Source organism: Variovorax sp. P1_G12 (genome assembly GCF_056405555.1).
Genome location: NZ_JBFUBW010000028.1, coordinates 55195 through 109073, shown reverse-complemented (window position 1 = coordinate 109073; position 53879 = coordinate 55195). Strand labels below are relative to the sequence as shown.

The 53879-nt window shown below is 68.9% G+C and carries 56 protein-coding genes (2 of these 56 only partly in view); 25 read left to right on the top strand and 31 right to left on the bottom strand.

Going from position 1 to position 53879, the window contains the following annotated elements; all coding sequences use genetic code 11:
• Positions 1-229, bottom strand: the beginning of a protein-coding gene (locus AC1D2O_RS27505; RefSeq protein ID WP_478089832.1) for a LysR substrate-binding domain-containing protein. Its footprint begins 656 nt before the window's first position; 229 of the gene's 885 nt are visible here — the first part of the coding sequence; its start codon is at positions 227-229; the stop codon falls past the left edge of the window.
• 117 nt (positions 230-346) lie between these two features.
• On the opposite strand from AC1D2O_RS27505, the gene AC1D2O_RS27500 reads away from it, so the two are divergent.
• Positions 347-1552, top strand: coding sequence for an MFS transporter (locus AC1D2O_RS27500; protein ID WP_478158222.1), 1206 nt, complete (start codon positions 347-349; stop codon positions 1550-1552).
• Complete coding sequence (dkgB, locus tag AC1D2O_RS27495) at positions 1549-2358, top strand: 2,5-didehydrogluconate reductase DkgB (protein WP_478089830.1); 810 nt, start codon at positions 1549-1551, stop codon at positions 2356-2358. The genes AC1D2O_RS27500 and dkgB overlap by 4 nt, the downstream gene beginning before the upstream one ends.
• 12 nt (positions 2359-2370) lie before the next feature.
• Here dkgB and AC1D2O_RS27490 read toward each other — a convergent pair whose 3' ends face one another.
• Positions 2371-2871 (bottom strand): BON domain-containing protein, encoded by a 501-nt coding sequence (locus tag AC1D2O_RS27490; protein WP_478089829.1) that lies wholly within the window; start codon positions 2869-2871, stop codon positions 2371-2373.
• A gap of 111 nt (positions 2872-2982) precedes the next feature.
• The gene (locus AC1D2O_RS27485; RefSeq protein WP_478089828.1) at positions 2983-3207 is read right to left on the bottom strand and encodes a hypothetical protein; all 225 of its coding nucleotides are present in this window, start codon (positions 3205-3207) and stop codon (positions 2983-2985) included.
• A 69-nt stretch (positions 3208-3276) separates the two neighbouring features.
• Between AC1D2O_RS27485 and AC1D2O_RS27480 the strand changes: the two genes are divergently transcribed.
• Entirely contained in the window at positions 3277-3948 is a 672-nt protein-coding gene (locus AC1D2O_RS27480) for a nitroreductase (protein WP_478089827.1), read from the top strand.
• 27 nt (positions 3949-3975) lie between these two features.
• Here AC1D2O_RS27480 and AC1D2O_RS27475 read toward each other — a convergent pair whose 3' ends face one another.
• A complete protein-coding gene (locus tag AC1D2O_RS27475) occupies positions 3976-4809 on the bottom strand; it encodes a crotonase/enoyl-CoA hydratase family protein (protein WP_478089826.1) in 834 nt (277 codons plus the stop codon).
• Positions 4810-4903: 94 nt separating this feature from the next.
• Here AC1D2O_RS27475 and AC1D2O_RS27470 point away from each other — a divergent pair, with 94 nt between their 5' ends.
• From AC1D2O_RS27470 to AC1D2O_RS27460, 3 genes are read left to right on the top strand one after another with little or no spacing between them, the layout of a single operon-like run.
• Positions 4904-6754, top strand: coding sequence for a PhoX family protein (locus tag AC1D2O_RS27470; RefSeq protein WP_478089825.1), 1851 nt, complete (start codon positions 4904-4906; stop codon positions 6752-6754).
• 23 nt (positions 6755-6777) lie between these two features.
• The gene (locus AC1D2O_RS27465) at positions 6778-7176 is read left to right on the top strand and encodes a DUF488 domain-containing protein (protein WP_478089824.1); all 399 of its coding nucleotides are present in this window, start codon (positions 6778-6780) and stop codon (positions 7174-7176) included.
• A 22-nt stretch (positions 7177-7198) separates the two neighbouring features.
• Positions 7199-7789, top strand: coding sequence for a cysteine dioxygenase family protein (locus AC1D2O_RS27460; protein WP_478089823.1), 591 nt, complete (start codon positions 7199-7201; stop codon positions 7787-7789).
• A 47-nt stretch (positions 7790-7836) separates the two neighbouring features.
• Here the strand turns inward: AC1D2O_RS27460 and arsH are convergent, their stop codons facing one another.
• The 4 genes from arsH to AC1D2O_RS27440 all read right to left on the bottom strand — a co-directional run bounded on the left by arsH (position 7837) and on the right by AC1D2O_RS27440 (position 10561).
• Positions 7837-8574, bottom strand: coding sequence for an arsenical resistance protein ArsH (arsH, locus tag AC1D2O_RS27455; RefSeq protein ID WP_478158221.1), 738 nt, complete (start codon positions 8572-8574; stop codon positions 7837-7839).
• Positions 8575-8582: 8 nt separating this feature from the next.
• Positions 8583-9659 carry an ACR3 family arsenite efflux transporter gene (gene arsB, locus AC1D2O_RS27450; protein WP_478158220.1) on the bottom strand — a complete coding sequence of 359 codons (1077 nt, stop codon included), beginning with the start codon at positions 9657-9659 and terminating at the stop codon, positions 8583-8585.
• Positions 9660-9666: 7 nt separating this feature from the next.
• Positions 9667-10155: an arsenate reductase ArsC gene (locus AC1D2O_RS27445; protein WP_477650845.1), complete on the bottom strand. Its 489-nt coding sequence runs from the start codon at positions 10153-10155 to the stop codon at positions 9667-9669.
• A gap of 79 nt (positions 10156-10234) precedes the next feature.
• A complete protein-coding gene (locus tag AC1D2O_RS27440) occupies positions 10235-10561 on the bottom strand; it encodes an ArsR/SmtB family transcription factor (protein WP_477650846.1) in 327 nt (108 codons plus the stop codon).
• A gap of 493 nt (positions 10562-11054) precedes the next feature.
• Here AC1D2O_RS27440 and AC1D2O_RS27435 point away from each other — a divergent pair, with 493 nt between their 5' ends.
• On the top strand, positions 11055-11651 hold the full coding sequence (locus AC1D2O_RS27435) for a hypothetical protein (RefSeq protein WP_478092883.1): 597 nt from the start codon (positions 11055-11057) through the stop codon (positions 11649-11651).
• Between the two features lie 526 nt (positions 11652-12177).
• Here AC1D2O_RS27435 and AC1D2O_RS27430 read toward each other — a convergent pair.
• The 3 genes from AC1D2O_RS27430 to AC1D2O_RS27420 all read right to left on the bottom strand — a co-directional run bounded on the left by AC1D2O_RS27430 (position 12178) and on the right by AC1D2O_RS27420 (position 14291).
• Positions 12178-12573 carry a response regulator gene (locus AC1D2O_RS27430; RefSeq protein WP_478092884.1) on the bottom strand — a complete coding sequence of 132 codons (396 nt, stop codon included), beginning with the start codon at positions 12571-12573 and terminating at the stop codon, positions 12178-12180.
• 278 nt (positions 12574-12851) lie between these two features.
• Positions 12852-13427, bottom strand: a complete 576-nt coding sequence (locus AC1D2O_RS27425) for a flavin reductase family protein (protein WP_478092886.1) — start codon at positions 13425-13427, stop codon at positions 12852-12854.
• A gap of 75 nt (positions 13428-13502) precedes the next feature.
• Positions 13503-14291: an IclR family transcriptional regulator gene (locus AC1D2O_RS27420; protein ID WP_478158219.1), complete on the bottom strand. Its 789-nt coding sequence runs from the start codon at positions 14289-14291 to the stop codon at positions 13503-13505.
• 92 nt (positions 14292-14383) lie between these two features.
• Here AC1D2O_RS27420 and AC1D2O_RS27415 point away from each other — a divergent pair, with 92 nt between their 5' ends.
• From AC1D2O_RS27415 to AC1D2O_RS27395, 5 genes are all read left to right on the top strand, one after another.
• A complete protein-coding gene (locus AC1D2O_RS27415; protein WP_478092889.1) occupies positions 14384-15238 on the top strand; it encodes an SDR family oxidoreductase in 855 nt (284 codons plus the stop codon).
• A 33-nt stretch (positions 15239-15271) separates the two neighbouring features.
• Positions 15272-16603, top strand: coding sequence for a flavin-containing monooxygenase (locus tag AC1D2O_RS27410; RefSeq protein WP_478158218.1), 1332 nt, complete (start codon positions 15272-15274; stop codon positions 16601-16603).
• 12 nt (positions 16604-16615) lie between these two features.
• Positions 16616-17536, top strand: coding sequence for a bile acid:sodium symporter family protein (locus tag AC1D2O_RS27405; protein WP_478093956.1), 921 nt, complete (start codon positions 16616-16618; stop codon positions 17534-17536).
• Between the two features lie 3 nt (positions 17537-17539).
• A complete protein-coding gene (locus tag AC1D2O_RS27400) occupies positions 17540-18544 on the top strand; it encodes an SDR family oxidoreductase (protein WP_478093958.1) in 1005 nt (334 codons plus the stop codon).
• Positions 18545-18605: 61 nt separating this feature from the next.
• The gene (locus tag AC1D2O_RS27395) at positions 18606-19544 is read left to right on the top strand and encodes an EamA family transporter (RefSeq protein ID WP_478158217.1); all 939 of its coding nucleotides are present in this window, start codon (positions 18606-18608) and stop codon (positions 19542-19544) included.
• 12 nt (positions 19545-19556) lie between these two features.
• Here AC1D2O_RS27395 and AC1D2O_RS27390 read toward each other — a convergent pair whose 3' ends face one another.
• Positions 19557-20459, bottom strand: a complete 903-nt coding sequence (locus AC1D2O_RS27390) for an SDR family oxidoreductase (protein ID WP_478158216.1) — start codon at positions 20457-20459, stop codon at positions 19557-19559.
• A gap of 111 nt (positions 20460-20570) precedes the next feature.
• On the opposite strand from AC1D2O_RS27390, the gene AC1D2O_RS27385 reads away from it, so the two are divergent.
• The gene (locus tag AC1D2O_RS27385; RefSeq protein WP_478088774.1) at positions 20571-21446 is read left to right on the top strand and encodes a CoA transferase; all 876 of its coding nucleotides are present in this window, start codon (positions 20571-20573) and stop codon (positions 21444-21446) included.
• Here the strand turns inward: AC1D2O_RS27385 and AC1D2O_RS27380 are convergent.
• From AC1D2O_RS27380 to AC1D2O_RS27370, 3 genes are all read right to left on the bottom strand, one after another.
• On the bottom strand, positions 21430-22737 hold the full coding sequence (locus AC1D2O_RS27380; RefSeq protein ID WP_478088776.1) for an NTP/NDP exchange transporter: 1308 nt from the start codon (positions 22735-22737) through the stop codon (positions 21430-21432). The two genes, AC1D2O_RS27385 and AC1D2O_RS27380, sit on opposite strands and share 17 nt — an antisense overlap.
• A complete protein-coding gene (locus AC1D2O_RS27375) occupies positions 22734-23477 on the bottom strand; it encodes an NADPH-dependent F420 reductase (protein WP_478088778.1) in 744 nt (247 codons plus the stop codon). Before AC1D2O_RS27375 ends, AC1D2O_RS27380 begins: the two co-directional genes overlap by 4 nt.
• A 69-nt stretch (positions 23478-23546) precedes the next feature.
• Positions 23547-24527 (bottom strand): Bug family tripartite tricarboxylate transporter substrate binding protein, encoded by a 981-nt coding sequence (locus AC1D2O_RS27370; RefSeq protein WP_478088779.1) that lies wholly within the window; start codon positions 24525-24527, stop codon positions 23547-23549.
• Between the two features lie 157 nt (positions 24528-24684).
• On the opposite strand from AC1D2O_RS27370, the gene AC1D2O_RS27365 reads away from it, so the two are divergent.
• The 3 genes from AC1D2O_RS27365 to AC1D2O_RS27355 all read left to right on the top strand — a co-directional run bounded on the left by AC1D2O_RS27365 (position 24685) and on the right by AC1D2O_RS27355 (position 27625).
• A complete protein-coding gene (locus AC1D2O_RS27365; protein ID WP_478158215.1) occupies positions 24685-25659 on the top strand; it encodes a LysR family transcriptional regulator in 975 nt (324 codons plus the stop codon).
• Positions 25660-25756: 97 nt separating this feature from the next.
• Positions 25757-26254, top strand: coding sequence for a hypothetical protein (locus tag AC1D2O_RS27360; RefSeq protein ID WP_478088784.1), 498 nt, complete (start codon positions 25757-25759; stop codon positions 26252-26254).
• A 9-nt stretch (positions 26255-26263) separates the two neighbouring features.
• The gene (locus tag AC1D2O_RS27355; protein ID WP_478088786.1) at positions 26264-27625 is read left to right on the top strand and encodes a GAF domain-containing protein; all 1362 of its coding nucleotides are present in this window, start codon (positions 26264-26266) and stop codon (positions 27623-27625) included.
• 8 nt (positions 27626-27633) lie between these two features.
• On the opposite strand, the gene AC1D2O_RS27350 is transcribed toward AC1D2O_RS27355, so the two are convergent.
• The 3 genes from AC1D2O_RS27350 to AC1D2O_RS27340 all read right to left on the bottom strand — a co-directional run bounded on the left by AC1D2O_RS27350 (position 27634) and on the right by AC1D2O_RS27340 (position 31307).
• Positions 27634-28368: a hemerythrin domain-containing protein gene (locus AC1D2O_RS27350; RefSeq protein WP_478088788.1), complete on the bottom strand. Its 735-nt coding sequence runs from the start codon at positions 28366-28368 to the stop codon at positions 27634-27636.
• Between the two features lie 193 nt (positions 28369-28561).
• On the bottom strand, positions 28562-29080 hold the full coding sequence (locus AC1D2O_RS27345) for a DUF3016 domain-containing protein (RefSeq protein WP_478158214.1): 519 nt from the start codon (positions 29078-29080) through the stop codon (positions 28562-28564).
• 91 nt (positions 29081-29171) lie between these two features.
• Positions 29172-31307 carry an esterase-like activity of phytase family protein gene (locus AC1D2O_RS27340; RefSeq protein ID WP_478088793.1) on the bottom strand — a complete coding sequence of 712 codons (2136 nt, stop codon included), beginning with the start codon at positions 31305-31307 and terminating at the stop codon, positions 29172-29174.
• A 126-nt stretch (positions 31308-31433) separates the two neighbouring features.
• On the opposite strand from AC1D2O_RS27340, the gene AC1D2O_RS27335 reads away from it, so the two are divergent.
• Positions 31434-32669 carry an ABC transporter substrate-binding protein gene (locus AC1D2O_RS27335; protein ID WP_478088795.1) on the top strand — a complete coding sequence of 412 codons (1236 nt, stop codon included), beginning with the start codon at positions 31434-31436 and terminating at the stop codon, positions 32667-32669.
• Here the strand turns inward: AC1D2O_RS27335 and uraD are convergent.
• Both uraD and AC1D2O_RS27325 read right to left on the bottom strand, forming a co-directional pair.
• Positions 32659-33186 carry a 2-oxo-4-hydroxy-4-carboxy-5-ureidoimidazoline decarboxylase gene (uraD, locus tag AC1D2O_RS27330; protein ID WP_478088798.1) on the bottom strand — a complete coding sequence of 176 codons (528 nt, stop codon included), beginning with the start codon at positions 33184-33186 and terminating at the stop codon, positions 32659-32661. The two genes, AC1D2O_RS27335 and uraD, sit on opposite strands and share 11 nt — an antisense overlap.
• Positions 33187-33272: 86 nt before the next feature.
• Positions 33273-34217, bottom strand: coding sequence for a LysR family transcriptional regulator (locus AC1D2O_RS27325; RefSeq protein ID WP_478088801.1), 945 nt, complete (start codon positions 34215-34217; stop codon positions 33273-33275).
• A gap of 122 nt (positions 34218-34339) precedes the next feature.
• On the opposite strand from AC1D2O_RS27325, the gene AC1D2O_RS27320 reads away from it, so the two are divergent.
• The 3 genes from AC1D2O_RS27320 (at position 34340) to AC1D2O_RS27310 (ending at position 36756) form a co-directional block, all read left to right on the top strand.
• Positions 34340-35677 (top strand): MFS transporter, encoded by a 1338-nt coding sequence (locus AC1D2O_RS27320; protein WP_478088804.1) that lies wholly within the window; start codon positions 34340-34342, stop codon positions 35675-35677.
• 64 nt (positions 35678-35741) lie between these two features.
• Positions 35742-36212 carry a nucleoside deaminase gene (locus AC1D2O_RS27315; RefSeq protein ID WP_478088806.1) on the top strand — a complete coding sequence of 157 codons (471 nt, stop codon included), beginning with the start codon at positions 35742-35744 and terminating at the stop codon, positions 36210-36212.
• Positions 36213-36309: 97 nt separating this feature from the next.
• The gene (locus tag AC1D2O_RS27310) at positions 36310-36756 is read left to right on the top strand and encodes a universal stress protein (RefSeq protein WP_478088807.1); all 447 of its coding nucleotides are present in this window, start codon (positions 36310-36312) and stop codon (positions 36754-36756) included.
• 2 nt (positions 36757-36758) lie between these two features.
• Here the strand turns inward: AC1D2O_RS27310 and AC1D2O_RS27305 are convergent, their stop codons facing one another.
• On the bottom strand, positions 36759-37670 hold the full coding sequence (locus AC1D2O_RS27305) for a hypothetical protein (RefSeq protein WP_478088809.1): 912 nt from the start codon (positions 37668-37670) through the stop codon (positions 36759-36761).
• 34 nt (positions 37671-37704) lie between these two features.
• The gene (locus AC1D2O_RS27300) at positions 37705-40056 is read right to left on the bottom strand and encodes a YgiQ family radical SAM protein (protein ID WP_478158213.1); all 2352 of its coding nucleotides are present in this window, start codon (positions 40054-40056) and stop codon (positions 37705-37707) included.
• A gap of 167 nt (positions 40057-40223) precedes the next feature.
• On the opposite strand from AC1D2O_RS27300, the gene AC1D2O_RS27295 reads away from it, so the two are divergent.
• Entirely contained in the window at positions 40224-41201 is a 978-nt protein-coding gene (locus tag AC1D2O_RS27295) for a bifunctional helix-turn-helix transcriptional regulator/GNAT family N-acetyltransferase (RefSeq protein ID WP_478158212.1), read from the top strand.
• 4 nt (positions 41202-41205) lie between these two features.
• Here AC1D2O_RS27295 and AC1D2O_RS27290 read toward each other — a convergent pair whose 3' ends face one another.
• From AC1D2O_RS27290 to AC1D2O_RS27255, 8 genes are all read right to left on the bottom strand, one after another.
• Positions 41206-42183 (bottom strand): Bug family tripartite tricarboxylate transporter substrate binding protein, encoded by a 978-nt coding sequence (locus AC1D2O_RS27290; RefSeq protein ID WP_478094592.1) that lies wholly within the window; start codon positions 42181-42183, stop codon positions 41206-41208.
• 27 nt (positions 42184-42210) lie between these two features.
• Positions 42211-43395, bottom strand: coding sequence for a tricarballylate utilization 4Fe-4S protein TcuB (tcuB, locus tag AC1D2O_RS27285; protein WP_478158211.1), 1185 nt, complete (start codon positions 43393-43395; stop codon positions 42211-42213).
• Positions 43382-44788 (bottom strand): FAD-dependent tricarballylate dehydrogenase TcuA, encoded by a 1407-nt coding sequence (gene tcuA, locus AC1D2O_RS27280; protein ID WP_478094188.1) that lies wholly within the window; start codon positions 44786-44788, stop codon positions 43382-43384. The genes tcuB and tcuA overlap by 14 nt, the downstream gene beginning before the upstream one ends.
• Before the next feature lie 78 nt (positions 44789-44866).
• Entirely contained in the window at positions 44867-45793 is a 927-nt protein-coding gene (locus AC1D2O_RS27275) for a LysR substrate-binding domain-containing protein (protein ID WP_478094190.1), read from the bottom strand.
• 6 nt (positions 45794-45799) lie between these two features.
• A complete protein-coding gene (locus AC1D2O_RS27270) occupies positions 45800-46606 on the bottom strand; it encodes a substrate-binding domain-containing protein (RefSeq protein WP_478158210.1) in 807 nt (268 codons plus the stop codon).
• Positions 46607-46791: 185 nt separating this feature from the next.
• Positions 46792-47574: a 3-hydroxybutyrate dehydrogenase gene (locus AC1D2O_RS27265; RefSeq protein WP_478093127.1), complete on the bottom strand. Its 783-nt coding sequence runs from the start codon at positions 47572-47574 to the stop codon at positions 46792-46794.
• A 57-nt stretch (positions 47575-47631) separates the two neighbouring features.
• Positions 47632-48840, bottom strand: coding sequence for a DUF3734 domain-containing protein (locus AC1D2O_RS27260; protein WP_478093125.1), 1209 nt, complete (start codon positions 48838-48840; stop codon positions 47632-47634).
• Between the two features lie 59 nt (positions 48841-48899).
• Positions 48900-49349 carry a CHRD domain-containing protein gene (locus tag AC1D2O_RS27255; protein ID WP_478093123.1) on the bottom strand — a complete coding sequence of 150 codons (450 nt, stop codon included), beginning with the start codon at positions 49347-49349 and terminating at the stop codon, positions 48900-48902.
• A gap of 103 nt (positions 49350-49452) precedes the next feature.
• Between AC1D2O_RS27255 and AC1D2O_RS27250 the strand changes: the two genes are divergently transcribed.
• A complete protein-coding gene (locus AC1D2O_RS27250) occupies positions 49453-49998 on the top strand; it encodes a DUF924 family protein (protein ID WP_478093121.1) in 546 nt (181 codons plus the stop codon).
• Positions 49999-50079: 81 nt separating this feature from the next.
• On the top strand, positions 50080-51744 hold the full coding sequence (locus AC1D2O_RS27245) for a methyl-accepting chemotaxis protein (RefSeq protein WP_478158209.1): 1665 nt from the start codon (positions 50080-50082) through the stop codon (positions 51742-51744).
• 87 nt (positions 51745-51831) lie between these two features.
• Here the strand turns inward: AC1D2O_RS27245 and AC1D2O_RS27240 are convergent, their stop codons facing one another.
• Entirely contained in the window at positions 51832-52743 is a 912-nt protein-coding gene (locus AC1D2O_RS27240; protein WP_478090338.1) for a YihY/virulence factor BrkB family protein, read from the bottom strand.
• A gap of 71 nt (positions 52744-52814) precedes the next feature.
• Here AC1D2O_RS27240 and AC1D2O_RS27235 point away from each other — a divergent pair, with 71 nt between their 5' ends.
• Together AC1D2O_RS27235 and AC1D2O_RS27230 are read left to right on the top strand one after the other, a co-directional pair.
• Positions 52815-53399 carry a chromate transporter gene (locus AC1D2O_RS27235; RefSeq protein WP_478158208.1) on the top strand — a complete coding sequence of 195 codons (585 nt, stop codon included), beginning with the start codon at positions 52815-52817 and terminating at the stop codon, positions 53397-53399.
• Positions 53396-53879, top strand: the 5' portion of a protein-coding gene (locus tag AC1D2O_RS27230) for a chromate transporter (protein ID WP_478090340.1). 116 nt of this gene lie beyond the right edge of the window; the window shows 484 of its 600 coding nt (coding positions 1-484); it begins with the start codon at positions 53396-53398; its stop codon lies beyond the right edge, outside the window. The genes AC1D2O_RS27235 and AC1D2O_RS27230 overlap by 4 nt, the downstream gene beginning before the upstream one ends.

Here is a 53879-nt window from a genome sequence, read left to right as displayed (position 1 = left end):
TCGCGATCAGGATGGCGCGCGCGTGCGCCAGGAAGGCCCGTCCCTCCTCGGTGAGTTCGAGCCGCCGCGTGGTCCGGCGCAGCAGGGTGGTGGCCAGCTTGCGCTCCAGCCGGCCCAACGCCCGGCTGATGCCCGAGACGGTCTGTCCGAGCTGTTCGGCCGCGGCGGTGATCGAGCCGCCGTCGACCACGGCGGCAAAGGCCTGAAGTTCCTCGACAGTGGTTTTCAAAGGCGCCCCTCGCTCGAAGATTATTGATTCCTAGTCAAATATATTGTGCTTCGAACGGTGTTTTTCTGCAAAGGTCCCGGGCCCACACTCGCACCCTCATTCCAAGGAGTGCATTTCATGCCCATTGCTTTGCTGGCGCTGACCCTCAGCGCCTTCGCCATCGGAACGACCGAGTTCGTGATCGTCGGCCTGCTTCCCACCATCGCGGCCGACCTGCAGATCGGCCTGCCCTCGGCCGGCCTGCTGGTCAGCCTCTACGCGCTCGGCGTCGCCATCGGCGCGCCGGTGCTCACCGCGCTCACCGGCAAGCTGCCGCGCAAGGCGCTGCTGCTCGGCCTCATGGCGCTCTTCACGCTCGGCAACCTGCTGGCCTGGAAGGCGCCGGGCTACGAGACGCTGATCGCCGCGCGCATCCTGACCGGCCTCGCGCACGGGGTGTTCTTCTCGATCGGCTCGACCATCGCCACCGGCCTGGTGCCGAAGGAGAAGGCCGCCAGCGCGATCGCCATCATGTTCACCGGTCTCACCGTGGCGCTGGTCACCGGCGTGCCGCTGGGCACCTTCATCGGCCAGCATTTCGGCTGGCGCGAGACCTTCCTCGCCGTCTCGGCGCTGGGCGTCGTCGCCTTCGCCGGCAGCGCGCTGTTCGTGCCGAACGACATCCGCCACACGCCGCCGGCCTCGCTGGCGCAGCAGTTCCGGGTGCTGGCCGAGCCGCGCCTGCTGCTGGTCTATGCCAAGACCGCGATCGGCTACGGCGGCTCGTTCATCCCGTTCACCTTCCTGGCGCCGATCCTCACGGAGGTGTCGGGCTTCAGCGCCGGCGCGGTCGGCGCCGTGATGCTGGTCTACGGGCTTTCGGTCGCGGCCGGCAACATCTGGGGCGGCAGGCTGGCCGACCGGCGCGGTGCGATCCCGGCGCTCAGGATCATCTTCGCGCTGCTCGCCGCCGTGCTGCTGATGTTGAGCTTCACGGCGCCGCACAAGTGGCTCGCGCTGGCCACCGTGCTGCTGTGGGGCGCGGTCGCCTTCGGCAACGTGCCCGGGCTCCAGGTCTACGTGGTGCAGCAGGCCGAGCGCTACACGCCGGAGGCGGTCGACGTCGCCTCGGGACTCAACATCGCGGCCTTCAACCTCGGCATCGCCGGCGCGGCCTGGGCCGGTGGCTTGGTGGTCACGCACCTGGGCCTGGTCCATACCGGCTGGATCGGCGCCCTGGTGGTGATGGTCGCGTTCGCCCTCACCGTCTGGAGCGGGCGGCTCGACCGCACCCGCACGGCCTCCCCCTCGCTCGATTTCAACCACCCCAGGACCACTTCATGACCCCCAGCATTCCTCCCTTCGGCCTCGGCACCTTCCGCCTCCAGGGCCAGGCTGCCATCGACTCGGTCGCCACCGGGCTGGCGCTCGGCTACCGCGCGGTCGACACCGCGCAGATCTACGGCAACGAGGCCGAGGTCGGCCGGGCGATCGCCGACAGCGGCGTGGCGCGCGACGCGCTCTTTCTCACGACCAAGATCTGGACCGACCACTACGCCCGCGACAGGCTGATCCCGAGCCTCAAGGACAGCCTCGCCAAGCTGCGCACCGACCACGCGGACCTGGTGCTGATCCACTGGCCCTCGCCGGGTGGCGCGGTGCCGGTGGCCGAGTTCATGGGCGCATTGGCCGAAGCCAAGCGCCAAGGCCTCGCGAAGCGGATCGGGGTCTCGAACTTCAACATCGATCTGATGCGTCAAGCCATCGCAGCGGTCGGCGCGAGCGAGATCGCGACCCACCAGGTCGAGCTGCATCCCTACCTGCAGAACCGCAAGGTGGCCGAGTTCGCGGCCAGCCAGGGCATCGCCATCACTTCGTACATGACGCTGGCCTATGGCGCGGTGCTGCAGGATCCGGTGATCCGGCAGATTGCCGAAGCGCATTCGGCGACGCCGGCGCAGGTCGCGCTGGCCTGGGCCATGCAACTGGGCCATGCGGTGATCCCGTCGTCCACCCAGCGCGCCCACCTCGAAAGCAATCTGCGGGCACGGGCGCTTCGGCTCTCCGACGGCGAGATGGCGCGGATCGCGCTGCTGGAGCGCAATGGGCGGCTCACCAGTCCCGAAGGCCTGGCTCCGGCCTGGGATTGATCCGCGCCGGCCTCACATCGCCTGGACTTCGAGCGCGTTGTCGACGGTCGCGACGCCTCGGACGCTGCCGGCCAGTTCGCCGGCGCGCGCCTTGGCCGCCGCGCTGGGTGCCGGACCTGCCAGGTGCACCACGCCGCCCTTCGTTTCGACGTCGATGCGGCTCGCGCTCAACTCGGCATCCCTGGCCAGCGCCCGGGTCACTTCCAGGGTGATGGCGGCGTCGTCGACAGTCGCCACCGCAGCGGCTCCGGCGCCCTTGATGGCGTTCTTGACCGCCGCGGCATCCTGCTTCACTTGCGGCGAGGTGACAAAGGCCCGGGTCTTGTCGCGCGCCAGCTCGGCCATTTCGGCGGTCTTGTCGGCCGCTGCGGCAGCGGCTTTCGCGGTCTTCTCGACCGCGGCGTCGGCCTCGCGGCGGGCGGCATCGTCGCTCGCACGGTCGCTGCAGGCCACCAGCGAAAAGACACCGGCGGCGAGCGCCAGCACGAGTGGCTTCGGTCGGTGGTGCGTCATGCGCTCCCCCTTGTCGTCGATGAACCCATGACGGCCACGTTAGCGGCCGTCGAGCGACGCCGCGCGGCGATGGCGCCGCAAGCTCTTGTAGGCCGACGGCGCGCCGTTTGGCTACTGCTGCGGGAAGCGCTTCAACATGGTGCGTCCGAGGGAGGTGATCTCGTTGACGGTGGCCGGCGGCTGGATGTAGCCATTCAGCGTGCGCAAAGGCTTGGGGATCATCGCCTTGATATGCCCAGCCATGCTGAGCACGCGAACGGCGTCGACCTCCTCACCTGTGGTGACGGCGACGGGCAGCTCCTGGGCTGCCAAACGATGGAGTAAGTACATGGCCACGGCGAGAGTATGCCGTCTGCGGCCTGGCGGCCTGCTTACACTCGCCCGACCCAGCTCGATTCGAACGCCATGCACATCCAGGAAGCCGTTGCCAGCCGCCACTCGATCCGTGCCTTCCTGCCGACGCCGGTCGACGGCGAAACCATCCGCCGGGTGCTGACACAGGCCGCGCGCGCACCTTCGGGCGGCAACCTGCAGCCCTGGCACATCGACGTGCTCGCGGGCGATGCCCTCGCGACGCTGAAGGCGCGCATGCGAGAGCGCCTGGTCGAGGGAGGCGAGCCGGAACCGATCGACTACGACATCTATCCCCCCGCGCTGCGCGCGCCCTGGCGCGACCGCCGCTTCCAGGTCGGCGAGGCGATGTACGCGCGCCTGGGCATCCCGCGCGAGGACAAGGCCGCGCGCCGGCGCTGGTTCTCCCGCAATTTCGACTTCTTCGGCGCGCCCCTGGCGCTGTTCTGCTCGGTCGATCGCACGATGGGCCCGCCGCAGTGGTCGGACCTGGGCATGTACCTGCAAACCGTGATGCTGCTGCTGCGCGCCGAAGGCCTCGACAGCTGCGCCCAGGAATGCTGGGCGATCTACCCCGCCACCGTCGCCGGTGCCATCGAGTTGCCGCCCGAGCGCATGCTGTTCTGCGGCATGTCGATCGGCCAGCGCGATCCCGCGCATCCGGTCAACGGCCTCGTGAGCGACCGCGCGCCCGCCAGCGAGTGGCTCAGCTTCCGGGGGGTCTAGGGCCTGTTCACCCTATAGGCCCCGCGCTCAGCCGGCCGGCTGAGCGTCGCTGAAACGCGGCGCGCGCCGCTCGACATTGGCGCGCACCGCCTCGGTCTGGTTGGGGCTTCCAATCAGGGCCTTCTGCTCGAGCGATTCGGCCAGCAGGAGTTCGGCGGCGCCCGGGCCCATGGCCGCGTTGAGCAGCCGCTTGCCGGCGCGGATCGCATCGGGATTCTTCTGCGCGATCTCGTGCGCCATCTTCAGCGCCTCGGCCAGCGGGTCGGCCGCAAGCCGCGTGGCGAAACCGAGCGCCAAGGCCTCCTCGCCCGAGAAGATGCGCCCGGTGAAGGTGAGTTCCCGCACCACGTCGTCGCGCGCCAGCTCGCGCATCAGCACGATGCCGCCCATATCGGGCACCAGGCCCCACTTGATCTCCATCACCGACATCCGGGTGTCCGGCGCAACCAGCCGCACGTCGGCGCCGAGCGCCACCTGGAAGCCGCCGCCGAAGGCGACGCCATGCACCGCGGCGATCACCGGCACCGGCACCTGGCGCCAGACCATCGCCACCTGCTGCGCCGCGTTGGCGATGCCGTGGGTGCGCGCCATGATGTCGACGTTCGCTGCGCCTGCGCCCAGGACCGCGCCGGCGCCCTGCCCCATGCGTTCGAAGGACTGCATGTCGAGCCCCGCGCAGAAGGCCTTGCCGCGGCCTGCCAGCACCACCGCGCGCACGCCGGCGTCGCTGCACAGGCGGCTGCCGGCATCGATCAGGGCGTCGAACATCGCCGGGTCCAGCGCGTTCATCTTGTCGGCGCGCGACAGCTGCAGTTCGACGACGCCATCGGCATGGCGGATGGATTCGATGCGATCGTTCACGGGGTGTCTCCTGGTGTTCGGTTGACGACGAGTATCGATGCTCGGCGATGATGGCGGTGTCGCCCAGTCAACAGAGACCCTCCAGACCCTCGCCATGCCGCTCGCCCGCCGCCAGTTCCTGCAATCCGGAGCCGCCGCCACCATCGTCTCCCTCCTGGGCGAGGCCTGCGCCCTGCCGGCCGGCGAACGCCGCCTCGGCTTCAGCGCCGTGCCCGCCACGCTGCGCGACGCGGTCACCGTGCCGCCCGGATACGAAGCGCAGGTGCTCTATCCCTGGGGTACGCCGACCGGCATCGCGTCGTCGATGCCGGCCTTCGCCCCCGACGCGTCGAACAGCGCGGCCGACCAGTCGGTGCAGGCCGGCATGCACCACGACGGCATGCACTTCTTCGCGCTCGACGGCCGCGCCGATCGCGGCCTCTTGGTGATGAACCACGAATACACCGACGAGCTGCTGCTGCATCCGGACGGCACGACGCCCTGGACCGCCGACAAGGCCCGCAAGTCGCTGCACGCCATGGGCGTCTCGGTGATCGAGGTCGAACTCGACGCCACCGGCTGGCGCCAGGTGCTGCCATCGCGCTACGCCCGACGGGTGCACGGCCGCACGCCGATGCGCATCGCGGGCCCGGCGGCCGGCAGCCCGCTGATGCGCACCGCCGCCGATCCGACCGGCGAGCGGGTCGACGGCACCTTCGCCAACTGCGCGATGGGCGTCACGCCCTGGGGCACCTACCTCACTTGCGAGGAGAACTTCCAGGTCTACTTCGGCGCTCCGAAGGCATCGCTGGCGCAGGCCACCGCGGCGCAGCGCCGCTATGGCCTGGCCACCGGCTCCTGGGTCGACTACTGGCGCGTCGACGAGCGCTTCGACCTCGCGAAGCACCCGAACGAATCGAACCGCTTCGGCTGGGTGGTCGAGATCGACCCCTTCGATCCCGCGTCCATACCGGTCAAGCGCACCGCCCTCGGGCGCAAGCACCAGGAGAGCGCCACCTGCACGCTCACGAAGGACGGCCGGCTCGCGGTCTACATGGGCGACGACTCGAACTTCGAATACATCTACAAGTTTGTGAGCCGCGACAAGGTCCGGCCCGGCAGCGATGCGGCGGCGCGGGTCGCCAACCGGCACCTGCTCGACGAGGGCACGCTCCATGTCGCGCGTTACGACGCCGGCGGCCGCGGGCAGTGGCTGGCGCTGCGGCATGGCCACGGCGGCATCGACGCCGCGAGCGGCTTCGCCGACCCGGCCGAAGTGCTGATCCATGCCCGGCTGGCCGCCGACATCGTCGGCGCGACCCGGATGGACCGGCCCGAATGGATCGCGGTCGAGCCGGCGAGCGGCGAGGCCTATGTCGCGCTGACCCACAACCGCCTGCGCGGCCGGCCGGGCATGCCGCCGGTCGACGCCGCGAATCCGCGTGCCGACAACCTCTTCGGCGGCATCCTGCGCTGGCGCGAGGACGGCCGCGATGCGGCGAGCACCACCTTCTCCTGGGACCACTTCGCACTGGCCGGCGACCCTGCCGTGCCGGGTGCGGGCGTGCGCTATCCAAGCGCTGACGCCGACGCCTTCGGCAGCCCCGACGGCCTGCACTTCGACAGCAGCGGGCTGCTCTGGATCCAGACCGACATGAGCGGGCCATCGATCGGCAAGGGACCGACGGCCGCGCTGGGCAACAACCAGATGCTCTGCGCCGACCCCGCGAGCGGGCGCATCAAGCGCTTCCTGGTCGGGCCGAGCGGCTGCGAGATCACGGGCTGCGTGCTGACGCCGGACCGCCGCAGCCTGTTCGTCAACATCCAGCATCCGGGCGAGACGCGCGACGAGGTCAGCGGCAGGCCGAACAGCGCCTGGCCCGACGGCACGGTGCCCGGCAGCGCGAGGCCGCGCTCGGCCACGGTGGTCGTGCGGCGCCAGGACGGCGGTATCGTCGGCACCTGAAACAGAAAAAAAGGAAACAGGACATGGCCATCCGCATCGTTCGCCTCGGCAGCGACCGCGCACCCGACGAGGGGCTGCGCATCGGTACGGTTCGTCGGCCGCCGCGCGGCGTTCCCAAGGCCGAATTCGCCACGCAGAATTGGTACGACGTCTGGTACCCGAACCTGGCGCCCTCGGTCGAGACGATGAAGCAGGCGCAGGCCGCGCTGGCCTCGGGCGTGCCCGCGCAATGGGCCGCCTTCGGGCGCAAGTACAAGGGCGAAATGGCCGAGGCGGATGCGAGCCGCAGCCTGGACCTTCTGGCCGCGCTGTCGCACCAGAGCGCGTTCTCGGTCGGCTGCTATTGCGAGGACGAGGCGCATTGCCACCGGTCGTTCCTGCGGGCGCTGCTGGCCGAGCGCGGCGCGGAGATCGTCGATTGAGCGCCCACGGCCGGAGCCAAGAATGTCCAACGCCACTTCACACCTGACCTCCCCCGCGCTCGAAGCCTTCGTCGCCGAGGCCCAGAACCGCAGCCGGAATCAACCCGACCCGGCCGACTGCGTGCTGGCCCTGGCGCCGCTGATGCTTGACCTGATCGATCAGGCCGATGAGTTCCTGGAGCCACGGCACTATCGGAGTACCGGCGCCAGCTACACCCGCAACCTCGTCTACGAGGCGGCGGACAAGAGTCTCTCCCTGTACGCGTTGGTCTGGCTGCCCGGTCAATGGACCCCCGTCCACGACCACGGGAGCTGGGGTGTCGTCGGCGTGCTCGAAGGTGTGCTGGAGGAGCGCAGCTACGTCCGGCTATCGCCGGATCGGGGAGCCGACGAGGAGATCGACCTCGCGCGAGGCGGCATCGTGCTGCTGCGCAAGGGCGCGGTCACGAGCTTCGTACCGAATCCCGATCACATCCATGTCACCGGGGTGCCGGCGGAGCGGCCCCGAGCGGTCAGTCTGCACCTCTACGGCAGGTCGATGAGCAACTTCAACGTCTACGACGTGCACGCGCGTACACGCCGTTGCATCGAGGTCGCGCACAACGAAAGCTGAGTCCGACTGATGCCCTGAATGACCGCGAGACGCATGGAGATCGACCATCAGATCGATTCTTGATTGACCCGCCTCGACAGCTCTGCGGCGCTCTCCTTGCGCTCGCTATAGCGGTCGACCAGGTAGGTCGTGACGTCGCGCGTCAGCAGCGTGAACTTGAACAACTCCTCCATGACGTCGACGATCCGGTCGTAGTAGCTCGACGGCTTCATGCGCCCGGCCTCATCGAACTCCAGGAACGCCTTGGCCACCGAAGACTGGTTGGGAATGGTGACCATGCGCATCCATCGGCCGAGCACGCGCATCTGGTTCACGGCATTGAACGATTGCGACCCCCCTGAGACCTGCATCACGGCAAGCGTCTTGCCCTGCGTGGGGCGTACCGCTCCCAAGGCGAGCGGAATCCAGTCGATCTGCGCCTTCATGATGCCGGTCATTGCGCCGTGCCGCTCCGGCGAGGTCCACACCATGCCTTCGGCCCATTGGGCGAGCTCGCGCAATTCCCGGACCTTGGGGTGACTGTCCGGTGTGCTGTCGGGCAATGGCAAGCCGGCGGGGTCGAACACCTTGACCTCGCCTCCCATCGCTTCCAGGAGTCGCGCTGCTTCGAGAGTCACGAGCCGGCTGTACGAGCGTTCCCGCAAGGAGCCGTAGAGCATCAGAAAGCGTGGCTTGTGGCGAGAGGGCTCGCGCACACTCAGGCGGTCCGACGTCGGAACGTCGAACAACGCGGCGTCGAGGGAGGGAAACGTAGCGGGGCTTCGAAAGGGAGTGACTTCAGACATAGGAGGTTTCAGGAATCGGCTTGGCCGGCTTCGTACCAGTTCTGGGTACGGTTCACGACCGCGACGACCGCGAGCATCACCGGCACCTCGATCAGCACCCCGACGACGGTCGCGAGCGCAGCGCCGGATTGAAAGCCGAACAGGCTGATGGCCGTGGCCACCGCCAGCTCGAAGAAGTTGCTCGCGCCAATGAGCGCGGACGGGCCGGCCACGCAGTGCTTGACCCCAAGCCTGCGGTTGAGCACGTAGGCCAGCCCCGAATTGAGGACCACCTGGATGAGGATCGGCACCGCCAGCAATGCAATGACCAATGGCTGGTGCAGGATGGCTTCGCCCTGGAATGCGAACAACAGGACCAGCGTCAGCAGAAGCGCCCCGATGGAAAGCGGGCCCAGCTTCGCAACGACTGCCTGGAAATGCCCCACGCCACGACGCAGCAGCGCCTTGCGCCAACCCTGCGAGATGATGACCGGCACCACGATGTAGAGGCCAACCGAAACCAGAAGGGTGTCCCAAGGAACGGCGATGGAGGAAAGGCCCAGCAGCAGGGCCACGACCGGCGCGAAGGCGACCACCATGATGGCGTCGTTCAAGGCGACCTGGGACAGCGTGAAATACGGGTCGCCCCTGCAGAGCTGGCTCCACACAAACACCATGGCCGTGCACGGCGCGGCCGCCAGGAGGATGAGCCCGGCGACATAGCTGTCGAGCTGCTCGGCAGGCAGGTACGGGGCGAAGACGTGGCGGATGAAAATCCAGCCCAGCAGGGCCATGGAGAAGGGCTTGACCGCCCAGTTGACGAACAGCGTCACGCCAATGCCACGCCAGTGCGAGGTCACCTGGCCGAGCGCGCTGAAGTCAATCTTCAGCAGCATCGGAACGATCATGACCCAGATGAGCAGCCCGACAGGGACGTTGACCTTGGCCACCTCGAGACTTGCCACCTGTTGGAAGAAGCCAGGCAGCAGTTGACCCAGGCCGATGCCGACGACGATGCACAAGGCCACCCACACCGTCAGGTAGCGTTCAAAGAAGCTGATGGCGGGCTTGACTGGCGCCGCTGCCGCGATGGCGGAAGTGATCATCGGAGAACTAGCTCTTCGAAATGCGGGTGAGCGCGGCCTGCAGATCGGTGCTGCCGAGGTCGGTCAGCGGCAGTGCGAGAAGCTGGAGCATGCGGTAGCCGATGGCCTGGCGCGTGAGCTCGAACGCGCTGGCCTTCTCGGCTTCTTGCGCGTTCGAGGGATCCGGGTACCCCCAGTGGACCTTGACGGGACTGCCTGGCCAGTACGGGCATTGTTCGGCGGCCGCGCTGTCGCACACGGTAATGACGATGTGCATTTCCGGGGAGGCGTCGCCGGTGAACTCGTCCCAGCTTTTGCTGCGGCAACCCTGGGTGCTGACGCCGGCTGCTTCCAGCGCCTCAAGTGCCCGGGGGTTGATCCGACCGCTGGGTGCGCTGCCCGCGCTGTAGGCACGGACGTCCTTGCCGAGCGCTTGTGCCCAGTGATTGAGCATGCCCTCGGCGAGCACGCTGCGCGCAGAGTTGTGCGTGCAGAGAATCAGAACGTTGATGGTCATTTGTCGCATCCCGATATCAGCCTCGATGAGGCAGGCTTGGCGTGCCTGCGCGCTTCATCGCGGGCACCCATGAATGAGGTCAACACTTGCAGGCATCGCCGGCCGTGTCTAGAGCGCAGGCGGCGCCTTGGCAGCAGTTGTCGGTGAGGTAGCCGAGCAACGCGCTCATGTTGTCGTATGCGGCCCTGTAGATGAGGTGGCGACTGGCGCGCTCCTGGGTCACCAAGCCCGAGTTCGCCAGTTCCTTCAGATGGAAAGAAAGCGTGGCGGGGGCGACGCCCAGTGCTTCCTGGATGACGCCTGGCGTGAGCCCGCTCTGCCCGGCCACCACCAACGCGCGAAAAACCTCGAGGCGCAACGGGTGAGCCAACGCCGCCAACGCCTGAACGACCTCTCTTGATTCCATAGTTCGAGAATAATCGAAATACATCTCATGGGTCAAGACCGTCGCACCGGGATCATCGATCCGACGGAACTTCCGGCGCAGCGCGCATCGCCCGAGGCATCGCGCTGCGGGGCGCTGTCACGGAACGGGCTCATGCAGCGGCGAGCCAGCGTTGCAACGTGGCGCTTTTCCCTGCAACGTTCAGATGCCGTCTGACAGACGGCGGCGACCCGAATTTGAAAAGGTTTCCCCTTTGCCACAACCTGCCCGAAGGGGCGCCCGGGTTCTTGCGAAGACCTGCGAGCGCCCGGGAGCAAAGGAGTTCAAGATGATGAGCCCATCCGCTGCCGTATCTGGCTGGCCCGCGATGCCCGAGGAACCCGTTGCGTACGTACAGGTCAGCGACTACCTCGGCTTGCTCTTGCGTCGAACGGATACTGTGGGCCCCACTTGTCCCTCCTGTCACACGGTCAACCGCGGTCGTGCCCTCCACTGCCGTGCTTGCGGCGAGTCGATGCCGTCCACGATCGACGATCAGGTCGAAAATCTGCTGGCGCACCACGCATCCGAGAAGACCGATGATCCGGATGCCAGCGCGCTGGGCAACGTTCTGCGACTGGCCTTGGTGCCATCACTGGTGCTTTTTGCGGCATTCGTTGCTTGGTATGCGACTCGCATGGAATCGAGAGTGCGATTCGAGCCTTCGGCAATGGCCCTGTCGACGCCCGCCGCGACGGTCGTGCCTCAGTCGGCACAGGTGACGCAAGGGGACCGCGCGAGACTCGCCACATTCGACTCGCGAACCCACAACGGGGAAACCAAAATCCAACCGGGGCGCGATGAACCGCAGGTCAAGAACGACGATGAACCTGTTGCGCAACCTTCTGCCGCCTCAACCTTCTCGCCGCGAAAATCTCGAAGGCCATTGAGGGCGGCCGCTCTGAATCCGGACCCGCTGGCAGCCTGCAGAAGTCGAAATTTCCTGGCTCGCGCCGTCTGTGTCAACGCTCGGTGCGCCGAGCCAAGAGCCGCGCGCTGGAGTGAATGCCGCGAAGCGCTGAGGCAGCGGCGGATCGACGAAGCGCGGCGCAATCCGACCTTGGTGGGGTAATGCGTCCCGCTTCCACCGGCATCTCAATGAGCTGAATCACCGCTCCTGCGCCACGATTGCGTGTGCAGTCGACTATGCTGACGAGGCATGGCCGAAAGCTACATCTGGCCTGGCGAATCAGGTTCTTCGGGACCGTCGCGCAACGGCAGGTGGTGCGGCGTTCCCTCTGCCAAGCGATCCGCTCCGAAGGCGCGGGCCAACTCTTCAAGTGCGCTTATTGCAATAGCGAATGCAAATATCCGCTCTTCGCGCGAACGCAGGGGCGAGCCCGGCGGCGGATCCAGGGAGTCTCTCAAGCGCTCGCAGGCAGCTTCCCATCCAAGTCTCGCACGTGCTCGTGCAGTGTCCTTCGGCATGATTCCGCCCTATTGAAGATTGCAGCGCCTGCCAGATAGACAAGCGATCAACAATCAACAAATCCATCCGATGGCGCAACTGCTTTTACGCGCGGTTTCTACCGAAACCGCTTCGTAAACTTCCGGACGACGCCGATCACTCTTGCCGTTCCCAGGGGTCGCGCAGTTCCTTACATAGTCCGATCCAGGCAGAACTCAATGAACTCGTCCAATTCGGTCGATTTGTCGAAGACCGCGTCGGCTCCAAACGCCTTGCAGCGTGAGCGCATATCCCGGGTCGCATAGTTGCTGAGCACAGCGACCCTTTGGCCAGGGTCGCGCACCCTGCAAGAGGCCAACACGGTCAGCCCGCTTCCCTCGGTCAGGAACAGATCCACGACCGCCAAATCCCACTCGCCGGAATGGACGGCGAGCCAATCGGACGCCTCCAGCGCGCTCCCTGAAAACCCGACAACCTCCACATGCGCCAACTCCGTGAGGGCGTCTTCGAGATTGGCCCGTATGACCTCGTTGTCCTCGACCAGAAACGCCCGCAGGGGCAGCCCCGAATGAATCACGAACGCCACTCCCCATCCGGCGGCGCTCGGGGGCCAATCCCCAGCGGCGTCGATACGCCCGCCTTTGCGCGGAAGATTTGACGAGTTGCCATCCAAAGACATGGCATTCCAATTCCCCATAGACAACGAACGTGCCCGTCGGAAACAGGATAGGCTCTCCAATTTTTTCTGCTGTAGGACCAACGCCCTCCGCGCATTGCCTTTATGCCGCGCTTGCGTCCGGAGCCGCGTGCGACCCGGCAGGACTCGTCGACCCCTCAGCGGCCTCGCAATCGCGCCCCGGCGTGCTACAGCGGCGCTGCCTTCAGCACCCCGCCAGCCCGCACGAAGTTGCCTGCGCCAAGGTGATGAATGGTCTGCAAGTCCGCGTTGTCCTCGCGAAACAACCAGTGCCCAGCGGCGAAGATGCGCGAATCCGCCGCCGCCGCGACCACCTCGCCGAAGCAGGTGTCATAGGCATCCTCGGCGTGCGGCTCGCGGATCAACCGGCATTCGAGCCAAGCGGCGCAGCCCGCCTCCGGCAGGGGCATGCCCAGCACAGGACCGCGGCTCGCCTCAATGCCGTAKCGCTCGAACTTGTCGAGCGCGCGGCCGCTCGTGCTGCCGATGGCGTAGGTCAGGTCCACGAGCGCCGTGCCGGGCAGGCAGATGCCGAAGGCGCCGCTGGCCGCGACGAGCTCGCGCGTGTAGGTGTTCTTGTCGATCACCACCGCGATGCGGGGCGGCGTGAACTCCACCGGCATCGACCAGGCGGCCGCCATCACGTTGCGGCGCGCACCGTCGGCGCTCGTCACCCAAACGGTCGGGCCATGGTTGACGAGGCGGCTTGCATGCGCGAGCGCGACCGGCTGGAAATGATTCATCGCGGACATCCTCGTGGTTCGACTCGGCATTGTGGACGCCCCGCCTGGCCCTGAAGAACCACCGGGGCGGCGGCCTCAGCGCATCGCCCGTGCAATCCCCTGCGCCGCATTGCGCAGCTTGTCCAGTTGCTTCAGCGCCTCCGGCAGCGGCATCCGCACCGCCGGCGCCTGCAGCGCCACCGCGCAGCGCACCGGCCCGTGCGCATCGTCGCGCACGGGCACCGCGACGCAGACCAGCCCATCGATGAACTCCTCGGCATCGACCGAATGCCCATCCTGCCGGATGCGGTCGAGCTCGGCTTCCAGCGCCTCGCGCGAGCACAGCGTGTGCGAGGTGTAGCGCTGGTACTGCAGCCCGTCGAGCAGGCGCTCGCGCTGGGGCTTCGGCAGATGGGCCAGGAACAGCTTGCCGCTGGCCGAGCAGTGCAGCGGCACGCGCGAGCCGGGGCCGAGCTCCAGCCTGAGCGGAAATGCGGTCTCGACGCGATCGAGATAGATCACCTCGGCGCCCGACAGCGCCGTGAGGTTGCAGGTCTCTCCCACGTCCGCCACCAGTTGGCGCAGCACCGCATGCCGCACGCCGGTCGAGGTGCTGCCGCGCAGCACCGTTTCGGCGAAGCGCATCAGGCGCGGCGTGATCGCATAGCGCCGGCCGTCGCCGCCGCGCGCCAGCAGGCCACCGACTTCCAACTGCTGCAGCATCCGGTGAACCGAGGGCTTCGGCTGGCCGCTCAGGCGCACGATGTCGACAAGCGTCTGGGGCTCGGGGGCGGAACACACCAACTCCAGCAATTGCAGCAGGCGCAGGCCGGGCGTGGCGGCGTGTTCGGTCTCCTCGGCAGGAGGCGATTCGGAATAACTCATCTGAAATCTCGAAAATCGAGACGGATTAAATAATAATTCCGAGATTCTGCCGCAGATTCGCTAAAGTTCCGAGGAGAGACATTTCTATGCCCATGAATATTCCCCTCGACAACCTCGTCATCACCGGCGCCTGCGGCGGCCTGGGCCGCGCCTTGGCCACCGAGGCGCTGGCGCGCGGGGCCAAGGTTGCCCTGGTCGGCCTGGACCGCGCCACGCTCGACGCCCTGGCCGCCACTGCGCCCGGGCGCTGCGCCATCTATACGCCGGAGGTCAGCGACAGCGGCGCGATGCAGGCGATGGCCCAGGACTGGGTTGGCCGCTTCGGCACGCCCGACGCCGTGATCGCGAACGCCGGCGTGGCCGGCGGCTTCGACACCGCGCAGGCCTCGGACCTGGCGGTGTTCCGCCGCATCCTCGAGATCAACCTGCTGGGCGTCGCCACCACCTTCCAGCCCTTCGTTGCGCCGATGCGCGAGCGCGGCCGCGGCATGCTTGCGGGCATCGCCAGCCTGGCCGGTCGCCGCGGCCTGCCCGGCAACGGCGCCTACTGCGCCAGCAAGGGCGGCCTGATCCGCTATCTGGAAAGCCTGCGCGCCGAGCTGCGGCCGAACGGCGTGCAGGTCTGCACCGTGAGTCCGGGCTACCTGCGCACCGCGCTGACGGCCGGCAATCGCTTCGCGATGCCGGGGTTGATGGCGCCCGAGGCCGCGGCCAGCGCCATCCTGCGCGCCCTGTCGCAAGGGCAGGAGCAGCTGGTGCTGCCGCGCCGTCTCGGCTGGCTGTCGAATGCGCTGGGCCTGCTGCCCGATGCCTGGCACGATGCGCTGCTGCTGCGGCAGCCGCGCAAGCCGCGCGCGGGCGATCCCGGCGCCACGCCGATCCCGGGCTTGCCCGCAGACGCCACGTCTCGCGCGCCGGCCTCTGCACCCGAATCCACCGCGCACTGACCGCGCGGCCACCCTGAAGCCGGAGTTTTTTTCGTGAGCCATCCCGTGTCCGCACCCGTGCCCTCGCACCAGCAAATCGCACTGATCGGCGCCGGCCCCTCGGGTCTCGCCGGCGCCCGCAACCTGCAGAAGCTCGGCATTCCGTTCCAGGGCTTCGAGGCCTACGACGACGTCGGCGGGCTCTGGAACATCGGCAATCCGCGCAGCACGGTCTACCAGTCGGCGCACCTGATCTCGTCGAAGCGCACCACCGAGTTCGCCGAGTTCCCGATGGCGGACAGCGTGGCCGACTACCCGAGCCACACCGAGCTGTGCCGCTATTTCAGCGACTTCGCCGACCACTTCGACCTGCGCCGCCACTTCCGCTTCGGCACCCGCGTGATCCGCGTCGAGCCGGTGAGCGAGACCGCCTCGACGCTCTGGCGCGTCAGCGTGGACGCCGGCAACGGCCGCATCGAGAGCGCCGACTACAAGGGCGTGATCATCGCCAACGGCACCCTGTCCGAACCCAGCATGCCGCGCTTCGAGGGGCACTTCGACGGCGAACTGCTGCACACCTCGGCCTACAAGCACGCGAAGCTGTTCCAGGACAAGCGCGTGCTGGTGGTCGGCGCCGGCAACAGCGGCTGCGACATCGCGGTCGATGCGGTGCACTATGCGAAGAGCGTCGATCTCTCGGTGCGCCGCGGCTACTACTTCGTGCCCAAGTACATCTTCGGCAAGCCGGCCGATACGCTCGGCGGCAAGCGTCCGCTGCCGGCCTGGATCAAGCAGCGGCTCGACGCCAAGGTGCTGCAGTGGTTCACCGGCGATCCGGTGCGCTTCGGGTTCCCGAAACCCGACTACCTCATGTACGAATCGCATCCGGTGGTGAACTCGCTGGTGCTGCACCACATCGGCCATGGCGACATCGGCGTGCGCGCCGACATCTCGCGCCTCGACGGCCACACGGTGCACTTCAAGGACGGCAGCGCGCGCGACTACGACCTGATCCTGTGCGCCACCGGCTACAAGCTGCACTACCCCTTCATCGACCGCACCTGGCTCAACTGGCAGGGCATGGCGCCCAAGCTGTACCTGAACATCTTCGCGCCGGGCTTCGACAACCTCGCGGTGCTCGGCATGATCGAGGCCAGCGGCATCGGCTGGCAGGGGCGCTACGAGCAGGCCGAACTGGTCGCGCGCTACTTCAAGGCGCAGGCCGACGGCCGCCCGCAGGCGGCCGTGCTGAAGCGGGCCAAGGCCGGCCCGACGCCCGATCTCTCGGGCGGCTACAGCTACCTGAAGCTCGAGCGCATGGCCTACTACGTTCACAAGGACAGCTATCGCCGCGCGGTGCGCGACGCTGCCGCCGCGCTCGCCTGAGGAAACCCACCCATGCTGCCTGTCGACGAGGTCCGCCTCAATTTCAATCCGGCCTCGCTGATCGCACTCAACGCGGTGCTCGGCTTCCTGATGTTCGGCATCGCGCTGGACACGCGCGTCGCCGATTTCAAGCGCGTGATGCGCATGCCGGTGGCGATGGCGGTCGGCATCGCGGCGCAGTTCATCGTGCTGCCGGCGGTCACCTTCGGGCTCACGCTGCTGCTGAATCCGGCGCCGAGCATCGCGCTCGGCATGATCCTGGTGGCCTGCTGCCCGCCCGGCAACGTGTCGAACATCCTGACCCACCGCGCGGGCGGCAACGTGGCGCTGTCGGTGTCGATGACCGCGATCTCGAACCTGATCTCGATCGTCGTGATGCCGCTCAACTTCGCCTTCTGGGGCGGGCTGCATCCCACGGCGGCACCGCTGCTCAAGGCCATCGCGCTCGACCCGGCCGAGATGGTGCTGCACATCGTGACGATCATCGGCGCGCCCTTCGTCATCGGGCTGGCCTGCTCCCATTGGCTGCCGCGGCTCACCGAGCGCATCAAGAAGCCGGCCCGGATCCTGAGCTTCGTCTGCCTGGTCGGCTTCATCCTGGCGGCGATCGCCGGCAACTGGCGCTACTTCCTCGACTACGTCGGCCTGGTGCTGGTGGCGGTGGTGCTGCACGACGCGCTGGCCTTCGCCACCGGCTATGCCTGCGCCACGGCCACCGGGCTGGCGGAATACGACCGCCGCGCGGTCAGCTTCGAGGTCGGCATCCGCAATGCCGGCCTCGGGCTGGTGCTGATTTTCAGCTTCTTCGGCGGCCTCGGCGGCATGGCGGTGGTCGCCGGCGTCTGGGGCTTCTGGGACATCGTCGCGGGCCTCGGGCTCGCCGCCTGGTGGGCGCGCCGCCCGCTGTCTTCACCGGCCGCGCGTTCGGCCTGAATCATGGATGTAGTTCTGCCCTTCGCGGCACGCCGGGTGCTCGTCACCGGCGCCGACGGTTTCCTCGGCCGCACGGTGGTGGCCGCCCTCGCCGCCCTGCCCGACATCGACTGCGTGCTCGCCCTCGACGTGCGCGAGGTGCCGGCCGCGCGGCGCGTGCCCGGCGTCAGCTATGCGGTGCAGGACGTGCGCGGCGCGGAGCTCGGTGCCACGTTCGGCCGGCACGCGATCGACGCCGTGGTGCACCTGGCCTCGATCGTCACGCCCGGCCCCGGCAGCACGCGCGAGTTCGAGCACTCGGTCGACGTGCTCGGGACCCGCAATGTGCTCGAGGCCTGCGTCGCGCACGGTGTGCGGCACATCGTCGTGTCCTCGAGCGGCGCCGCCTACGGCTACCACGCCGACAACCCGGCGTGGATCGACGAAGACGACGCGCTGCGCGGCAACCAGAGCTTCGCCTACTCGGACCACAAGCGGCAGGTGGAGGAGATGCTGGCCGAATACCGCGTCGACCACCCCACGCTGCAGCAGACGGTGCTGCGCATCGGCACCATCCTGGGCACCCACGTGCACAACCAGATCACGGCGCTGTTCGACAAGCCGCGCATCCTCGCGATCCGCGGCAGCGACAGTCCCTTCGTATTCATCTGGGACGAGGACGTGACCGGCTGCGTAGTCCATGCCATCACCACCGGCCGCACCGGCTGCTTCAATGTCGCCGGCGACGGCGCGCTCACGTTGCCGCAGATCGCGGCGCTGCTGCGCAAGCCGCTGTTGTCGATGCCGGCATCGCTGCTCAAGCTCGCGCTGGCCGTCGGCTCGCGGCTGGGCATCAGCCGCTACGGTCCCGAGCAACTCGACTTCCTGCGCTATCGCCCGGTGCTGTGCAACAAGCGGCTCAAGACCGAATTCGGCTATGTGCCGAAGAAGACCAGCCTGGAGGCGTTCATGGCATTCAAGGCCGCCCGCTGCGCGCAAGGGACACGAGCCGGCCAGGCGTCGGCATGAGCGCGGCGCCGGACCGCTCCAAGCAAGCTCGCGCCGCAGTGCGCAGCACGGAGGCTACCCAATGAACACGACGCTGAGCCGCGGCGACCTCGCCGCCGCGATGGGCGTGGTCCTGATCTGGGGCCTCAACTTCGTCGCCATGAAGCTCGGGCTGCAGGACCTGAGCCCGATGCTGCTCGGCGCGCTGCGCTTCGCCGTCGCGTCGCTGCCGCTGCTGCTGTTCGTGGCGCGGCCGGCCATGCCCTGGCGCTATCTCGCCGCCTACGGGCTGGCGCAGGGTGTGGGCCAGTTCGGCCTGCTGTTCCTCGGCCTGCAGCTCGGCATGACCGCCGGCATGGCCTCGGTCGTGATGCAGACCCAGGCCTTCTTCACGCTGCTGCTCGCCGGGCCGCTGCTGGGCGAACGGGTGCAGCGCAGCCAGTGGCTCGGGCTCGCGGTTGCGCTCGCTGGCCTGCTGGTGATCGCCGCCGCGCACGGCGACGGCCCGGGCCAGATGACCCTGATCGGCTTCATCCTCACGCTGTCGGCCGCGCTGATGTGGGCCGTATCCAACGTGGTGGTGCGCTTCGCGGTGCGGGCCGCGCCCGGCTACGATCCCTTCGGCTTCATCGTCTGGAGCAGCCTGGTGCCGGTGCTGCCTTTCACGCTGCTGGCGGTGGCCACGGACGGCCCGGCGCAGGTGCTGCGCCAGATCGGCGGGCTCGACCTGCGGGCCCTGCTGGCGGTGCTGTTCCTGGCCTGGTTCGCCACCCTGCTCGCCTACACGCTGTGGACCCGACTGTTGCAGCGCCATGCGGCCGGCCGCGTGGTGCCGTTCTCGCTGCTGGTGCCGGTGGTCGGGCTGGCGGCCGCGGCACTCGCCTTCGGCGAGCGGCCGAGCCCGGCGCAGTGGCTCGGCACCGCGGCGGTGCTGCTGGGCCTGGCGATCAACCAGGGCCTCGCCGCCCGAGTCCGGGGCTGGTGGGGGCGCCGGCCGGTACCGGCGCGCAGCCGGCCCTGAAGCGGACCGGCTTCAGCGCTGTGCCTTGTCCTTCTGGTTCTGCGCCTCGATGCGCTCGCGCGCGGCCAGCCAGTCGGCGTCGCTCCACTGGCGCAATTCGTAGAAATTGCCGCCGGTGGCCAGCGCGTTGCCGCCGTCCATCATGATGCTCTGGCCGGTGAGCCAGTCGCACTGGCCGCGCGCCATCAGGAACGCGGCCAGGTTCTGCAGTTCGCTCATCTGCCCGGTGCGCGCCATCGGATTGCTGGCCTTGCTGCGGGCGCCGGGTTCTTCGCCGGGATTCAGGCGCTTGCTCATGCCCTCGGTCGGGATCTCGCCCGGACCCACGGCGTTGAGGCGGATGCCGTAGCGCGCCCACTCGGTCGCCAGCGACTTGGTCATGACCTCGATACCGGCCTTGCTCATCGCCGACGGCACCACGTAGGGGCTGCCGTTGTCGACCCAGGTGACGATGATGCTCATCACGCTGCGGTACGGATCGCCGGCCTTCCACTTGCCCTCCTTGGCCTCGGCCACCCAGCGCTTGCCCACCGCCTGCGTGACGTAGAAGCTGCCGTGGAAGACGATGTTGGCGACCGCGTCGAAGGCCCGCGGCGACAGGCTCTCGGTCGGCGCCACGAAGTTGCCGGCCGCGTTGTTGATCAGCCCGGTCAGGCCGCCGGACTGCCACAGGCTCTCGACCATCTCGTCCACCGCCTGCGCATTGCGGATGTCGACGCCGAAGGTGTCGATGCGGCGGCCCGGGAACTGGCTGCGCCATTCGGCCGCAGTCTCCTCGCAGACGCTCTGGCGCCGGCCGCAGATCGCGACGTCGGCGCCCAGGCTCAGGAAGCGCTCGGCCATCGCACGGCCGAGGCCGGTGCCGCCGCCGGTCACGAGGATGCGCTGGCCGGCCATGAGATCGGATTGGAACATGTGGGGTCTCCTTGTCTTCGGTGTGGATCGGGCGTCTGCCAGCCGCATCGTAGAGCGCTTGCCCCGACCCGGTAAGCTCCCAAGGTGACACTCTCCCAAGGACGCCCACCGATGCCGAACCCCACTTCCGCCACCTTCGCGCCGCTGGCCGGCGTGCGCGTGCTGAGCCTGGCGCTCAACCTGCCCGGCCCCGCCGCGCTGATGCGTTGCCGCGCCATGGGCGCCGCCTGCCTCAAGTTCGAGCCGCCCTCGGGCGACCCGATGGGCCACTACAACAAGCCGGCCTATGCCGCGCTGCACCAGGGCGTGACGGTGGAAGTGGTCGACCTCAAGGCCGAGGCCGGCCGCGAACGCCTGCACCAGGCGCTGGCCGACTGCGACGTGCTGCTGACTTCGTTCAGGCCCTCGGCGCTCGCCAAGCTCGGACTCGGCTGGGACGCGCTGCAGGCGCGCCATCCCAGGCTGTCGCAGGTCGCGATCGTCGGCGCGCCGGGCGCGCGCGCCGAGGAGCCGGGCCACGACCTCACCTACCTGGCCGAAAGCGGGCTGGTCACCGGCACCGCTCTGCCGCCCACGCTCTACGCCGACATGGGGGGCGCACTGCTCGCGAGCGAGGCGGTGCTGCAGGCGGCGCTGCACGCGCGAAGTTCGCCGGATGCGGGCATCTATCTGGAAGTGGCGCTCAACGCCGCCGCCGACTGGCTCGCGCTGCCGCGCACCTGGGGCTTGTCGCAACCGACCGGCGCAGTCGGCGGCGCCCATGCGGGCTACCGCGTCTATCCGTGCGCCGACGGACGGGTGGCGGTGGCCGCGCTGGAGCCGCATTTCGCGGCCCGGCTCTGCGAGGCGGCCGGCCTGGCCGCCGGCGACATGCTGGCGCCGGCCACCCACGAGGCGCTGGCCGCATGGATCGCCCAGCGCACGCGCGCCGAGCTCGACGCCATGGCGCGCGAGCGCGACGTGCCGCTGCTCACGCTGGCCGATTAGGCGGACCTCCCTGCGCGATGGCGCCGTCGAAAGACGCACGGCGCTCTTGCGCGCGCCCGAGGACCATCGACAGGACGGCCCATCCAAGCACCACCGGCACCGCGCACAGCGCAATCGCGCCGATCTTGAGCCCGACCGCGTGCAGCATGTCGTAGACCCAGCCGTAGAGTGCATCGGAACCCCGGTAGACCACGACGTCGATCAGGTTCTTCGCCTTGTATTTCTCCTCGCGCCCGACGACGGTGAAGAACACCTGCCGCGCCGGATTGGCGATGGCGAAGTTCATCCAGCGCTGGGCCACCTGGAACACCACCACCACCGCCAGGCTCGGCGACGTCGCCAGCGCGAGAAAGCCGATGACGTAGACCATCGGCAGCGCCCCCGCCGCCGCGCCGGTGCCGAAGCGCTGCAGGAGCCGGCCGGTGGCGAACACCTGCGTGGCCAGCGTGAGAAGTCCCACCGCCAGGTCGATGCTCGCGAAGAGCCGAGTCTGCGCCCCCGCACCCTGCACGGTGGCCGCCACCACGTTCGCCTGGGCCAGATAGAGCATCGTCGCGCCGAAGGACAGCAGGCTCACCCAGGCGCCGACGCCGATCAGGTACGGCGAGCGCAGCAGCCCCGACACTCCGGCGAGGGCGCTGCCGCCCACGCGAGGCTCCTCGCGCCGATGACCGCTCAGGCTTGCCCCCGCGCCTCGCTCGAGCCGACGCGCGCAGAACACCGCGATCTCGAGGAACACGATGGCCGCGATCAGCAGGTTGTGCGGCCCCAGCGGCACCGAGAGCGCGATGGTGATCACCGGCCCCAGCAGCGCGCCGGCCGTGCCGCCGGCGCCGATGAATCCGAACAGCCGCTTGCCCTGCTCGCTCGTGAAGAGATCGGCCATGAAGGACCAGAACACCGCGACGGCGAACAGGTTGAAGACGCTGACCCAGACGAAGAACACCCGCGCCACGATCACCGGCGCGATGCCCAGCGCCAGCAGCGCCCAGAACGCCGCGAGATTGACGACGAAGAAGTGATAGACGATCGGGATGAACCGAGCGCGCGGCAGCCGCGCCACCAGCACGCCGTAGAGCGGCTGCCCGGCCAGCAGCGTCACGAAGGTCGCGGTGAAGAGCCACGGCAGCGCCCGCGTTCCGCCTGCGATCCCCATCTGGTCGCGCAGCGGCCGCAGCACGTAATAGCCCGCCAGGAGCGCGAAGAAATAGCCGAAGGACCACAGCGCCGCCGCCAACTCCTGCGGCGTCGCCGGCACCGCCCGCCGCAGCCAGCCCTGGAATGGCGTCATGGCGCCAGCGATAGCTTCTGCCTGAGTTCAGCCGCGCTCACCGCCTGTCCGTAGCCCGGCGCGCCGCGCTGGAATCGCCGGGCGTCGGCCAGCTTGCCGACCACGACGGGGTCGAAGCCGGCATCCTCGACCAGCCCCGCCGCGACCCTGACGGCTTCAGGATCGTCGCCCGCGATCGGTATCGCCAGCCTCGGCGCGGGCCGGTGGGCCTCGCGGGCGAAGATCGCGTAGGACATCGTGTTGAACGCGCGCACCAGCCGCGCGTTCGCGAGGTACTTCTGCGACACGGCGCCGATGCCCTCCTGCTCGACCTCGTCCGCCACGACCCCGTCACGCGAGGCCACGGCATTGCAGGCATCGAGCAGGATCTTTCCCCGGAGCGCTGCGCCGTGATCGCGGCCGATCTGCGGCAGCGCGCCATAGGGCACCGCGATGAAGAGCGCGTCGCCGAAGGCGATCGCCTGCGCCACGGTGCCGGCGCTCGCGAGCGGGCCGAGGCTCGCGACCAGGTCCTTGAGTTCGTCGGGATGGCGCGACGACAGCATCACCGGATGGCCGGCCTTGACCCACAGTCCGCCGATCGTGCCGCCGATGCGGCCCGCGCCGATGATGCCGATGCGCATGCCGGCCGTGGTCTGCGCCCGGGCGCGGCCCGGCCGGAACGCCGCGAGGACGGTCCATGCGCCGCCCGCCGCGAGCAGGCCGCGGCGGGTGCGAGCGAAGGGTTGATGTTGGGGCATCGAAACCTCCTGGAGTTCCAGGCGATCATCCGCCGCCGGGTGAGGCCGCGCAAGCAGGCCGCGGCACGCTCAGAGCTTGATGCCCGCGGCCTTCACCGTCGGCCCGAGCACGCCCACCTGCTCCTTGACCATGGCCTCGAAGCGGGAGGTGCTCTCGGGCCTGGCGACGATGCCGAGTTCGATCAGCTTCTTCTGCACCTCGGGCATCACCAGCACCTCGTTGCAGGCGGTGTGGAGCCGCACGACCATCTCGGGCGGCAGCCTGGCCGGGCCGCTCAGTCCGAAGAAGTTCTCGAGCACGAGTTTCGGCTGGCCCAGCTCCACGATGGTCGGCACCTCCGGCATCAACGGCGAGCGTGCGCTGCCGGTCACGGCGAGCGGCACCAGCTGGCCGCTCTTGAAGAACGGCACGTAGGCGGTGATGACGTCGATGCCGACCGGGATCACGTTGGCGATCAGGTCGGTGGTCATCGGGGCGCCGCCGCGGTACGGCACGTGCACCAGGTTCGCGCCGGTGGTCTTGCGGATCAGCTCGCCGTGGATGTGGCCGATCGATCCGGGCCCACCGGAGCCGAAGTCCAGCCGCCCTTCCTTGCGTGCCCGCGCCTCGAGTTCGGCCCACGTGGTGATGCCCGAGGGCTTGCTGGCCATGATCACCAGCGGCGCCGAGCCCAGGTAGGCGATGTGGGTGAAGGCGCTGACCGGGTCGTAGGGCTGCTTGTCGAGGGTGAACGGGCCGAGCGCGATCGGCGTGGTGTTCGACAGCATGAAGGTGGCCCCATCGGGCGCCGCCGCGGCCACCTGGGCGCCTCCGATCGTGCCGCCGGCGCCGGGCTTGTTGTCCACCACCACGGCCTGGCCCAGCTTCTTGCCCAGTTGTTCGGCCATCACGCGGGCCAGGATGTCGCTCGATCCGCCGGGCGGAAAGGTCACGATGATCTTGATCGGCTTGTCCGGCCACTGGGCGAAGGCCGGCAGGCCCAGCGCGGCGGCGCCTGCGGCCAGCAGTTGGAGTGCGCCGCGGCGCGTGGGGTGAATCAGGTGGGTCATGGGGTGGTGCAGCAAGAGGGATGCCTGACTCTAGGAACGCAGCCATGGCACGCCAATCGCTAGGCAGCAATCAGCGGCATAGCAAAGCGCCGCCCCGGAGCCCGCCGGCGACCGGCGCCGGTGCCCCGAGGCACCAAATCTGTGCAGGAGACAGGCGATGTCCCGTACCAACGACCCCTTCGATACCTACCTGCTGCGCGTCTTCAGCATCCTGATGAACGAGCGCAGCGTCTCGCGCGCGGCGACGCGCCTGAACCAGTCGCAGCCCGCGGTCAGCACCGCGCTGAAGCGGCTGCGCGAGATCTTCGACGACCCCCTGTTGATCAAGGACAAGCAGCGCATGGTGCCGACCGAGCGCGCGCTGCAGCTGGAGGCCTCGGTTCGCACGGTGCTCGGCGAGATCGATGCCCTGCTCTCGCCCGGCGACGCCTTCGACCCGGCCACCACGCACCAGACCTTCCGCATCGGCACGCCCGACTACCTGGCGCCGCCGCTGATGGCGGCCGTGGTGCACTATTTGCGCACCACGGCACCCGGCGCGCGGATCCTGCTGCAGCCGCTCGGTCAGGACTACGACTTCGATGCCGCGCTCGCCGAAGGTGCGCTGGACGTGGTGATCGGCAACTGGCCGCAGCCGCCCGAGCACCTGCGCACCACGTTGCTGCTGGAGGACGAGATCGTCTGCCTGGTCGACCGCGACCACCCGGGCGCCGCGGGCCTGACGCTCGCGCACTACCTGCAGGGTTCCCATGTGGTCCCGCTGCTCTACAGCGGACTGCAGCGCGGGGTGGTGGAAACCCACCTGGCGGCCCAGCGCATGGCGCGCACACCCACGGTGACCGTGCCCTACTTCTCGATGGCACCTCAGCTCTTGCCCGGCACCGACCTGATCTTCACGACCAGCCGGCATTTCGCTCTGCACTTCGCGGCGACGCTGCCGCTGGCCGTGGTGCCCTCGCCGATCGCCTTCCCGCCGATGCGCTTCTACCAGCTCTGGCACGGGCGCAACCAGCACGCGGCGGCCCACATCTGGTTCCGCTCGCTGTTGTCGGCGGTGATGCGCACCGCCAGCGCCACCCGTCACCTGCGGGTCAGCGCGCCGGTCGTGCCGGAGACCCGGCTGGCGGCCTGAGACAGGCGCGTCGGCCGGTTGGCGTAGGCCGACTGTAAAACGGACGGCAGCGGGACTTTGAATCACAATGCGGGCTTTCGCCGACCGGCCCGTCTCCATGTCCGCCGACCCTCCCCGCCCACTGCTGAGCCCCGAGCACATCGCGATGATCGACAAGGGCGTCTCGGCCATCGTCGCCTCGCGCAATGTCGCGCACCGGCCCAGCCTGATGCGCGCGGTCGGCGCCGGCATCGCACCGGACGGCAGCGAGGTCACGGTCTATGTCTCGCGCAGCCAGTCGCGCCAGCTGCTGCAGGACATCGCCGCCACCGGGCACATCGCGGTGGTCTTCAGCGAACCGCTGAGCCATCGCACGGTGCAGGTGAAGGCCGGCCGCGCGGAGCTTCGGGCCGCCACCGAGGCCGACGAGCCCTTGCTGCGCCGCTACCTGCGCTCGATGGAGCACGAGGTCGGCTGCGTCGGCTACGACATCCCTTTCGTGCGCGCGATGCTGGCCTTCACGCTCGACGATGTGGTGGCGATCCGCTTCAACCCGACCGCGGCCTTCGACCAGACGCCCGGCCCGAAGGCCGGCAGCGCACTGCCCGCTCTTTGAAACACTGCGATGAACCTGCGCGCCACGCCGCCCTCGCTGCATGCGATCCGCGCCTGCTTCGAAGGTGCGATCCCGGCGATGATGGCCACTTGTTCGGAGGACGGCACGCCCAACGTCGCCTACATCTCGCAGGTCTACTACGTCGACGAGCGGCATGTCGCGCTGTCCTTCCAGTTCTTCAACAAGACCCGCCAGAACATCCTGGCCAATCCGCACGCGACGGTGCTGGTGATGGATCCGGTGGTCGCCGCCTTCTACCGGCTCAGGCTGCGCTACCTGCGCACCGAGACCGGCGGGCCGCGCTTCGAAGGCATGAAGGCCCAACTGGCGGGCATCGCCTCCCACTCGGGCATGGCGGGCGTGTTCCGCCTGCTCGGCGCCGACATCTACGAGGTCGAGGCCATCGAGCTTCTGGAAGGCGACGGCCTGGCGCCGCCGCCGCCGCGCCACGGCCTGCTGGCGGGCGTGCGCCGTTGCGCCGAACGGCTGTCCGCCTGCTGCGCGACCGACGAGCTGCTGCAGGCCGTGCTCGCAGTGCTCAACGACCAGCTCGACGTGCGCCACGCGATGGTGCTGATGCGCGACGGCGCGACCGACCGCCTGTACACGGTGGCGAGCTGCGGCTACGCGACCTCGGGCGTCGGCTCCGAGATCGAGATCGGCCATGGCGTGATCGGCGTCGCCGCACGCGAGCGCACGCCGGTGCGCATCAGCCACATGACGAATGCGGCCAGCTACAGCCACGCGGTGCGCAGCAGCATGCGGGAGATCGAGCCCGGCCTGGTGCTCGAGACCGAGATCCCGTTTCCGGGCCTGCCCGAGCCGCACAGCCAGCTCGCGGTGCCGATCGTGTCCTGCGGCCGCCTGCTCGGCGCGCTGTTCGTCGAGAGCCCGCAGGACCTGCGCTTCGGCTTCGAGGACGAGGATGCGCTGGTCACGATCGCCGGCCACCTGGGCGCCGCCCTCGAACTGCTGCGCACCGCCGACGAGCCGGCCGCCTCGGCCGAGCCTGCCGCGCCGGCGCGGCAGACGTCGGCCACGGGCGCCCCGGTCGCGGTGCGCCACTATCTGGCCAACAACAGCGTCTTCATCGGCGACAGCTACCTGATCAAGGGCGTGGCCGGCGCCATCTTCGGCAAGCTGCTGCGCGAGCACGCGCAACAGGGCCGAAGCGAATTCACCAATCGCGAGCTTCGGCTCGACCCGGCGCTGCGGCTGCCCGATCTCTCGGACAACCTGGAGGCGCGGCTGGTGCTGCTGCAGCGCCGGCTGCAGGAGAACAGCCCGCACATCCGGATCGAGAAGACCGGCCGCGGCCGCTTCCAGCTGCGCATCGCGCGGCCGGTCGCGCTGACCGAGATCGCGGGCTGAGCCGGGACTCAGCCCTGCACCAGTCCCGGCACCGCCGGCAGGCCCAGGCTGGCGCTGAGCTTGGTCCATTCGCGCTCGCGCAAATGCGGGCGCACCACGTCCAGCGCCGCGGCGAAGGCCGGCGCCGGCGCATGCGCGCGCATGTCGCCCAGCATTGCGGCGCGCTCGGCCGGGTTCATGAACGGCACCATCCAGCGCAGCACGAACATCATCTCCTCCGGCGGGATCGCGGCCACCAGCGCGTTCTCGATCGCGATCAGCTCGGCGTCGGTGTAGCGGGCCCACAGCACCGCGTTGTGGGCGGTCTCCTCGACATGCATGTGCTCGAAGTTGTGGGCAACGAACAGCGCCAGCGCGCGGTACAGCGCCAGCGTGCCGGCGGCCCGGGCCGCGGGCGCGCATTGCAGCAGGGCCGTGGTCTCGCCGGCCAGCGCGACGATGGCCTGCAGGTGCTCGTCGTGCTCATGCGCGATCTTGCCGCTGGCGCCGGGCGCGCGGGCCTCGATCGCGGTGTGGACGAACTCGTTCTCGTGCCGCAGGTGGGAGCGGCAGAAATCGAGCAGTTCGAGCACCCGCTGAGTGACTTGCGCAAGCTCCAGCGCATCGTCGCTGTCCATCCGCCCGACGGCCAGCAGGGTGTCGGCCATCAGCGCGCGCAACGCCTTGTGAATGCCGGCATACAAATCGACACGGGGCGCTGCGGCCTCCGCGACATGGCGCAGTTCGCGCTGATCGATGTTCATGGGGTCCTCTTTTCGGTTCAGCGGCGGGCGCACCGTGCGCCTGCCTGCTGGAAAAGAAGTCTAGGAATCCACGCCCGCGCGCGCCGCTAAGAATTGCTTACGCAATCCCTCATCAAACCTTAAATTTCGCGCGCGGACCCCCCGGCCGGCAGCCGCCCGTCCCGCTCATCAGGAACAGGAACACCCGGCTGCGTCAGTCCTGCCGAGCCTGGACCGCGATGCGCCGGCGGAACCAGTCGTCCAGCATCGCCTTCTCGTAGCGCAGCCGGTCGCTGGATCCATAGCGATTGACCGTCATGAGGTAGTTCAGGTCGGCCACCTGTTCCTCGGCGCTCGCGATCACCCGGTCGCCGCGCGTCAGCGTGTAGTGCAGCTGGATGCGCGGCCAGGTGATGTCGCGCAGGACTCGCACATCGGTGCCGGTGCGCAAGCGAAACGGCTCGAACCACCCGGCCAGATCGATGTCCAGCACTTCGATGCGCAGCGCGTCGCCCGCCGGCAGGTCGCGCTCGACCAGTTGCCGCAGGTGCCGCTCGATGTCGCGCAGTACTTCAGCGCGCTGCTGCTCGGTGCCGTGGGGATGCGAATACGCGGCATCGGTGAACCTGTCCGGATCGACGAAAACGACCGACAGTGCGGCAGCGGAAGCCGCCGCCGATGCGCCGGCGGCGACGACGATCGCCGCGAGTGTGGAAGTCAGGCGTCGGGGCATGGCGTCTCCTGTCGAGGCCGAGCCTTCTTCGACTCCGCGGCGCGACCCCGGGTTCCGCGCCGGCACGCTCCAGGGTCAGGGCCGAGTGACCTCAGGGGGCCGGCAGTTTCAGGTCGGTCAGCTTGCGCGCGAAGCGCAGGAGCCAGAGCCGCGTCGGCCGTTCAAGGTCGCTTCCGCGTGTGATGCGTGCGCCGACGACGCCCGCCGGGCAGCCGCTCACGATCGCGCCGGCGGCATCCACGGTGCAATCCTCGATGCTGCCGGCCACCCGCTGGCCGCTGGCATCCAGCAGCGTGGTGGCGACCCCGAAGTCGTTGTCGTTGACGAGCGCCAGCGTGTGCTCGTCCACCAGCGTCAGGCCCTCGGCCTTCTCGGCCAGCCAGCCGAGCGCGTTGAGGTCGAGCAGATCGGTCTTCTTCAGCGTCACCACGCTCGACCAGTCGGCACCGCCGGACGCCGCCTGCGTGATGCTGCTGATCTCGAGGTTGTGATCGAGTGCGGCAATGTCGGTCGCATCGGCCGGGATCTCGACCAGCACCAGCTTGTTGAACACCTTGGCATCGCTCTTGCGCGCGCCCTGCTCGATCACGATGAAGCGCCCATTGCCCAGGCTCACGACATCGCCGAGCTTGGCGTTGCCGGTGCGGTCCTTGTCGTACTGGCTGCCGTCGATCGGGTAGGCGTAGAGCTTCGAGCGCTCGGTGGCCGGATCGAACTCGAGCCAGCGCGTGAACTTCGCGAGATGGCGCACGTCGGTCTTCTTGCCGCCGGGCGGCAAGGCCTGGATCGACTTGCCGGCGCCGTCCTTCGGGTCGATCGGGCTCTGCAGGAAGCCGTGCAGCCGGCCGCTGGCGACGTCGAGCGTCAGACCTTCCATGCCGCGGTTGGGGCGCCGCAGCGCGAGCACCGCAGGCAGGTCCGCCGCGCCGCTGCCCGGCGCGTACTTCTTCTCGATGACCCCGCTGTCGATGTTGATGCGAACGATGAAAGGACCGTATTCGTCGCTGCTCCAGAGCACCTTGCGGGCCTTGTCGAGCACCAATGTCTCGGGGTCCAGGCCGTTGGCGTCGAAGTTCGCCTTGGCCGGATCGAAGATGTAGGCGTCGGTCAGCGGCGTCTCGCCGGTGGCCCCCACGCCCGACTGCGGAGGCAGGCCGCTGATTCTGCGAGTGGCATCCTGCTTCAGCGCGACGCTCGTCTGCAGCACGGCACCGCTCTTGCCGACCGTGACCAGTCCGAAGCTCGGCGCGAAGGACGGCGCCGGAAACACCTTGCTGATATTGACACCGGCGCCGCCAGGCACCGGCGCGGTCGGGCCATCGCCGTTGGGGCCACGGTCGGTGATGGCGTAGAACTCCAGCGCGCCATCGGCCGCCGTGCCCTTGAACGCCAGGCCGGAGCCGTAGGCCGGCAGGAAGCCCTTCGGGAAATCGGCGCGCGTCTTCTCGTTGGCGCCTTCATAAGGCACGTTGAACTTCGCGTCGGCCTGCAACTGGTGGCGGGTGACGCTCACCGCAATGGCGCCCAGCGCATGGGTCTGGGTCGAGGTCTCGACCACCGGGGCGCCGAGCTGGGCGGCCAGCGTGTTCTCGAAGTGCTCGCGCGCCAGCGCGCGCCGATTGGCATCGGACACCCGCGTGGCATAGGGGCCCGGCAGCGCCGCGAGCAAGGTGTTGAATGCGCTGTCGAAGCTCGCCGCCGGAGCCGCGAAGTCGAGCGCGCCGGCCTTCAATGCGCCCTTGAGCGCGTCCGCGATGCGGATGCCGTTGGACGGGTCGCCGTCCTCGTCGAAGCTCTGCAGCGCGATCAGGCGGTTGACCACCGCATCGGCCTTCAAGCCCTCGGGCGTGGCCTGCTGCCCCGCCAGCGAGAGCGGCGTGAGGGTGCTGCCGCAGGCGGCGCTGCCGAGCGCCAACGCGCCGAGGCTGAAGCTCACGGTCTCTCCCGCCTTGCAGGCGAACTCGCCCTTGGCCGAGGTGACCGCCTTGGGGGCCGTCCCCGCGACATAGTCCAGGCCTTCGACCGCCGCGTCGAGGAAGACGCCGGCCACACTCGGTACCGTTGCAGCAGTGCCGCCACCGATGGCTGTGCCGCCGCCGGCGCCCGTGCCTCCCGTGCCGCCCGTGGGCAGCACGAAACTGCCGCCGCTGCCGCCACCGCCGCATGCGGCCACCACGAGGCCGGCCCCCACCGCCGCCAGCCACGTCATCCTCGATCGCTCGTTCATTCTTGTTCCTGCACAGTGATGCCCGCGCACCGCGCGCGAGCCCGGGCATTAGTACGGAAGTTTGTGACGCCGCCGTGAAATCGTGCCCCGCATAAACTGGCCGCTCGAACAACAAAGGAGACCTGCATGGATCGGATGAACCCAGGGCTGCGGCGCTTCGCCGTGGCCATCGCCCTCGCCGCGCTCGGCGCCGGCGCCGCGGCCCAAGCCCGGATCTCGGACAACGTCGTGAAGATCGGCGTGCTGACCGACCTCTCGGGCGTCTCGAGCGACAACGCGGGCAAGGGCTCGATCGTGGCGGCGCAGCTCGCGATCGACGAGTTCTCGAAGGACCGGAAGGTGCTCGGCATGCCGATCGAGCTGGTCTCGGCCGACTCCCAGGGCAAGACCGACATCGGCGCCACCAAGGCGCGCGAGTGGTTCGACCAGGACAGGGTCGACATGATCACCGACCTGACCTACTCCAACGTCGCGCTGGCCGTGACCCGCATCGCCGACGAGAAGAAGAAGCTCGCGATGGTCACCGGTGCCGGCGCCTCCACCATCAGCGACGACCAGTGCACCGCGCACAGCGTGCACTGGATGTACGACACTTTCTCGCTCGCCAATACCACCGTGCCCGCGCTCATCAAGAAGGGCATGAACAGCTGGTACTTCATCACCGCCGACTACGCCTTCGGCAATGCGCTCGAGAAGGACGCCACCGCGATCATCACCCGATCCGGCGGCAAGGTGCTCGGGTCGTCACGCCATCCACTGAACTCGTCCGACCAGTCCTCCTACCTGCTGAAGGCGCAGGACTCCGGCGCCCAGGTGATCGCCCTGGCCAACTCGGGACTGGACACGCTCAACACCGTGAAGCAGGCCTCGCAGTTCGCGATGGTGCGCGGCGGCAAGCAGACCTTCACTCCGCTGCTGTCGCTGATCACCGAGATCCACGGCATGGGCCTCGCGAATGCGCAGGGCATGATCCTCACCAACGGCTTCTACTGGGACTACGACCAGCGCTCGCGCGCCTTCGGCCAGCGCTTCCAGGCCGTGCATCGCAAGATGCCGACGATGATGCAGGCGGCGGTCTACTCGGCGGTGCTGAGCTACCTCAAGGCCATCGAAGCCGCCGGCACCGACGAGCCCGACGCGGTGCTCGCCAAGCTGCGCTCGGCCAGGCTCGACGACGCCGTGATCCGCAATGGCCAGTTGCGCGCCGACGGCAAGATGGTGCACGACATGCTGCTGGTGCAGGTCAAGACACCGGCGGAGTCCAAGGGCGAGTGGGATCTGTACAAGGTGCTCGAGACGATCCCGGGCGACAGGGCCTTCGCGCCGCTGGCCGATTCGAACTGCCCGCTGGTCAGGCGCTGACCCGCGCCACGAGGCGCAGCCGCGTGATGAAGCCGACCTGGCGCAGCGCCTCGGCGAGTTCCTGTGCCGGCTCGCGCAGGCTGCGCGACTCGAACTCCGCGAAGACGCCCGCCCGCGTGTAGTGCCGCACGCAGACGATGAACGGGAAGCCATGGCGCGCCTCGTAGGCGCGGTTCAGGCGGTCCAGGGTCTGCTCTTCGGTCGCCGACAGGGCCTCCAGCCCGGCGCTCTTCTGCTCGGCGATCGAATCCGAGGTCATCGAACCGGCGCGCACCGCGCTGCCCGACAAGGGCGGATGGCCGCGCAGGAACTCGATCTGCCGGGCCCTGCCGCTGGCCCGGACGCCGTCCATCATGGCCTCGTGCAGCGCCCGCACCGAGCCGAAGGGGCGCACCGCCCACGCCGCATCGGCGACCCAGGGAGAGTGCTCGAAGATGTCGCCCAGGGCGGCGGTGAATGCACTGCGCTCCATCGCATTGACGGCGCTCAGGTCGAGGTGGGTTTGCAGTGTGGACATGCACCCAGTGTAGGAACGCGTCACGCGCGCCTGAAGACGCACGGCGCTATACGGCGCATAGCAAAGGGCCCGGGGATTGCTCTGGCTCAGTGCAGCCGGGCCGATGGCTGCGCCAGCGTGCGCGACGCGGCCGTGAGCACGCCGCGCAGCCAGACGTGCGCTGCCGCGCGGTGCTGCGACGAGTGCCACAACTGGTAGAAACGCATCGCCGGAAGCGGGATCGGCGAAGGCACGATCGCGATGTCCAGGCGCTCGGCGTGGTACTGCGCGAAATGGCGGCTGGTGGTCATGATCAGGTCGGTGCCGGGCAGCAGGCTCGGCGCCAGGCCGAAGTACGGGCACTCCACGCGCCGGTCGCGGCCGACCCGCATCGTGTTGAGACCCGACTCGACCACGCCGCGCTGGCCGATCGAGTACGGCATCGGCACCACGTGCGCCGCCCGCAGATAGCGCTCGAGCGTGAGCGCGCCTTCGGCCGCCCAGGGATGCTCGCGCGCGAGGACGCACACCACCTCGTCCTCCAGCAGCGTCGAGATGTGCAGATGCTCGGGCGGGCTCGGCCAGTTGCCGATCACGATGTCGACCGCGCCGTCCTGCAGGGCCCGCTCGTAGTCGAACTGCGGGCCGAGCGGCATGGCGGTCAACCGCGCGCGCGGCGCCTCGGTGCGGAAGGTCCGCACCACGTGGGCCAGGAAAGGCGGCGCCAGGTAGTCGGGCATGGCGATCGTGAAAGCCTGCTCGGTGGTCGCCGGATCGAAGCGCTCGCCCGAACTCACGAGGCCGTCGATCAGCGCCAGCGCAGCCCGCGCCTGGGCCGCCGCCGCCAGCGCGCGCGGGGTGGGCACCATGGTGTTCTTGTCGCGCACCAGCAGGGGATCCCCGAAGATCTCCCGCAGCCGCTTGAGCGCGGCGCTGATGGCCGGCTGGGACTGGTTCATGCGGATCGCAGTGCGCGAGACGCTCTGGTCGGCCATCAAGGCGCAAAGCACCCTGAGCAGATAGGTCTCGAACGGATCATCGGCGCGCGACACGGTGGTTCAGACTCCGGATATCGACATTGCTATGTGCCCTATTGCGGCTGCCCAGTTTCGCACAGGGGCCCAAGCGGCCAACATTGGCGCAGCCGAATCCGGCCAGAACAAGGAGCTGAGACATGAGTGCACACGACATGGCGCTGCCCGGCGCCATCGCCTCCCAGGACAAGGTCGACGCGACCTACGGCAAGATCTCGTGGCGGCTGCTGCCCTTCCTGGGCGCGCTCTGGGTACTGGCCTGGCTCGACCGCGTGAACATCGGCTTCGCCAAGCTGCAGATGCTCGACGACCTGCGCTTCAGCGAGGCGGTCTACGGGCTAGGAGCCGGCATCTTCTTCCTTGGCTACTTCTTCTTCGAGGTGCCGTCGAACATGCTGCTGCAGAAGATCGGCGCCAAGAAGACCGTGATGCGCATCACCATCGGCTGGGGCCTGGTCTGCATGATGCAGGCCTGGGTCACGACGCCGACCCAGTTCTACCTGCTGCGCTTCCTGCTCGGCGCCTTCGAGGCCGGCTTCTACCCGGGCGTGATCCTGTACCTGACCTACTGGTATCCCTCGCAGCGCCGCGCCAAGGCCTTCGGCACCTTCATGTCGGCCTCGGCGATCGCGGGCGTGCTGGGCGGCCCGATCGCCGGCTGGATCATGACCTCGATGGGCGGCGTCCACGGCTGGCACGGCTGGCAGTGGCTGTTCGTGCTCGAAGGCATCCCCTCGGTGCTGGCCGGCGTCTTCGCCTGGTTCTACATGACCGACCGGCCGGAGCAGGCGCGCTGGCTCAGCGACGAGGAAAAGCGCGTCGTGCGCCACGAACTCGAGCTCGACAACCGCCGGCTCGGCGACCGCGGCAGCGACTGGCGCCAGCTCTTCACCCACCCGAAGGTGTGGCTGCTGATCGCGATCTTCTTCTGCCTGCTGTGCGCCAATTCGACGCTGACCTTCTGGATCCCCACCGTCATCAAGGAAACCGGCTTCGTGACGCCGATGGCGATCGGCTGGATTGCCGGCGCGGCCTACCTGTTCGGCGCCGCCGGCATGATCCTGAACGGCCGCAACTCCGACCGCCGCGGCGAACTGCGCTGGCACTTCAGCGGTGCCGCGATCTGCGGCGCCGCCGGCATGCTGCTGCTGGCGTTGGCGCTCGGCCTGCCGGGGTTGCCCGCCATCGTGCCGCTGCTCGCGATGGGCCTGGCCCTGGTCGGCACCATGAGCGCGATCCCGGTGTTCTGGCAGTTCCCGAACATGTTCCTGAGCGGTGGTGCCGCCGCGGTCGGCGTGGCGCTGATCAACTCGATCTCCAACCTCGCGGGCTTCGGCGCCCCCTATGCAATGGGCCTGATCAAGAACGCGACCGGGCGGGTGGCGCCGGGCCTGTATCTGGTCGCCGCGATCGAATTGCTGGCCGCCGTGCTGGTGATCGTGTTCATCGCCCGCAGGCAGCCGCCGAAAGAGGCCTGACCCCGCCCTTGTTCAGACCGGCCTGCCACGGCAGCCGATTCATCCCACGCTCAAGCGACATCCCATGACCACGAAGACAGACGCCGAGAAATACCTGCTCGAATCCATCCAGCTCGCCATGGAGAACGTGCGCCAGCGCAAGACCTGGCCGTTCGGCGCGGTGATCGCCCGCGAGGGCCGCGTGGTGGCCACCGGCGTCAACGAGGTGGAGGCGCTGTGCGACCCTTCGGCCCATGCCGAGATGCAGGCCGTGCGCGCGGCCGGCCGGGCCCTGAAGAGCACCGACCTCAGCGGCTGCACGGTCTATGCGAGCGGCTATCCCTGCCCCATGTGCCTCACGGCCATGTACCTGGCGGGCGTGAAGGAGGTCTACTACGCCTACTCGAACGAGGATGGCGAGCCCTACGACCTGTCGGCCGCTCGGGGCTACGTCGAGTTGGCCAGGCCGCTCGAGCAGCGCGAAATGAAGCTCGTCAGCCTGCCGGTGCGGCCCGAGGGCGAAGACCTGTACGAGGCCTGGGGCCGGCGGGGCTAGGCAAGCTTGCCTAGAACGGGGGCTGCGCCTTGCAGCCGCGCGATGCGCGCAGTAATCTGAATCAGGGGGCGGGTCCCGCTCGCCCGGGAGTTCCGTCATGTACGAACGCATCCTCGTCGCCACCGACGGTTCCGAGCTGTCGGAACAGGCCGTGTCCAGCGCCATCGACCTGGCCATCCTGACGCAGGCGGAGCTGTTCGCCGTCAAGGTGGTCCATCACCAGACCGCCGGCTACTTCGAAGGGTCGCTGCTGCTCAGCCAGATGGAGGTCTCGCGTCTGCGCGAACAGGCCGACATCGAGGCCCAGCGGGTGGTCGACGCGGTCAAGTCCAAGGCCGATTCCCGGGGCGTCAAGAGCACCACGGCCATCATCGTGCGGGCCGAGGGGGTGTCCGAAGCCATCATCGAGGCCGCGCGGGTCCACCATTGCGACCTGATCGTGATGGCCTCGCACGGCCGTCGCGGCATCAAGCGCCTGCTGATGGGCAGCGAAACGCTGCACGTGCTGACCCATTCGCATACGCCGGTGCTGGTGCTGCGCTGAATTCAGCGCGCGGGCGCCGCCGCGTCGCGCTGGCGATCCTCTCGCTTGATGCCGAGGTACGTCACGCGATCGATTTCGTGAAGCTGCGTCGGGTAGCGCTCGACCGCCTCGAACCAGCGGTTCAGGCGCTGGGTGTCGCGCTCGGCCGATGGCACGGCCAGGCCATCGAGGTAGGCATCGAGCGCCAGGAAGTAGCGCATTGCGTTGCGCTCCACCAGGCCGCGCAGGCCGCGGATGTATTCGGGATCGCCATTCGGATTCTTGCCGATCACCGTGAAGCCGACCTTCTCGCTGCCGAAAGTCGCGAGGTAGGCCATGGTGGCGAGCCGCGCCACCACGTTGTGGTCGTAGGCATAGGCGAAATGCAGGAAGGTCTGGTGCTCCCCGAGCGGCACGGCTTCGAGCATCACGCGATAGTTGCTGGTGCCCATCGGACCGGATTCCGCCGACAGGTCCACCAGCAGGTAGTCGCGCGCGGCCTGCGGCGCGCGGTGCACGAAGGACAGTTCGAAGGCTTGCTCGATCGGCTTGTCGTAGCGTGGCACCACGCTGAGCGTGAGCGTGTCGCCCCCGGGTCCGCGGGCGACTCGGCAGCGCCGGTTGTTGATGTGCAGCAGCAGCATGTCGCACCACTGCGACGATTGTTCGAGGGCGCGCCGCACCTCCTCCAGCGAATGATCGACGACGGCGTAGACGTCACCCTGGAGTCCGCCGTCGGTCTCGGCCGAATCCAGCACGACTGGCCGCTTCAAGGGACTGTGGGCCAACTGGCCGCCGAGCTTGTGGTGCAGCGCGCGCAGGGCCTGGGCGGAGCCCGCCTCGAGCGCTGCCTGCGCGCCGGAGGCCCACGCGCACAGCGCCAGCCAGAGGCCGATTCGACACCAGAGCGGGAAAGGAGCCGGCAGTCTGTTCATGCCAACACGATACAGGGGCCGCGGCGCAGTCCTCTCAGCGACCTTTGCGGATCGCCGCCTTGCCCGCGGAGGGCTTCGGCCGCCCTGCCCCGGTGTCGCGCGGCGGCAGCCCGGTGTGCTGGGTCAGGATGCGGCCCTTGACCGGCGCCGCCGGCTTGGCAGCCACCGCGGTCGAGTTCTTGCGCCGGGCGCTCTGGTAGCTGCCGTCGGTCAGCGGCTGCCAGGTCGGGATCAGGTGATGCTTGCCGTTGCCGATCAGGTCGGCCCGGCCCATCGACTTCAGCGCTTCGCGCAGCAGCGGCCAGTTGTTGGCGTCGTGGTAGCGCAGGAAGGCCTTGTGCAGCCGGCGGCGCTTGTCGCCGCGCACGATGTCCACGGTCTCGCTCTCGCGCGTGATCTTGCGCAGCGGGTTCCTGTTGGTGTGGTACATCGTGGTCGCGGTGGCCATCGGCGACGGATAGAAGGTCTGCACCTGGTCGGCGCGGAAGCCGTTCTTCTTCAGCCAGATCGCGAGGTTCATCATGTCCTCGTCACTGGTGCCCGGATGGGCGGCGATGAAGTACGGGATCAGGTACTGCTTCTTGCCCGCCTCGGCCGAGTACTTCTCGAACATCTGCTTGAACTTGTCATAGCTGCCGATGCCCGGCTTCATCATCTTGGTGAGCGGGCCCTGCTCGGTGTGCTCGGGCGCGATCTTGAGATAGCCGCCGACATGGTGCTGCACCAGCTCCTTGACGTACTCGGGCGACTGCACGGCCAGGTCGTAGCGCAGGCCCGAACCGATCAGGATCTTCTTGATGCCCTTGAGCGCACGCGCCCGGCGGTAGATCTTGATCAGCGGATCGTGGTTGGTGTTGAGGTTCGGGCAGATGCCCGGATACACGCAGCTGGGCTTGCGGCAGGCCGACTCGATCTCGGGCGACTTGCAGCCGATGCGGTACATGTTGGCGGTCGGCCCGCCGAGGTCGGAGATGGTGCCGGTGAAGCCCTTCACGCTGTCGCGGATCGCCTCGACCTCCTTGATGATCGAGTCTTCCGAGCGGCTCTGGATGATGCGGCCTTCGTGCTCGGTGATCGAGCAGAAGGTGCAGCCGCCGAAGCAGCCGCGCATGATGTTGACGCTGAAGCGGATCATTTCCCAGGCCGGGATCTTGGTGGCGCCGTCGTGGCTGCCGTTCTCGTCGGCATAACCCGGATGCGGGCTGCGCGCATACGGCAGGTCGAACACGTGGTCCATCTCGGCCGTGGTGAGCGGGATCGGCGGCGGGTTGATCCAGACGTCGCGCGCGGTCGTGCCTTCGCCGTGCGCCTGCACCAGCGCGCGGGCATTGCCCGGGTTGGTCTCGAGGTGCAGCACGCGATTGGCGTGGGCATAGAGCACCGGGTCGGCACGCACCTGCTCGTACGAAGGCAGCCGGATCACCGAACGGTCGCGCGGCGGCACCTTGATTCGCTCGCGGCTTTGCAGGGCCGGATTCGGCACGAAGGTCAGCGGCTTGATCGCGAGGTTGACCGAGCCCCTGGCCTCGGCAGCCTGGGCGACCGCCTGCGCATCGTCTTCCTTGGCACAGGTGGCGCCGTTGGCTTTGGCCTGGTCCGACACCATCAGGTACGGATTGACGTGGGCCTCGACCCGGCCCGGCTCGTCGACGCTGGTCGAATTGATCTCGAACCAGGCCTCGGGGGTTTCGCGGCGCACGAAGGCGGTGCCGCGCACGTCGGTGATGTGCGCAACCGGCTCGCGCGCCGCCAGCCGGTGCGCGATCTCGACGATGGCGCGCTCGGCGTTGCCGTAGAGCAGCAGGTCGCACTTGGCGTCGACCACGATCGAACGGCGCACCTTGTCCTGCCAGTAGTCGTAGTGCGCGATGCGGCGCAGCGACCCTTCGATGCCGCCGAGCACGATCGGCACGTCGCTCCAGGCTTCCTTGCAGCGCTGCGAATAGACGATGGCCGCGCGGTCGGGCCGCTTGCCGCCGATGTCGCCCGGCGTGTAGGCGTCGTCGCTGCGCACCTTGCGATCGGCCGTGTAGCGATTGATCATCGAATCCATGTTGCCGGCGGTGACGCCGAAGAACAGGTTCGGGCGGCCGAGCGCCTTGAACGGGTCGGCGCTCTGCCAGTCGGGCTGCGCAATGATGCCGACCCGGAAACCCTGCGCCTCCAGCATGCGGCCGATGACCGCCATGCCGAAGCTCGGATGGTCGACGTAGGCGTCGCCCGTGACCACGACGATGTCGCAGCTGTCCCAGCCGAGCGCGTCCATCTCGGCACGCGAGGTCGGCAGGAACTTTGCCGTGCCGAAGCGGGCCGCCCAGTACTTGCGGTAGCTGGTGAGCGGCTTGGCGGCGCGCGTGAAGAAGGAGACGTCGACGGGGGCGTTCATCAGGGGGAAAACGGCAATCGGTTGCCGCGCAGGCCTGCGGGCCGGGTGGGCCCGTGGTGGGCAACCCGCGATTTTAGGGTTTTCCATTGGATCTGTCGCCCTAAAGGACTAAGGCCCCTCCCCGGCACCCGATCAATTGATTGCTTTTGTCAATCAATCAATTGACAATGGCAATCATGTCCGACGCAACCGCCCTCTTGTCCGAGGTCGCCCAGGTCAAGGCGATCCGCGGCTTCAACCGCTTCTATACCCGTCGCATCGGCGTCCTCGACCCCTACCTGGACAGCGACATGTCGCTGACCGACGTGCGCGTGCTCTACGAACTGGCCCACCGCGCCGAGGCGGTGGCGAGCGAGATCGGCCGCGACCTGCACCTGGACGCCGGCTATCTCAGCCGCATCCTGCGCGGCTTCGAGGCCCGTGGATGGCTGCGCCGCCAGGCCCATCCGCGCGATGCGCGCCAGAGCCTGCTGGCCCTGACCGAAGCCGGCCACGCGGCATTCGCGCCGCTGCAGCAGAAGTCGCGCGACGAGGCCCTGGCGCTGCTCGCGCCCCTGGCCGCTGCCGAACGGCGCAAGCTGGTCGATGCGATGGCCACGCTGCAGGCGCTGCTCGAACCGGGCGCCCAGCCGCCGGCCCGGCGCCAGGCCGCGGTGCTGCGCGATCCGGCACCGGGCGACATCGGCTGGGTGGTGCAGCAGCACGGCGAGATCTATGCGCGCGAATACGGCTGGAACAGCGACTTCGAGGCCTTGGTGGCCGACATCGCGGGCCAGTTCCTGCGCAAGTTCCAGCCGGCGTGGGAGCGCTGCTGGATCGCCGAGCTCGACGGCGAGCGGGTCGGCGCCGTGTTCGTGGTGCGCAAGTCGGCCACCACGGCCCAGTTGCGCATGCTGGTCCTGAGCCCGAAGGCGCGCGGACTGGGCCTGGGCGCCCGCCTCACCGACGAGTGCATCGCCTTCGCCCGCGGCAAGGGCTACAGGAAGATGGTGCTGTGGACCAACAGCTGCCTGACGGCGGCGCGCGGCATCTACGCCGCGCGCGGTTTCAAGCTCGTCAAATCCGAGCCCTACGAGGGCTTCGGCCAGCAACTGGTCGGCGAGACCTGGGAGCTGAAGCTCGGGCCTGCGCCCACCTCCGCCTGAGGGCTCAATCCGCCGTGATCCTTCGCTCACGCACGATGCCGCCCCACTTGGCATCTTCCTTGCGCATGAAGGCGGTGAGTTCGGCCCGCGTGGTGGGCTGCGGCGTCAGGCCGTGCTTGTTCAAGGCATCCTTGACACCCGGGTCGTTCAGCACTTTCACGATCTCGAGGTTCCAGCGCTCCAGCATCGGCGCCGGCGTCTTGCCCGGCGCCACGAAGGCATACCAGTTCAGCGCCTCGAAGCCGGGGTAGCCCGACTCGGCCACCGTGGGAATGGTCGGCATGTAGGCCGGCCGCACCGACCCGGTGGTGGCGAGCGGGATCAGCCTGCCGGCTTCCACCTGCGGCAATGCCGTGGGCGGGGCCGAGAAGTAGGAAGCGACGCGCTCGCCCAGCAGGTCTTGCAAGGCGGGTGCCCCGCCCTTGTACGGCACGTGGACCATCTCGATGCCGGCGCGCTGGTTGAACAGCTCGCCGGCCAGGTGGGAGGCCGAGCCGGCGCCGGTGGACGCATAGTCCACGCCGCCGGCCTTCTTCCTTGCCAGCGCCACGAACTCGGCGAGCGTCTTCACGCCCAGTCCCTTGTGCACCACCAGCACGTTAGGAAAATTGACGCCGCCCGACACCGCGGCCAGGTCCTTGAAAGGGTCGTAGCGGACCTTCATCACATGCGGTGCGATGGTCAGCGGCCCGATCGAGCCGAACAGCAGCATCGTGCCGTCGGCCGGACCGTTCGCCACCAGCTGGTGGGCGATGTTGCCACCCGCACCGGCCTTGTTGTCGATCACCACGCTCTGGCCGATGTTCTCGCCCAACTTCTTCGCGATCAGCCGTGCCGCCGCGTCGGCCGCGCCGCCGGCGGAAAAGCCCACCACCAGGGTCACCGGCTTGCTCGGGGGAAAGTCCTGCGCCTGGCCAGCGCCGGCCAGCAACAGGGAGGACGCGGCCAGGGTGGTGGCGCGCAACAGGTGACGTCGGTTCATCGTGGGTCTCCGGAATGGTTGTCTTGTTCAGTCGACGCCGAGGCCGATCGGATTCGGCTGGCGCTTCTCGACGGCCTGGCGCAGCAGCGCCGCGGTGCGGAAGATGCCGTGCGCGAACTTGCCGTAGGGCAGCGTGGCGAAGAGCGCCATCACCGCGCCCAGGTGCAGGCACAGCAACAGCGCCAGCGCCGGTGTCCCGCGCCCCAGCCACAGCGCCAGGCCGCTGGCACTGGTGAGGAACAGCAAGGCGATGAAGCCCAGGTCCATCGGCTTCTGCGCCGGGTCGCCGTGCAGCGGGTGACGCCGCCGGTTGAGCCGCCACAACCCGGCCGTGCCGATCATCAGGCTCACCCCGCCGGCCACGCCCAGCAGCTTGGGCAGGCTGGGCAGCGCGTAGGGCGCCTGCCAGCCGAGCAGGTAGTGGTAGAGCGTGGCCACGCTGGTGGCCGCGAAGCACAGCAGGAAGCCGTAGAAGGTGAAATGGTGGAAGCGCCGGCGCGACAGCGTGAAAGCATCGTCCTCGTCGTGGCAACCCTCGCCGTGGCCGCCGTCGAGGTACTTCAGGCGCAGCACGGCGTCGGCGGCCTCGGCCGCGGCCGGCGCGCGCAGCGGCGCGCCGCTCGTGGCCGGCGTGACATCGCGCCAGAAGCGGGCCACGCCCATCCCCAGCGCGAACACCACGAACAGGAACACCGGCGCGAACAGCCCGACCAGCAGGTTGTGCGGAAACAGCCGATAGAAGTTGCCCTCCAGCCGACCGCCCCACAGCGATCCGTGGCTCGCCACCGCGAGCGCCAGGAACAACGCCAGCGCCGCCGCCAGGGCCAGCGACAGCGTCAGCCCGTTGCGCTGGTACAGCCGGCCCAGCATCGGCGGCCAGGCGTAGTCCGCATAGGTCTGCCCACGCACCTCGGCCATCGCCCGCGGCACGTTGACCGCGAACTCGTGCGGCGGCGCGTACTGGCAGGCGTGCAGGCAGGCGCCGCAGTTGTGGCACAGGTTGGCCAGGTAGTGGATATCGGACTTGCCGAACTCGAGCCGCCGCGTCATCGCCGGGAACACGGCGCAGAAGCCCTCGCAGTAGCGGCAGGCGTTGCAGATCTGCATCTGGCGGCCGACCTCGGCCTCGCGCTCGCTGAGGATCGGGATCACGCGCGGCCCGCCGGCCGCGAGCGACACCGCCTCGCGGGTCAACGCCTCAAGCTGCTGCATGGTCGAGTTCCTTGCTTGCCGCGAGGGCGGCCTGGGTGCCTGCGATGCGTCCGAAGGCGGTTCCGATCGCCATCCCGACGCCCGCGGTGTAGCCCTTGCCGAGCACGTTGCCGGCCATCATCTCGCCGGCCACGAACAGGTTCGGGCTCGGTCGGCCGCCGAAGTGCACGGCCGACTGGTCGTTCACCCTGAGGCCCAGGTAGGTGAAGGTGATGCCGGGGCGCAGTGCATAGCCGTAGTACGGCGGCGTGTCGATCGGTCGCGCCCAGTGGGTCTTGGCAGGCGCCAGCCCTTCGGTGTGGCAATCGTCGAGCGCGGTGTGGTCGAAGCGGCCGACACGGCAGGCCGCGTTGTAGGCGCCGACCGTCTCGACGAAGGCCGCCTCGGGCAGCCCCAGCTTGCGCGCAAGTTCGGGCAGCGTGTCGGCCACGGTGCCCGGGAACACCGGCGGCATGAAGCGGCCGATGGCCTTGCGGTCGATGATCGAATAGGCGATCTGGCCCGGCTGCTGCGCCACCAGGCGGCCCCAGATCGCATAGCGCTTGGGCCAGAAATCCTCGCCCTCGTCGTAGAAGCGCTCGGCCTCGCGATTGACCACGACCCCGAGCGAGACGCAGTCGATGCGGGTGCAGATGCCGCCGTCGTACAGCGGCGCGCGGGCGTCGATCGCCACCATGTGCGCCTGCGTCGGGTCGCCGATCGAATCGGCGCCGGCGTCGATCAGGGCCTTGAGCAGCACGCCCTGGTTGAAGCGGGTGCCGCGGATCAGGAAGTTCTCGGCCGGCCGCTCGCCGCGTTCGTTCTCGCCCCAGGCCTGGCTGAGCCATTCGCGGTTGGACTCGAAGCCGCCGGCCGCCAGCACGCAGCTGCGGGCCTCGATGCGCTCGCCGTCCGCGCTGCGCGCGGCCACGAACCGGTCGCCGTCGAGTTCGATCGAGACGATCGGCGTCTCGTAGCGGACCTGGACGCCGAGCCTTTCGGCGCTGCGGAAATAGGCGTTGACCAGGGCCTTGCCGCCCCCCATGAAGAAGGCGTTGGTGCGCGCCACGTGCAGCGCACCCGATAACGGCGGCTGGAAGTGCACGCCGTGACTGCGCATCCAGTCGCGGCAGGACGAGGAGGCGCGGATCGCGATGCGGGCCAGGTGCTCGTCGGTCAGGCCACCGGTCACCTTCAGCAGGTCCTGCCAGTACTCTTCCTCGGGATAGGCGTCCATCAGCACATCCTGCGGTGCGTCGTGCATGCAGCGCAGGTTGCGCGTGTGCTGGGAATTGCCGCCGCGCCATTCGCGCGGGGAGGCCTCGACCAGCAGCACGCTGGCGCCGGCCTCGCGCGCCATCAGCGCGGCGGACAGCGCGGCATTGCCGCCGCCGATGACCAGGACATCGATCATGCAGTTGTCTCCTCGTGGTGGAGAGCGACTGTAGGCAGGCGGGGCCTCGGGCGACAGTGCGCCCGGAACAAGGGGTCTTCAGTTTTCGTGAAGGGTGGCGCCGGCCCAGCGGCCTTCGCGCACCAGTTGGCGCGCCACGTCGGCGAGCACCACCCGGGCCGCCAGCGCCGCCGGCGACAGTTCATCGTCGGACAGGCTCGCGAGCAGGTTGCGGCGGCCGACCTGGGGATCGGCGATCCGCACCTGCGCGAGAGGGTCGTCGGCGAAGCGCGCGGTGGCCGCGCCCGGCTGGATGGTGGCGCCGTGCCCGGCACGCACCGCATCCATCAGCAGCGCCAGGCCGTCGATCTCGGCCACCACGCGCGGCGCGACCCGCGCCCGCGCGAAGGCCGCGGCGAGCGTCGCGCGCAGGCCGTGCGAGGCGCTCGGCAGGATCAGCGGCAGCTCGCCCAAGCGCGCGATGCGCACCTGCGGCCCCTTCGGCAGGCCGGGCAGCCCGGCCCGGCCGATCACGAACAGCTTCTCGTCCAGCAGCGGCAGCACGCTCCAGCGCCGTGCGGTGTCGGTCTGGAACAGCACCGCGAGATCGAGCTGGCGGGCGTTGAGCATCGTCGCCAGGTGGCCCGACAGCGACTCCACCAGGTGCAGCCTGACCTCGGGGTAGCGCTCGGCCATGGCCTGCATCAGCGGCACGCCGAGCACCGACGCGGTGGTCGGCGGCAGCCCGATGCTCACATGGCCCGAGAGCCGAGCCTGCTGCGCCGCCCGCACCGCTTCGTCGGCATGCCGCAGCGTGAGCTGGGCCTGCTGCAGGAAGGCCAGGCCGGCATCGGTCGGCGTCACGCCGGTGGAGCTGCGCTGCAGCAGGCGCGTGGACAGCTCGCTTTCGAGCCGGCTGATCTGCTGGCTCAGCGCCGAGGTCGCGAGATCGAGTTCGAGCGCCGCACGCCCCATGCTGCGCAGTTCGCAGGTCTTGACGAAGTAGCGCAGCTGCCTCAGTTCCATGTCGGCTCAGCGGGCGGCGAGCGGCTCGAGGCCGGTCTTGGCGATGGTCGGCGCGGCGGCGGGCGAATTCAGGTAGCGGATCAATTCGCGGGCCGCCTCGGGCTGCTTCGACCCGGTGGCGATGCCGGCCGAGAACACCGTCACGCGCTGGACCTCGGCCGGCAGCGGGCCCACGTAGTCGATGCCCTCGATCGGCAGCAGCTCGCTCACCTGCTGCAGGCCGAGCGCCRCATCGCCGCGCGCGACCACGGTGCCGACGCGCTCGCTCAAGATGCGGCGGCTCTTGGGCTTGACCTGTGCCTCGATGCCCAGGTTCTTCAGCAGCTCGGTCTCGTAGTAGGTGCCGCTGGCGCTCGCCGAGTAGGCAATCGAGGGCGCGGCGATCAAGGTGCGCTTGAGCGCCTCGACCGTGCCGATGTCGGGCTTGGGCGCCCCCTTCTTCACCGCGAAGCCGATGGACGAGCGCACCAGGTCGACCTGGCTGCCGGGCACGACCTTGCCCTGCTCGACCAGCGCATCGAGCGCCGGCCGCGCGAGGATCACGACATCGGCCGGCTCGCCGCGGGCCAGCCGGCTCGGAATCGAGTCACCGGCGTTGCCCATCGAGGCGCCGTAGGCGGTCTTTACCGTGTGGCCGCTGGACTTCTCGAAGCCGGGCCGCAGGTCGTTGTAGGCGGCCGTGAAGCCGCCCGACGTCATGACGTGGATGTCGGTGGCAGCAGGCTTGGGGCCGATGCTGCTGCAGCCTGCGAGCGCCAGCGCGGCAGCGACGAGCACGGCGCGCCGGCCGAGAGAAGGAAGGGATGCGGTCATGGGCCTGGTCTCCGAGTCATGCGGGCGCCGGGTGCGCCGTTGCCCACGCTCAGTTTCCCACAGCGCGATCGCGTAACCGTCGGCTCAGCCCGATGCCAGGGATACCGCGGAACCGGCTTTGCCGGGCCGCTGGTATCGCCCCCTTGAGGGGGAGGCGCCGCAGGCGCTTCGGGGGTGTTTCGTCCTCACTGCATGAACCAGCCGTGGCTCACCACCAGCGACTGGCCGGTCAGCGCATTGGTCGGGAAGGCGGCGAACATCAGCGCCACCCGGGCGACGTCGTCGGTGGTGGTGAATTCGCCGTCGACCGTTTCCTTGAGCATCACGTTCTTGATCACCTGCTCCTCGGTGATGCCGAGTGTCCTGGCCTGCTCGGGGATCTGCTTCTCGACCAGCGGCGTGCGAACGAAGCCCGGGCAGATCACGTTGGCGCGCACGTTGTACTTGGCGCCTTCCTTGGCGACGGTCTTGGCCAGCCCGATCAGGCCGTGCTTGGCCGTGACATAAGGCGCCTTCAGCAGCGAGGCCTCCTTGGAATGCACCGAGCCCATGTAGATCACGCTGCCGCCGCGGCCCTGCGCGTACATGTGCTTCAGGCAGGCCTTGGTGGTCAGGAAGGCGCCGTCGAGGTGGATCGCCAGCATCTTCTTCCAGTCGGCGAAGCTGAATTCCTCGACCGGATGCACGATCTGGATGCCGGCATTGCTGATCAGGATGTCGATGCCGCCGAAGGCTTTGGCAGCCTCCTCGACGGCCGCGTCGACCTGCTCCTCGCTGGTGACGTCGACGCCGACGCCGATGGCCTGCGCGCCGCTCGCCTTGAGTTCGGCGGCGGTGGCATCGGCGGCCTGCTTGTTGAGGTCGGCGATCACGATCTTCGCGCCTTCCTGCGCGAAGACGATGGCGATTTCCTTGCCGATCCCGCTGGCCGAGCCGGTGATGAAGGCGACCTTGTCCTTGAGCTGCATGGGTTTTCCTTGGTGTGGCGGAGTTGGGGGATGCGTGCAATCTGCGTGCCGGGCGCGCTACTGGGCAGCGGGAATCTGCGGCAGGTTCAGCGGATGGCGAATGCGCCGGGCATTCGGCTCGGTCAGGTCGAACGTGGTGACCCCGTTCGCCAAAGAAGCGCTCTGGAGCCACTCGGGATGGTCCAGCGTGTTCCGGATGTCGCGCAGCCCGGCCTCCCAGTGCTCGTCGACCGAGGCGCGCGAGAACTCGTAGTCCTTCGAGTCGAGTTCGTAGGGCTTGTCCCGGTAGATCAGGTGCACGATCTCGATCGGTTCGTGGCTCAACTGGGCGCACACGGCCTGCACGCTGGGGTCCTTTCGCAACGGCTCCGGCAGCTTGCCGATCAGGTCGGCGATCGCCTGCTGCAGGTTCATGTTGGAGGCCAGCGCGTCGGTGTTCATGCGGGTGCGGCTCGAGTAGGTGATGTCCTTCTGCCGCTCCATGGTCTCGGCGAGCGTGCGCGGCATTGCGCCGTGGGCACTGAACAGGTCGACCTGCAGCACCATCAGCGGCTCGCTGCGCGGATGCGTGTCCAGCACGTACTGCAGCGGCGTGTTGGAGACGATGCCGCCGTCCCAGTAGTCCTCGCCGTCGATGTGCACCGGTGCGAAGCCCGGCGGCAGCGCGCCGCTGGCCATGATGTGCTCGGGGCCGATGCGCTGGACCGTGTTGTCGAAATAGACCGAGTTGCCGGTGCGGACGTTGACCGCCCCCACGCTGAAGCGGGTTTCGCAATGGTTGATGCGGTCGAAGTCCACCAGCCGCTCGAGCGTCGCCTTGAGCGGCGCGGTGTCGTAGTAGCTCAAGAGCGGCGCCGCGCCGCCGAGCAGCAGCGTCGGGTTGCGGCGCGGCTCGAAGAAGCCGGGAACCCCGAACATCGCGACCGCCGCGGCGCTCCACTGGTTCCATGCGGCCCGGTCGCCGCCCCACCAGCCCGGCAGGCGCTGGGTGGGGCCCGAGGAGACCAGGTCCCAGAACTCGCGCAGCCGCCGGCCCCGCATCGCGGGCGCGTTGCCCGCGATCAGCGCGGCGTTGACGGCGCCGATCGACACGCCGGCCACCCAGTCGAGCGTCTTGTGCTTCTCGAACACGCCCGCATAGACGCCGGCCTGGTAGGCCCCCAGGGCGCCACCGCCCTGCAGCACCAGCGCCTTCCTGGCGGTCGTGATGTCGACCCGCGCAGTGGCGGGTCGGGCGGCGGGGCGAAGCTTCTTGGTGACGGGCATGGCGTCATTTGACACCATCCGCCGCCAGCGCCGCCGCGCTCCGGCGCCTGGGCGCCAGGCTACATCTTCGGCAGCATCTGGCCGCGGATCTCGCCGGCCGGATTGGCCGCCGTATGGATGTTGGCGTACCACTTGCCCGTCATCAGGTCGGCCGCCTGGGCCGGCGTCAGCGTGGCTTGGCCTTCGATCGGGCTGGTTGGCGACGCGAAGGGCAGCACGACGGCGGCGTTCGCCCCGGCGGCCGCCGGACCGTGGAAGTGCGCGGCGGTCGCCGGCCCGCTCAAGCCCTCGTAGGTGATCTTGTACTTGAGCACGTTGGTGTCCTTGTTCAGCCAGGCCTCGGCCATGCCGCTGCCGCGCGTCATGTTGGGCGGCACCTCGCTGGCCGCATTCATGGCACCGCTGAAGCTCGCGGTATTGGACTTCGACATCATCCCGCAGCCCGCCAGGGCCGCGGTCGCGACGCCCGCGACGAGGGCCAGGCGCAAGAGTTTTCCGTATCGTGTCATGGGGGTCTCCATTGGGTTGCGATGCGCTCAGCTTAGGCATGGGCGAGCTCCCGCGATGTCGGCCGCCGCCCCGACTTTCGGGACCGGTGGCATCATCCGGCGCATGACTGCCCTGCCCTGCGCCGCCGATGTCGCCGCCTTCTGGCGCGATGCCGGCCCCCGCCGCTGGTTCGCCAAGAGCGAGGCCTTCGATGCCGACTTCAAGGCCCGCTTCGAGAACGCGCACCACCTCGCCGCCGCCGGTGCGCTCGATCACTGGGCCGCCGATGCCGAAGGCGCACTGGCGCTGCTGGTGCTGCTGGACCAGTTTCCGCGCAACGCCTGGCGCGGCAGCGGCCACATGTTCGCGACCGACGGCAAGGCCCTCGGCATCGCGCAGGCCGCCATCGACGCCGACCTGGACCGGCAGATCGAGCCGGCGCTGCGCCCCTTCTTCTACATGCCCTTCATGCACTCCGAGTCCCTGGCCGACCAGGAGCGTTCGGTGCTGCTGTGCGGCGAACTCGACCCCAACACCCAGCGCTTCGCGGTGCTGCACCGGGACATCGTGGCGCGCTTCGGGCGCTTCCCGCATCGCAACCAGGTCCTGGGGCGCAGCAACACGCCGCCGGAGCAGCAGTTCCTCGACGACGGGGGCTTCGCCGGCTGAACGGGCAGGACGGCCTTCATTTTTCCGCGCAGTTGCCGATATCCCTCTGACAGTCGGACTGTCCGGCAACGAGGAACGCACGTGAAACACTTGAAGATCGGCACCCGCCTGGGATTGGGTTTTGGCATGGTGCTGGCGCTGATGGCGCTGATGACGGCACTCGGCATCTGGCGCCTGCAGGCGGTGACTGCCTCCGCCGAGGAGATCACCAGCCAGCCGCTGGCCAAGGAACGAATGATCAGCGACTGGTACCGGCTGGTCGCGGTCGGTGTGCGCCGGACCACCGCGATCGCCAAGAGCGCCGACCCGTCGCTCGGCCCCTTCTTCGCCGAGGAGGCCGCGAACTCCACCAAGGAGGCGCAGGCACTGCAGAAGCAACTCGAGCCGCTGCTGGTCAGTGACGAGGAAAAGCTGCTGTGGAAGAATTTCCAGGACGTGCGGACGAAGTACCTCGAGGGGCGCGACGCCGTGGTCAAGGCAAAGGCCGAGGGCACGATGGAGGATGCCACCCGGGCGCTGGAGCGCCAGTTCATGCCCACCGCCAAGGTCTACCTGGACAACGTCCAGCAATTGCTCGAGATGCAGCGGCAAACGATCGACGGCACGGTGATCCAGATCGGCGCCGACTACCGGGCCAGCCGCAACCTGCTGCTGGCGCTCGGAGCCCTGGTGCTGGGCCTGGGCGGGCTCTGCGCCTGGTGGCTGGCGATCGGCATCACACGGCCGCTGGGCCGCGCCGTGCGGGTGGCGCAGACGGTGGCCGGCGGCGACCTGACCGGCCGCATCGAGGCCGGCACGCGCGACGAGACCGGGCAATTGCTGCAAGCGCTCAAGGACATGAACGACAGCCTGGTGAAGATCGTGGGCGAAGTGCACCAGGGCACCGACACCATTGCGACCGCCTCGGGCCAGATCGCCACCGGCAACCAGGACCTGTCGTCACGTACCGAAGAGCAGGCCAGTTCGCTGGAAGAGACGGCGGCCTCGATGGAAGAGCTCACGAGCACGGTGAAGCAGAACGCCGACAACGCGCGGCAGGCCAACCAGCTGGCGGTCTCGGCCTCCGAGGTGGCGGTGCGGGGCGGCAGCGTGGTGGGCCAGGTGGTGGACACCATGGGCTCGATCAACGCCTCCTCGCGCAAGATCGTGGACATCATCGGCGTGATCGACGGCATCGCCTTCCAGACCAACATCCTGGCGCTGAACGCGGCGGTGGAAGCCGCGCGCGCCGGCGAGCAGGGCCGGGGCTTCGCGGTGGTGGCGTCGGAAGTGCGCAGCCTGGCGCAGCGCTCGGCGGCGGCGGCCAAGGAGATCAAGACGTTGATCGGGGACTCGGTGGACAAGGTCGAGGAAGGCAGCAAGCAGGTGGCGGAAGCGGGCCGGACGATGGAAGAGATCGTGGACAGCGTGAAGCGCGTGACGGACATCATGGGCGAGATCACGGCGGCGAGCCAGGAGCAGACCTCGGGGATCGAGCAGATCAACCAGGCGATCACGCAGATGGACCAGGTGACGCAGCAGAACGCGGCGCTGGTGGAACAGGCGAGCGCGGCGGCGGGCTCCCTGCAGGATCAGGCGAGCCAGCTGTCGCGCGCGGTCAGCGTCTTCAAGCTCGGGCATTCGCGCCCGGCGGCGGCCCCGGTGCGCCGATCGCCGGCGCAGCCCGCCAAGGCCGAGGCGCCCCGGCGCCCGTCGGCCACGGCCGCCAGCGCGGCCGCCCCGGCGGGCGACTGGGAAGAGTTCTAGGCCGGCGCCGGGCCGCCCCAAGGCGGCCGCGGCCCCCTCGGGGGGCAGCGACTACACGAAGTGACGGAGCGTGGGGGTCAGGTCAGGTCAGGTCGCCTTGCCCGGCTCGTCGGTCCGCATCGGCGAACGCCCGGGCGCGGGCCGGGGAACGCCCTTGAGCGACCCGTAGGTGTGCGCATAGACCCAGGTGAACTCGACCCCCAGCAGGAAGATCTGCGCCGAGTAGTAGACCCACACCAGCACCACCACCAGCGAACCGGCGGCCCCATAGCCTGACGCGATGCCGGTGGTGCCGATGTACAGGCCGATCAGGTACTTGCCGACGGTGAACAGCACGGCGGTCACGGCCGCGCCCACCCACACGTCGCGCCACTGCACGCTCGCGCGCGGCATGACCTTGAAGATCATCGCGAAGCCCACCGTCACCGTCACGAAGCCGAAGGCCGAATTGACGTTCTGCGCCAGGGTGGCCCAGCCGCCGAAGAGCGGCGCCCACCATTCGCCCAGGGCTGCCAGTGCCGCGTTGACCACCAGCGACACGATCAGCAGGAAGCCGATCCCCATGATCATGCTGAACGAGAGCAGCCGCGTGCGCATGAGCGACAGCAGCCCGCCGCTCTCGTCGCGCGCCGGCGCCCGCCAGATGCGGTCGAAGGCGTCCTGCAGTTCGCCGAACACCGTGGTCGCACCGATCACCAGCAGGCCGATGCCGACCACCGTGCCGACGATGCCCTGGGTCGGCTTGTTGAGTGCTTCCAGCATCGCCTGGACCGCCCTCGCGCCTTCGGCCCCCATCAGCTCGGAGAGCTGATCGAGGATCTCGCCGCGCGCGGCCTCCTGGCCGAACACCAGGCCGACCACCGAGATCACGATCAGGATCAGCGGCGCCACGGAGAACACCGTGTAGTAGGCCAGCGCGGCGCCCATGCTGGGGGCGTAGTCGGCCCGCCACGAGGCCACGGACTGCTTGAAGAGATCGAAAACCGCGCGTGCGTTCATGGCCGGAGTTTCGCAGCAACCAGGCGGGCCCGCGTCGCGCCGAAGAGGCCGGCCCACGATAATCGCGGCACATGCACCCGGCATCTCCTCCTGCGGCGACCGACCGCCCCCGACCCCAGTCTCCGCGCGACCTGTTCGTTTCATTCACCTGGCTCGCACTGCAGGGCTTCGGCGGCGTCCTCGCCATCGTCCAGCGCGAGATGGTCGAGAAGAAGCGCTGGCTCACCGCCGACGAATTCCTCGAGGACTGGGCCGTGGCCCAGGTGCTGCCGGGACCCAACGTCATCAACCTGGCGCTGATGATCGGCGACCGCCATTTCGGCCTGCGCGGCGCGATCGCGGCCGTGGCCGGCATGCTGCTCGTGCCGCTCGGCGTGATCCTCGTGCTGGCGGTGGCCTATGCCCGCTTCGCGGCGAATCCCGAGGTGGCCGGCGCCCTGCGCGGCATGGGCGCGGTGGCCGGCGGGCTGATCGCCGCCACCGGCATCAAGCTGATTCCCCAGTTGCGCCGGCATCCGCTCGGCTTCGGCGCCTGCCTGGCACTGGCGGCGCTGGTGTTCGCCGCCATCGCGCTGGCCCACATCCCGCTCGGCTGGGTGCTGCTGGCGGTCGGCGGCGTGGCCTGCGTCTGGACCTGGCGGAAGATTGCTGAATGACCATCGCGATGCACTGGCAGGACTGGCTGTCCCTGTTCGCCCAGTACATGATGCTCTCGCTGCTGTCGATCAGCGGCGCCATCACCACCGTGCCCGACATGCACCGCTACCTGGTGAGCGACCACGGCTGGCTCAGCGACGCCCAGTTCAGTTCCTCGGTCGCGATCGCCCAGGCCGCGCCGGGCCCCAACGTGCTGTTCGTCGCGCTGATGGGCTGGAACGTCGGCCTGAATGCCGGCGGCGGCATCGGCGCCGGCCCCCAGGCGTGGCTGCTCGGCCTCCTGGGCCTGGCGGTCACGATGGTCGGCATCATGCTGCCCAGCACCACCCTGACCTACTTCGCGACCCGCTGGGGCCATCGCAACCGCTCGCGGCGCGAGGTGCGCGCTTTCAAGCAGGGCATGGCGCCCGTCGTCATCGGCCTGCTGGTCGCCACCGGCTGGGTGCTGGCCGCGGGTAACCACGCCGGCAACGCGCCCG

Coding starts and splice junctions, on each gene's coding strand:
- AC1D2O_RS27395 (WP_478158217.1), top strand. CDS start 18,606: ATGAACACGACGCTGAGCCGCGGCGACCTCGCCGCCGCGATGGGCGTG.
- dkgB (WP_478089830.1), top strand. CDS start 1,549: ATGACCCCCAGCATTCCTCCCTTCGGCCTCGGCACCTTCCGCCTCCAG.
- AC1D2O_RS27335 (WP_478088795.1), top strand. CDS start 31,434: ATGGATCGGATGAACCCAGGGCTGCGGCGCTTCGCCGTGGCCATCGCC.
- AC1D2O_RS27390 (WP_478158216.1), bottom strand. CDS start 20,459: ATGTTCCAATCCGATCTCATGGCCGGCCAGCGCATCCTCGTGACCGGC.
- AC1D2O_RS27355 (WP_478088786.1), top strand. CDS start 26,264: ATGAACCTGCGCGCCACGCCGCCCTCGCTGCATGCGATCCGCGCCTGC.
- AC1D2O_RS27250 (WP_478093121.1), top strand. CDS start 49,453: ATGACTGCCCTGCCCTGCGCCGCCGATGTCGCCGCCTTCTGGCGCGAT.
- AC1D2O_RS27290 (WP_478094592.1), bottom strand. CDS start 42,183: ATGAACCGACGTCACCTGTTGCGCGCCACCACCCTGGCCGCGTCCTCC.
- AC1D2O_RS27500 (WP_478158222.1), top strand. CDS start 347: ATGCCCATTGCTTTGCTGGCGCTGACCCTCAGCGCCTTCGCCATCGGA.
- AC1D2O_RS27295 (WP_478158212.1), top strand. CDS start 40,224: ATGGCAATCATGTCCGACGCAACCGCCCTCTTGTCCGAGGTCGCCCAG.
- AC1D2O_RS27440 (WP_477650846.1), bottom strand. CDS start 10,561: ATGGAATCAAGAGAGGTCGTTCAGGCGTTGGCGGCGTTGGCTCACCCG.
- AC1D2O_RS27275 (WP_478094190.1), bottom strand. CDS start 45,793: ATGGAACTGAGGCAGCTGCGCTACTTCGTCAAGACCTGCGAACTGCGC.
- AC1D2O_RS27255 (WP_478093123.1), bottom strand. CDS start 49,349: ATGACACGATACGGAAAACTCTTGCGCCTGGCCCTCGTCGCGGGCGTC.
- AC1D2O_RS27365 (WP_478158215.1), top strand. CDS start 24,685: ATGTCCCGTACCAACGACCCCTTCGATACCTACCTGCTGCGCGTCTTC.
- tcuA (WP_478094188.1), bottom strand. CDS start 44,788: ATGATCGATGTCCTGGTCATCGGCGGCGGCAATGCCGCGCTGTCCGCC.
- AC1D2O_RS27350 (WP_478088788.1), bottom strand. CDS start 28,368: ATGAACATCGATCAGCGCGAACTGCGCCATGTCGCGGAGGCCGCAGCG.
- arsH (WP_478158221.1), bottom strand. CDS start 8,574: ATGTCTGAAGTCACTCCCTTTCGAAGCCCCGCTACGTTTCCCTCCCTC.
- AC1D2O_RS27420 (WP_478158219.1), bottom strand. CDS start 14,291: ATGAGTTATTCCGAATCGCCTCCTGCCGAGGAGACCGAACACGCCGCC.
- AC1D2O_RS27315 (WP_478088806.1), top strand. CDS start 35,742: ATGACCACGAAGACAGACGCCGAGAAATACCTGCTCGAATCCATCCAG.
- AC1D2O_RS27235 (WP_478158208.1), top strand. CDS start 52,815: ATGCACCCGGCATCTCCTCCTGCGGCGACCGACCGCCCCCGACCCCAG.
- AC1D2O_RS27470 (WP_478089825.1), top strand. CDS start 4,904: ATGCCGCTCGCCCGCCGCCAGTTCCTGCAATCCGGAGCCGCCGCCACC.
- AC1D2O_RS27405 (WP_478093956.1), top strand. CDS start 16,616: ATGCTGCCTGTCGACGAGGTCCGCCTCAATTTCAATCCGGCCTCGCTG.
- AC1D2O_RS27310 (WP_478088807.1), top strand. CDS start 36,310: ATGTACGAACGCATCCTCGTCGCCACCGACGGTTCCGAGCTGTCGGAA.
- AC1D2O_RS27400 (WP_478093958.1), top strand. CDS start 17,540: ATGGATGTAGTTCTGCCCTTCGCGGCACGCCGGGTGCTCGTCACCGGC.
- AC1D2O_RS27340 (WP_478088793.1), bottom strand. CDS start 31,307: ATGAACGAGCGATCGAGGATGACGTGGCTGGCGGCGGTGGGGGCCGGC.
- uraD (WP_478088798.1), bottom strand. CDS start 33,186: ATGTCCACACTGCAAACCCACCTCGACCTGAGCGCCGTCAATGCGATG.
- AC1D2O_RS27480 (WP_478089827.1), top strand. CDS start 3,277: ATGCACATCCAGGAAGCCGTTGCCAGCCGCCACTCGATCCGTGCCTTC.
- AC1D2O_RS27265 (WP_478093127.1), bottom strand. CDS start 47,574: ATGCAGCTCAAGGACAAGGTCGCCTTCATCACCGGCTCGGCCAGCGGG.
- AC1D2O_RS27375 (WP_478088778.1), bottom strand. CDS start 23,477: ATGCCCCAACATCAACCCTTCGCTCGCACCCGCCGCGGCCTGCTCGCG.
- AC1D2O_RS27385 (WP_478088774.1), top strand. CDS start 20,571: ATGCCGAACCCCACTTCCGCCACCTTCGCGCCGCTGGCCGGCGTGCGC.
- AC1D2O_RS27260 (WP_478093125.1), bottom strand. CDS start 48,840: ATGCCCGTCACCAAGAAGCTTCGCCCCGCCGCCCGACCCGCCACTGCG.
- AC1D2O_RS27460 (WP_478089823.1), top strand. CDS start 7,199: ATGTCCAACGCCACTTCACACCTGACCTCCCCCGCGCTCGAAGCCTTC.
- AC1D2O_RS27370 (WP_478088779.1), bottom strand. CDS start 24,527: ATGACCCACCTGATTCACCCCACGCGCCGCGGCGCACTCCAACTGCTG.
- AC1D2O_RS27300 (WP_478158213.1), bottom strand. CDS start 40,056: ATGAACGCCCCCGTCGACGTCTCCTTCTTCACGCGCGCCGCCAAGCCG.
- AC1D2O_RS27435 (WP_478092883.1), top strand. CDS start 11,055: ATGCCGTCCACGATCGACGATCAGGTCGAAAATCTGCTGGCGCACCAC.
- AC1D2O_RS27465 (WP_478089824.1), top strand. CDS start 6,778: ATGGCCATCCGCATCGTTCGCCTCGGCAGCGACCGCGCACCCGACGAG.
- AC1D2O_RS27445 (WP_477650845.1), bottom strand. CDS start 10,155: ATGACCATCAACGTTCTGATTCTCTGCACGCACAACTCTGCGCGCAGC.
- AC1D2O_RS27320 (WP_478088804.1), top strand. CDS start 34,340: ATGAGTGCACACGACATGGCGCTGCCCGGCGCCATCGCCTCCCAGGAC.
- AC1D2O_RS27345 (WP_478158214.1), bottom strand. CDS start 29,080: ATGCCCCGACGCCTGACTTCCACACTCGCGGCGATCGTCGTCGCCGCC.
- AC1D2O_RS27360 (WP_478088784.1), top strand. CDS start 25,757: ATGTCCGCCGACCCTCCCCGCCCACTGCTGAGCCCCGAGCACATCGCG.
- tcuB (WP_478158211.1), bottom strand. CDS start 43,395: ATGCAGCAGCTTGAGGCGTTGACCCGCGAGGCGGTGTCGCTCGCGGCC.
- arsB (WP_478158220.1), bottom strand. CDS start 9,659: ATGATCACTTCCGCCATCGCGGCAGCGGCGCCAGTCAAGCCCGCCATC.
- AC1D2O_RS27415 (WP_478092889.1), top strand. CDS start 14,384: ATGAATATTCCCCTCGACAACCTCGTCATCACCGGCGCCTGCGGCGGC.
- AC1D2O_RS27240 (WP_478090338.1), bottom strand. CDS start 52,743: ATGAACGCACGCGCGGTTTTCGATCTCTTCAAGCAGTCCGTGGCCTCG.
- AC1D2O_RS27490 (WP_478089829.1), bottom strand. CDS start 2,871: ATGACGCACCACCGACCGAAGCCACTCGTGCTGGCGCTCGCCGCCGGT.
- AC1D2O_RS27305 (WP_478088809.1), bottom strand. CDS start 37,670: ATGAACAGACTGCCGGCTCCTTTCCCGCTCTGGTGTCGAATCGGCCTC.
- AC1D2O_RS27380 (WP_478088776.1), bottom strand. CDS start 22,737: ATGACGCCATTCCAGGGCTGGCTGCGGCGGGCGGTGCCGGCGACGCCG.